General features: G+C 41.8%; 32 protein-coding genes, 2 rRNA genes and 1 pseudogene (2 of these 35 cut by a window edge). 16 read left to right on the forward strand and 19 right to left on the reverse strand.

The features are described 5' to 3' along the window. A protein-coding gene (locus B1F84_RS14845; RefSeq protein WP_131691853.1) for a PepSY-associated TM helix domain-containing protein crosses the window boundary here: on the forward strand, positions 1-375 show its 3' portion. Its footprint begins 759 nt before the window's first position; only the last 375 of its 1,134 coding nucleotides appear in the window; the start codon falls outside the window, past its left edge; the stop codon is at positions 373-375. Positions 376-433: 58 nt separating this feature from the next. Here B1F84_RS14845 and B1F84_RS14850 read toward each other — a convergent pair. The 4 genes and pseudogenes from B1F84_RS14850 to B1F84_RS14865 form a co-directional block, all read right to left on the reverse strand. Further along, positions 434-3,246 (reverse strand): annotated as a pseudogene (locus B1F84_RS14850) (hypothetical protein). A 152-nt stretch (positions 3,247-3,398) separates the two neighbouring features. Then, positions 3,399-4,949, reverse strand: a complete 1,551-nt coding sequence (locus B1F84_RS14855) for a PH domain-containing protein (protein ID WP_131691854.1) — start codon at positions 4,947-4,949, stop codon at positions 3,399-3,401. After that, positions 4,939-5,484 (reverse strand): PH domain-containing protein, encoded by a 546-nt coding sequence (locus B1F84_RS14860; protein WP_008112838.1) that lies wholly within the window; start codon positions 5,482-5,484, stop codon positions 4,939-4,941. The genes B1F84_RS14855 and B1F84_RS14860 overlap by 11 nt, the downstream gene beginning before the upstream one ends. A 5-nt stretch (positions 5,485-5,489) precedes the next feature. Next, positions 5,490-6,344 carry a D-hexose-6-phosphate mutarotase gene (locus tag B1F84_RS14865; protein WP_075170741.1) on the reverse strand — a complete coding sequence of 285 codons (855 nt, stop codon included), beginning with the start codon at positions 6,342-6,344 and terminating at the stop codon, positions 5,490-5,492. 415 nt (positions 6,345-6,759) lie between these two features. Between B1F84_RS14865 and B1F84_RS14870 the strand changes: the two genes are divergently transcribed. From B1F84_RS14870 to B1F84_RS14905, 8 genes are all read left to right on the forward strand, one after another. After that, the gene (locus B1F84_RS14870) at positions 6,760-7,242 is read left to right on the forward strand and encodes a MarR family transcriptional regulator (RefSeq protein ID WP_008112832.1); all 483 of its coding nucleotides are present in this window, start codon (positions 6,760-6,762) and stop codon (positions 7,240-7,242) included. 110 nt (positions 7,243-7,352) lie between these two features. Next, positions 7,353-8,609: a porin gene (locus tag B1F84_RS14875; protein WP_131691855.1), complete on the forward strand. Its 1,257-nt coding sequence runs from the start codon at positions 7,353-7,355 to the stop codon at positions 8,607-8,609. A 142-nt stretch (positions 8,610-8,751) separates the two neighbouring features. Further along, positions 8,752-9,147, forward strand: coding sequence for a YbaN family protein (locus tag B1F84_RS14880; protein WP_131691856.1), 396 nt, complete (start codon positions 8,752-8,754; stop codon positions 9,145-9,147). Positions 9,148-9,229: 82 nt separating this feature from the next. Next, a complete protein-coding gene (locus B1F84_RS14885) occupies positions 9,230-9,862 on the forward strand; it encodes a PepSY-associated TM helix domain-containing protein (RefSeq protein ID WP_131691857.1) in 633 nt (210 codons plus the stop codon). Further along, positions 9,862-10,368: a DUF2271 domain-containing protein gene (locus B1F84_RS14890; protein WP_131691858.1), complete on the forward strand. Its 507-nt coding sequence runs from the start codon at positions 9,862-9,864 to the stop codon at positions 10,366-10,368. Before B1F84_RS14885 ends, B1F84_RS14890 begins: the two co-directional genes overlap by 1 nt. Before the next feature lie 34 nt (positions 10,369-10,402). Next, a complete protein-coding gene (locus B1F84_RS14895; protein ID WP_131691859.1) occupies positions 10,403-11,248 on the forward strand; it encodes a DUF4198 domain-containing protein in 846 nt (281 codons plus the stop codon). A 275-nt stretch (positions 11,249-11,523) separates the two neighbouring features. Next, positions 11,524-14,058, forward strand: coding sequence for a TonB-dependent receptor (locus B1F84_RS14900; protein ID WP_131691860.1), 2,535 nt, complete (start codon positions 11,524-11,526; stop codon positions 14,056-14,058). Between the two features lie 207 nt (positions 14,059-14,265). Further along, positions 14,266-15,156 (forward strand): hypothetical protein, encoded by an 891-nt coding sequence (locus B1F84_RS14905; protein ID WP_131691861.1) that lies wholly within the window; start codon positions 14,266-14,268, stop codon positions 15,154-15,156. A gap of 273 nt (positions 15,157-15,429) precedes the next feature. Here B1F84_RS14905 and B1F84_RS14910 read toward each other — a convergent pair whose 3' ends face one another. From B1F84_RS14910 to B1F84_RS14920, 3 genes are read right to left on the reverse strand one after another with little or no spacing between them, the layout of a single operon-like run. Then, positions 15,430-16,530 carry a lipocalin-like domain-containing protein gene (locus B1F84_RS14910; RefSeq protein ID WP_131691862.1) on the reverse strand — a complete coding sequence of 367 codons (1,101 nt, stop codon included), beginning with the start codon at positions 16,528-16,530 and terminating at the stop codon, positions 15,430-15,432. A gap of 7 nt (positions 16,531-16,537) precedes the next feature. Then, a complete protein-coding gene (locus B1F84_RS14915) occupies positions 16,538-18,967 on the reverse strand; it encodes an FtsX-like permease family protein (protein WP_131691863.1) in 2,430 nt (809 codons plus the stop codon). Beyond that, on the reverse strand, positions 18,960-19,616 hold the full coding sequence (locus B1F84_RS14920) for an ATP-binding cassette domain-containing protein (RefSeq protein ID WP_131691864.1): 657 nt from the start codon (positions 19,614-19,616) through the stop codon (positions 18,960-18,962). Before B1F84_RS14920 ends, B1F84_RS14915 begins: the two co-directional genes overlap by 8 nt. 210 nt (positions 19,617-19,826) lie before the next feature. Between B1F84_RS14920 and B1F84_RS14925 the strand changes: the two genes are divergently transcribed. After that, positions 19,827-21,722 carry a monovalent cation:proton antiporter-2 (CPA2) family protein gene (locus tag B1F84_RS14925; RefSeq protein ID WP_131691865.1) on the forward strand — a complete coding sequence of 632 codons (1,896 nt, stop codon included), beginning with the start codon at positions 19,827-19,829 and terminating at the stop codon, positions 21,720-21,722. Here the strand turns inward: B1F84_RS14925 and B1F84_RS14930 are convergent. The 6 genes from B1F84_RS14930 to B1F84_RS14955 all read right to left on the reverse strand — a co-directional run bounded on the left by B1F84_RS14930 (position 21,697) and on the right by B1F84_RS14955 (position 28,516). After that, entirely contained in the window at positions 21,697-22,410 is a 714-nt protein-coding gene (locus tag B1F84_RS14930; protein ID WP_008466765.1) for a hypothetical protein, read from the reverse strand. The two genes, B1F84_RS14925 and B1F84_RS14930, sit on opposite strands and share 26 nt — an antisense overlap. Before the next feature lie 117 nt (positions 22,411-22,527). Next, the gene (locus B1F84_RS14935) at positions 22,528-24,321 is read right to left on the reverse strand and encodes an alkaline phosphatase (protein ID WP_131691866.1); all 1,794 of its coding nucleotides are present in this window, start codon (positions 24,319-24,321) and stop codon (positions 22,528-22,530) included. An 11-nt stretch (positions 24,322-24,332) separates the two neighbouring features. Continuing rightward, positions 24,333-25,922 (reverse strand): alkaline phosphatase, encoded by a 1,590-nt coding sequence (locus tag B1F84_RS14940; RefSeq protein ID WP_010392195.1) that lies wholly within the window; start codon positions 25,920-25,922, stop codon positions 24,333-24,335. 163 nt (positions 25,923-26,085) lie between these two features. Beyond that, positions 26,086-27,288, reverse strand: coding sequence for a CynX/NimT family MFS transporter (locus tag B1F84_RS14945; protein ID WP_131691867.1), 1,203 nt, complete (start codon positions 27,286-27,288; stop codon positions 26,086-26,088). A 73-nt stretch (positions 27,289-27,361) separates the two neighbouring features. Continuing rightward, positions 27,362-27,832, reverse strand: a complete 471-nt coding sequence (gene cynS, locus B1F84_RS14950; RefSeq protein ID WP_131691868.1) for a cyanase — start codon at positions 27,830-27,832, stop codon at positions 27,362-27,364. Between the two features lie 24 nt (positions 27,833-27,856). Next, complete coding sequence (locus B1F84_RS14955; protein ID WP_131691869.1) at positions 27,857-28,516, reverse strand: carbonic anhydrase; 660 nt, start codon at positions 28,514-28,516, stop codon at positions 27,857-27,859. 106 nt (positions 28,517-28,622) lie between these two features. Between B1F84_RS14955 and cynR the strand changes: the two genes are divergently transcribed. The 3 genes from cynR to B1F84_RS14970 all read left to right on the forward strand — a co-directional run bounded on the left by cynR (position 28,623) and on the right by B1F84_RS14970 (position 30,929). Beyond that, the gene (gene cynR, locus B1F84_RS14960; RefSeq protein WP_131691870.1) at positions 28,623-29,516 is read left to right on the forward strand and encodes a transcriptional regulator CynR; all 894 of its coding nucleotides are present in this window, start codon (positions 28,623-28,625) and stop codon (positions 29,514-29,516) included. Positions 29,517-29,616: 100 nt separating this feature from the next. Further along, entirely contained in the window at positions 29,617-29,862 is a 246-nt protein-coding gene (locus B1F84_RS14965; RefSeq protein WP_008112798.1) for a DUF3297 family protein, read from the forward strand. 164 nt (positions 29,863-30,026) lie between these two features. Then, entirely contained in the window at positions 30,027-30,929 is a 903-nt protein-coding gene (locus B1F84_RS14970) for a homocysteine S-methyltransferase family protein (protein WP_131691871.1), read from the forward strand. Between the two features lie 69 nt (positions 30,930-30,998). Here B1F84_RS14970 and B1F84_RS14975 read toward each other — a convergent pair whose 3' ends face one another. Next, positions 30,999-32,303, reverse strand: a complete 1,305-nt coding sequence (locus B1F84_RS14975) for a DEAD/DEAH box helicase (RefSeq protein WP_131691872.1) — start codon at positions 32,301-32,303, stop codon at positions 30,999-31,001. A gap of 263 nt (positions 32,304-32,566) precedes the next feature. Here B1F84_RS14975 and B1F84_RS14980 point away from each other — a divergent pair, with 263 nt between their 5' ends. Further along, positions 32,567-33,655 carry a hypothetical protein gene (locus B1F84_RS14980; RefSeq protein WP_131691873.1) on the forward strand — a complete coding sequence of 363 codons (1,089 nt, stop codon included), beginning with the start codon at positions 32,567-32,569 and terminating at the stop codon, positions 33,653-33,655. Positions 33,656-33,657: 2 nt separating this feature from the next. After that, a complete protein-coding gene (locus B1F84_RS14985) occupies positions 33,658-34,020 on the forward strand; it encodes a hypothetical protein (RefSeq protein WP_131691874.1) in 363 nt (120 codons plus the stop codon). A 367-nt stretch (positions 34,021-34,387) separates the two neighbouring features. On the opposite strand, the gene B1F84_RS14990 is transcribed toward B1F84_RS14985, so the two are convergent. From B1F84_RS14990 to B1F84_RS15000, 3 genes are all read right to left on the reverse strand, one after another. Beyond that, a complete protein-coding gene (locus B1F84_RS14990; protein ID WP_131691875.1) occupies positions 34,388-35,575 on the reverse strand; it encodes an alpha/beta hydrolase-fold protein in 1,188 nt (395 codons plus the stop codon). Between the two features lie 110 nt (positions 35,576-35,685). Beyond that, on the reverse strand, positions 35,686-37,506 hold the full coding sequence (gene glmS, locus B1F84_RS14995; RefSeq protein ID WP_008112790.1) for a glutamine--fructose-6-phosphate transaminase (isomerizing): 1,821 nt from the start codon (positions 37,504-37,506) through the stop codon (positions 35,686-35,688). 46 nt (positions 37,507-37,552) lie between these two features. After that, positions 37,553-38,317 carry a DeoR family transcriptional regulator gene (locus B1F84_RS15000; protein WP_131691876.1) on the reverse strand — a complete coding sequence of 255 codons (765 nt, stop codon included), beginning with the start codon at positions 38,315-38,317 and terminating at the stop codon, positions 37,553-37,555. A 161-nt stretch (positions 38,318-38,478) separates the two neighbouring features. Here B1F84_RS15000 and B1F84_RS15005 point away from each other — a divergent pair, with 161 nt between their 5' ends. After that, positions 38,479-39,006 carry a sugar O-acetyltransferase gene (locus B1F84_RS15005; protein WP_131691877.1) on the forward strand — a complete coding sequence of 176 codons (528 nt, stop codon included), beginning with the start codon at positions 38,479-38,481 and terminating at the stop codon, positions 39,004-39,006. Positions 39,007-39,334: 328 nt separating this feature from the next. Here B1F84_RS15005 and rrf read toward each other — a convergent pair. Both rrf and B1F84_RS15015 read right to left on the reverse strand, forming a co-directional pair. Next, a 5S ribosomal RNA gene (rrf, locus tag B1F84_RS15010) occupies positions 39,335-39,449 on the reverse strand. A 138-nt stretch (positions 39,450-39,587) separates the two neighbouring features. Further along, positions 39,588-40,571, reverse strand: a 23S ribosomal RNA gene (locus B1F84_RS15015) (it continues 1,903 nt past the right edge of the window).

Genomic DNA, 40,571 nt, shown 5'->3' on the forward strand with positions numbered 1-40,571 from the left:
CCCAGTTTTAATACAACTTTTTTAGTTTTCCCGCGAGAGCCTGATGAAAATATTACTCTTTACGGCGAAGTAAATACCAGTAACCCACTTACCAGTGAATACGCCAATACCATAACCTACAATAAGCAAACAGGTGAACACATGGCTAACTGGGATATTCGTGAAACCGGAGTTGGTTGGCAAGTAATTGATAGCTTTAGAAAACTACACTTTGGCTATTTTGCTGGGCTTATCAGTAAAATACTTTGGTGTATTGTTGGCCTTAGCCCTGTATTGCTCGCTGGTACAGGCTTTTATTTATGGTTTACCCGCCGCAAACGTAAAAAGCATTCACAAAAAAATCGTGTTATACAACGAAGAAACGCGAATGCTTAATGGTATAAATACTCAGCTAAGTTACTACCTTTAGTAGCAACTTAGCTAGATAAGCTATTTACAATGAATAATAAAAGCTTAACCACGCGCGCATTTCATCTTCAAAGCTGTCACCTTCAACACGCGACAGCCCAGCATTAAAAGTTAGGTCGTTTACGCCTGCAGGCCCCATCCCAAAGCTAAAATCACCTTGGTATTTTAAGCCATAACTTTGTGCATATACGCTACTGTCTAATTGATGTTGCTTGTAATAAAGCCAAGGCATGCCTTCTTTAAAGCTGATGCCACCACCATAACCTTGATAGCGCTCTGCAGTTGCACTGTAAAAAGGCAATTCAGCAGCAAGCACAAACTCGCTACTTTGTTGCTGATTAATCAGGTTAGAGCTAAACCCTCCTAAAGCTAAATTACTATCGTCTCGTTGTTTTTGTTCAAAGCTCACAAACATGGGAATATTAAATGCTTTGCCAAATATTTTTGTTGCTAAGTCATAACCTTGCCAATGACTACTTTGATTTCGTCCCTCATAAATACTGGCATAAATACTCTGCCCTATGGCAAATGCTTGGCGGTCATGCTGCCATTGCTGACTAATACTCAACCGCGTCCAATTTTTATGGCTATTTTTATAATCTGTATAGTTATAAGCAAGCTCTGGGGTTAATTGAAGCTGGCCAAACTTCAATGGGTGGCTTATTGCAGCAAAACCACCTCGGGCATCAATATCAGCGTTTAAGCTAGGTTGATATTGACGTGATGTATCCAAATTATAATCAAATAGCGCAAGCTTAAACTTTGTATTTAACGCATTGTATTTTGCTTGTACAAATCCTCCATATAATCCACCGTTGTGCAAATCAATGTTATAACCCGCTTGTAAATCAAGTTGTTTTAATAGGTCGCTACTTTTTATACCTACACTTAGCAAACTGGTTGACGATGAATAATACTGTGATCCCAAGGCAAACGTCGCTTGCTGCTCAAGCACTGCGTAATCGCTTTGTTTCGCTATCTCATCGGTATATATTTTTGCCGGTGGCAAGGTATGCTTATTTACCAACAACAATGGAGCTTCACTGTTTACAGCGAGATCCGTCACGGCTGTGCGGTCTTTTGTTGTTAGCGTTTTTACATCAGGGCCATCGGCATTAATAGAGAAATAAAGTAGTGAACCATCTTCAGTCTCAATCGGATATGCAAGCGCTTCTTGCCCGTTAGTTAAGCGTGTGAGGGTATTATTTTTTATATGGTAATTATAAATATCAGTCTTATTATTTAAGCCAGCAACAAAATAGATAGACTCCCCATTTTGACTAAAACTCGGCTGGCTTAAATATTGATACCCATTAGGCATTGGGATTGACAGCCTGACATCACCGTCTAAACCTTGTATATACAACCGCCAGTTTTCGTTTAATGATGCTGATAAATAAGCTAATTTTTTTCATCTGGGTTTAGAGTCGGGTAATCGTACGTTGTTTTTAAGCTCTTAGTAAAAAGTGGCGTTATTGTTTGTGTATTAAGATCGACTTTTACTAATTCAGAATACCCAGCTCTTATTTGCTCACCGTAAAGTGTTTCACCATCGCGGGTAACACTAAAACGACGAATACCAGCCAGTTCAGTGAGTTGTTCGACGCTGCCAGTATCTATGTTATAGCTAAAAATGTCAGACACTTTGTTATAAGTCCCCGACTCCTCACTACTGTAGGCATTAAAATAAAGAGTGTTATTGCCTACCCACTGCGGATTGGCAATACCTGCTCGATTTATTTGATTTAATATTTGTTTTTGTTCGCGCTTAAATACACTCGGCGCAGTATCAGGAATATCCTTAGCATCATCCTCAAGTAATTGCTTTTGTTCTTTAATAAATTGCTGTTGCGCTTTAGTGTTGTCTTCAGTGCTATAAATTATGAGCTTGGTATTACTTTTTTTATCACGCTCCACTATGGCAATTTTGCTGCCGTCGCCAGAAAGAGCGGGGTTGCTAGCGTATAAATCTAGCTTTAACCAAAGCTTGCTATTAAGTGGTGACTCGGTTTGCTCTTGTTGCATTGCTTTATAAGTGTACTCAGCAATAAATCGACGATATAGCTTGGCAGCGTTTTGCCCAAATACACCAGAAAATGCATCATCAAAATCTCGAGACTTAACCGCTCGCATACAAACCCATACATTATCGACCAACTGCTCTGAGTAATTTTGCTCTAACCAATATAAAAAACGACTTCCTATTAAGTAAGCCATGGAGCCCGCCATAAAGCCCTCATCACTATTTAGTTGCCCATACGTCGGAAGCGCTCCTTGCTGAGCAAACTCACTGAGTATTGCCTCAGAATAGTTATCAAAGAGCCGCCCTCGACCCGTCATTTTAGACTCAATTAAAGTGGCGTATCCTTCAGCTACCCAGCGTGGTGTGTCTCCATAGGTTAAATCGTAAAGATCCCATACCCCTCTAATTTTTTGTTGCCACTCGCTGCGAGTCGGCTGCGCTAAATGAACTAAGTGAATGTACTCGTGCAACACTAGTAATTGCTGCCAGCCCGATGAGTTTGAGATTACTGTGTCCGATTGTGGTGGCGTAGTAAAAAGCGCCATAACAGGATTATTAGAGGTTGGTAAGGCAAAGCCATTAGCTGCATTTAAAGGATCAAACACCACCACATCGACGATTTTATCAAGCGCACGGTTTTGTTGCTCAAGCACTTTAGTACGAACAATCTCCAGCTCTACTGCGGTCGATTTAGCAAAATCAGTATGCTCACTACTAAAGTGTACATTGAAATGCTCGGTATGAATGGTTTGCCAATTAGCAGCGAAGCTTGGTGCAGCCAGTAATAAGGCTGATGCAATGAGTGACTTTTTCACAATAATCCCTTAAATAGTGCTTTTAATAATGCTTAGAGTATTATTAAAAGGGAAAAACGGGCAGTAAAAAAGTGTAATAAAGCATGTGCAAATGTGTATTTACACCTGCTTTATTATTTAACCTGAACTTTAGTTATTTTCAACAAGGGAAGTTACATCCAACTACGGGAGTCTGACTCAGCCTGCATCAGTGTAAAATCTATAATGAAGTCAGCATCTTGCTGTTTTAAATATGGGACATACGCACCGCCTGCAGCAAGTTGTATATACAGGCTTTTTAAGCCAGAGCGACGCATAAAAAAGGTGCTCACACTGCGAGCGCTTTGTGATTTGTACAGCTCAAATACCCGGTAATGTACGCCAATCATACCTTTGCGTACCACCATATAAAAACGCCCATCTTGTTGATGAAGATAATACCCATAACGTTTATAAGACAAAAATACTAACGTAGCTAATACCAAAAATAACGCTAACGGAATTAATACATTAAGTTGCATAAAGCTAATTAAAAACCCAGAAGCAACACTCGGTAGCAAGGCATAAAACACCATATTTTTATATAACAATGCCCTTTCTACCGCCTTGAATGCCAGCTTTTTACTGTCAAACCATGGGTAAATCCACTGACACACATTATCAACTTGCTCCTGCGTGAGCACAGGTAACACTAAGGTTTGTTTATTCTTTTTCGCCATACTTGCAGCGCCACCACTGCTGGCTTGCAAACACTCAACAGTAAAACGTTTCAATAGCCTAGCAATTAGGTTTTGCTTAATAACTATAGATTGCACTTTATCTAAACTAATTGATAGTTGATGGCGTTCTAACAGCCCTGCAATACGTTTAAATTTTTTATTTTTAAAATAAAGCTGATAATTATAGAACCGAATGAGCGACATAGTCACCGATAAAAACACCGCTATAAATACCAATACAAAAATCAAAGTAATTACTGCAAATACCGCTGCATTAGCCATCATACCCAGCTCTTGCTGATAAAAACCCTCTATTTTTGTTATAAACTGCTGCTCTAAAAAATCGATTGCCACATTCACAAAAGGGGCAATAGCGGCAAGCGCTAAAATGGCCATGTTCGACATTAAACCAAACTTAGCTATTTCTTTATTTGAAATGAATAAACTATTTTCGTCCTGCTCTTCAATATGAGACTGCGCTGTGTCAGCTACTTCTGCTGATGGTTGCTGCTGCGCTTTGTAGTCAAATACTTGTTTGCGCATTTGCTGGGCATAACCGCTGGTTACTCCCGGCAATACCGCTTCTTGGGCAACACTGCCGGCAGCATCAAAAATGCAATTAACTAAACCTACTGGAGTAAAATAAAAGGGCTCAGCTATGTTTATATTTTGCACCCTAGAAAACTTTAAGGTGAGTCGCTCTTTTTTAAATACGCCTTTATTTAGTAAAATTTCATGCTCGTCAGTAATACAAAAACGAAAACTACGGTAATACAAAAAACAATAAGCAAGCAATGAAGTCAAAGCAATCGCGAGCGCAACTTGCCCCCAAAATAGTTTATTTTCTACCTGGGTAACAAATACCACTAACACAGGCAGTAAATTAAATAAGCCGTCTTTGACAAAGCGAACACTAAAATGCATCACAAAATAAGCCAATGCCCAGGGCGACACTTTTTGCCAATTAAGTGAAGGTGGCGTCATTTGCGTAGCATCAACACTCACTGGCAGCAACCTCACTCGTGGTTTCATCGTGGCGATAGCTTTGTACAAACTGACGGATATTTTTGCACTTTTCGTGGGTCAGACCGCTAATTTGTAAATCAGCACTCATACCCCCTGCGCTGTAAAGCCTTAAACTGGCTAAACCCAGTTTTCGCTCTATTGGCCCACGATGTATTTCAATATGCTGCACTCGTGCTAACGGTAAAATAGTTACCTGCTGCCAAATAATACCCTTTTTAAATGCTATATCGTGGGTACGCAATGCACTGCCTTGTAATTTAATACTGAACACGCTGTATAGCATACAAAGTAAAATTAATAGCGGAACAGCAACCAATAAGTAACCTTGCGCCATGGCAGCAAAATCTGTATTAAAATAACAAACAACCGCTAGCACTAAGCAAAAAGGAATGAAAAATAACAACCAATTCAATTGTGCATGCAATAACGCTTTATCGGCAAGCGGCTCAAACACTATGCTTTTATGTTGCGGTAGATCGGTTATTTGTTGATTAGTAAACACACTTTGCTCCATTGGACTTAGCCAAGCCACTTTATTGTTGTCACTAAGGTATGACTTTGTTTAGGCTCAAGCGTAACCGCATCTTCAAGCACATTCGCAGCTTCTAGGCATAACATGCTTTTATAATCATCATCGGCAAAATTTGATAGCCGCTTTGATTTTTCAATCCATGGATTCCATAGTACGCACGACTGCGAGTTTTCTCTGCTAACACTGATCATCCCCTGAGGAGTATCAATTGTTTGAACTGCTGCGGCTTGGGTATAAACCATATCGGTTTCACGGGAAAAGTCGACCACGTCATGTTGCTGATGAGGCCCTTGACCAAATTCTATATATTGCGCCCCTTGCAGCCCTGCCACTCGGGTATTATTAATATCTTCTGTTGGAAAGTAAGTATGCAGTGCTTGTGTATAACTAAATGGTACGTTGCCTAAATTACAGGTGGTTAAACGCACCTCTAATTGCTCTGATAAGATAAACTCAACCCGTAATGACGACTGATGCGGCCAAAAAGTAGAATCTACCTGCTTCATTGGTAATTTAAGGCTCACAGTAACCTCGCTGTCGGTTTCATGCACTTCATCAGCTTGCCATACGTGTGTGCGAGCAAAGCCATGCGCGGGGAAGTCCGAATTTTCATGTTGCCCAAACCAAGGCCAGCAAATAGGAATGCCACCACGAATACTTTTCCCTTCGCTAAAGGTTTCATCCCCAGACACCCACAATAATGGCAATTTGTCTTTGGGTGTAAACTCAGTTATTTGCCCACCTTGTAAAAATATTTTCGCCTCACATTGGCGACTATTAATACTAATAAATTCTAAACCGCTATGTGTACGCTCAATACATACTGAGGGTGATAATTGCATTTTATTTCCTTTAACACTGAGACTAATTTTTAATACTTAACCTGAGTACAGGTTACTTGTACACAAACAATAATGCATGCTTAAAGCATAAGCTACATAGAATAGTTATTTAAATTGAGTTAGTTACTATACTTTTATGCCACATCAATGGCTAAATTACGACTAAAGTTTTACATCTGTGGCTTGCGTATCGCTTTTAACCTACGTAAGGTGCGCAACCTTAGCAAACAGAATGTTATGAACATTTAATAAATTAAAGATAATAAATACTATTTTAATTACTGCTCAAATTAATAAAAACCAATAAAAACTAATAACAGCGGGTTAAAATAACATATATCATTTGAATTCAATTTATTTGATGTGTAACATTTCATGATTACGGCAAATCATTCGCCTTCCATGAGACAAACAAATGCAAAAATATGACGAGTTACTAGTTTCTTTACGTAAGGTGATCCGTGCGATTGACTTACATTCAAAGCAACTTAATAAAACAGCGGGTTTAACAGGGCCACAACTGCTTATCATGCAGGAAGTGTCTCAAACTGATGGTATTACCGCCAGCCGTATTGCGCAAAACGTTAACTTAAGCCCTGCAACGGTTACTAATATTCTTGACCGAATCGAGAGTAAAAACTTAGTAACACGTGTTCGCAGTCAAATGGATAAGCGCCGAGTCAGCTTATACCTTACCGAACAAGGTAAAGAACTACTCGAAAAAGCACCACAGCCATTACAAGAGCATTTTATCGAAAAATTTTCAGCACTTGCTGAATGGGAACAGAGTTTACTCCTTTCATCAATGCAGCGTATTGCCGCAATGATGGATGCAGATAAGCTAGACGCCTCCCCACTTTTAGAAGTAGGCGCACTGTTTCAAACCCCTAAAGAATAAAACGCAGTATAAAAACAATAAACTAAATTAGCCTGCCATTTTCCCCTTTTTCCACACTAAGAGGTGCATTTTTGCGCCTTTATTTTTTAATCACAATCAAAACGGCTATTATGACTAAACTCTCAAAACTAACACTCGCCTTAATTTTAGGTGGTGTTGCTAGTAATTCTTATGCATCAAATCTTCAACCTCTCCAAAGCCAATTAACGCAGTTAAAGCAACAAGTAGAAAAGCTTGAAAGCAAACTCACTGAAAAAAAAGCTCAGCAACTAACTGATGAAGCTGCAAAGCCTGAACAGCAATCATCAGGAATAAAGATAGGGGGTGCCATTCGCGCTAACTATGGCATTAACTCTTACGATGATGACAATGAAGATCGCGGTGGCGACTTTGATTTTGATATTTTCCGTTTAAATGTCTCTGGTGAAATTAATGATATTTCAGTCAATGGTGAAGTACGCTTTTACGATTACATGACAGTAGTGAAATACGCTTACTTAGGGTATGAATTTACTGATGGCTGGGAAGGCCAAGCCGGTATAACCGCCTTACCGTTTGGTAATGGTCCTTACAATTCTCACAGCTACTTTTTTAGCACTAACTACTATGTTGGCCTAGAAGATGACTTTGATTTAGGGGTAGTTGCTAAGCGTAAGCTTAAAGACAACTGGACACTTGATCTTGGCTTTTTTAAAAACGATGAACTTGGCGGAGTTGATGGCTCAGCATCAGATAAAAACCATCGTTACTCTTACGATATTATTGGCAGTCGCCCTGCCGATGAAGGTACCTATGCCGAGCCTACAAAGCAACTTGGTGAATACAACACCTTTGCCGGTCGCGCCACTTATCAACTTATGCACAGTAAAAATATAACCACAGATTTAGGTGTATCGTTACTCAGCGGCGGACTACATGATGGTGAAGACCGCGCGGGTAATTACAGTGCGTGGGCTGTTCATTTAAACAGCAATATTAATAACTGGAACATTCAATTTCAACACGGCGAATACGACTACGACTTAGATGATGGCAGCAACCGCTTTGCAGTGGGTGCCTACAATTACTTCGATAGCGTGTCGAGCCAAGCTACAATGACCAACTTTAATGTTGCCTACGACTACGCACTAGAATGGGGTCCAGTTACCAACCTAAAGTTTTATAACGACTATGGGATCATCTACAACAAATCAGATAACAGCGCCAATACTTGGATGAATGTAACCGGTATGAGCATTACTGCTGGGGGGTTCTTTAGTTATGTTGATTTTGTACAAGCCCGCAATCAACCCTTTATTGGCGGTACCATTATTGGCGATGGCGATACCGAGCGCCGCTTTAATATTAATTTAGGCTATTACTTTTAATAGGTAATGCAATCGGGAAATACTTTTCCTTTGCTAACCCTAAGTGGCTTAGTTGATAACATGCAACTAAGCCACTTTCTCTTCATTTTACCTTTTAATTAGCTTACCCTTTGACCGTTTAATTTATTGAAAAAGAGCTGGCGTGAACATAAAAAACGTTTTTATTTATTATAAAAATATCGGCTTTAAATTGCTGGGGTTGCTGTGTGTGTTACTCGGCATTATTGGCGTTATTTTACCCGTTATGCCAACCACACCGTTTTTAATTTTAGCCTTAGCGTGTTTTGCTCGCTCATCTAGCGCGCTTGAATCTTGGTTATTAAACCACCCTCGCTTTGGTACAACATTACAACATTGGCGGGTACATCAAGTAATTCCTGTAAAGGCAAAATATGCTGCGGGTATAGGTATGCTAGTAGGTTTTATATTTTTATTATACAGCACCCCCCCTTCTTGGGTTATTGCCTTAGTTGCTGTTGTTGAAGTACTGGTTTTAACTTACTTAATTTCTAAGCCCTCAGCTCCTCCTAAAAAATAAAGTGTAAAGTTTGGTAAATAAATTTGTAACAGCTAATGCAAATCATTATCATCCGTAAAAATTAATTAAATCTGTACCTTTTATGCCCTTTGTTAATAAACGCGCTTTATATAGTACGAGTCGTGCTTTGCATATCTATATTTCTACCGCTTTGTTTTTTTTACTTATTCTATTTTGCGTAAGCGGCATAGTGCTAAACCATGTTGACTGGTTAAAAAACGATAAAAACAACGGCCAAATTACCGCAGCAATTCCAGCTGAACTACTTGCAAAAGCACAAACAGAATTAAACACCCTACCTGCTATTTACCCCCAAATAGAAGCTTACCTCGCCAAGCAGTATGGGCTGAATAAAGTAAAAAGTATTGAGTGGGAAAAGCAAGATTCACTGGTCCTGCTCGACTACCCATTACCGGCAGGCTACGCCTACGCAGAGTTTGATTTTATTAGTGGCGAACTGTTACTCGATTATCAAACCGGGGGGTTTTTAAGTGTTATTGGCGATTTACATAAAGGTCGTTACAGCGGTGATGTATGGAGCTGGGTTATTGATATATCTGCAGTGCTGATGATTCTATTTGCCATCACCGGCATGATTATTTTATTTCAAAACAGAAAAAAACGCTTAGCAGGAATATGGATAACCGCCTTAGGTGTAGCAACACCTATCGTTATTTACCTGTGTTGGGTGCCACAAATAAAAGGAGTGTCTTAATGTTTAAAATTAAACCATGGCTAAGCATCACGCTGTTAGTCGCCGCACTATTTCAAATTAATGCTTATGCACAATCGCCAAGGTTAGACGTTGAATTAACTCTTACCGATTTAAGCGTGCAACCCTACCACCGCCCTTATGTTGCTGTATGGCTGGAAACACCAGAGCGTAAACATGTCACAACTTTAGCGCTTTGGGTACAAAAAGCGGAATGGTTTAAAGACCTACGCCAATGGTGGCGTAAAGCAGGTAAAAGTGATGCAAACTTCGATGGGGTTAGTAGCGCTACCAAGCGTGCGGGCACATACACAATTGGCTGGGATGGCAAGGATCTAAACGGTAACCCCGTAACACCCGGCAAGTACCTACTTAATGTTGAAGTTGTTCGCGAAGAAGGTGGGCGTGATTACAGCCGCATTGAGCTTGATTTAACCCAATCAGAGAAAATAACTATTGATGGTAAAAACGAATTTTCAACCAGCTTTGTCACTGTAAGCGCTAGGTAGTACCTACTTATCATTCAAATTTAAAGGAAAAATAATGAACGTTAATTTATTAAAAACAGCACTCATTGGCGCACTGAGTTTATCAGCGCTGGTATCAACAACCGCAAGTGCACATGGCCGCTGGTTACTCCCTTCGCATACCTCGCTTTCTGGCGATAAAGCGCATTATGTTATGATTGATACGAGTATTTCTAACGAAATTTTTGCACCTGATAAAGCATTTAGTCCAAGCATAAAAGGCGCAGAGTACGACGATTCATTATTAATGGCGCTAGCCCCAAATGGCGAGCAAGTTACCGACACCATTCGTGCCTATTACCTTCAACGCAAAAGCTCTGCTGCAGTAAAACTTCAGCAACAAGGCACCTATCATATTGCGATGACGCAAAAGCCTATGTACATGACATTTTACAAAAATGCAGCAGGCGAGCGAAGCCGTGTATTCGCTAAAAAAACAGATGCCAACTTACCTAAAGACGCCAGCGATATCACCACAATTAAAACCATCTCTACCGTCGATACCTTTGTTAGCCACAATGGCACGTCTAAACCGGCACTATTAGGTCAAGGCTTGGAGTTAAGTGGGCCTACCCATCCAAACGACTTATTTGTTGGTGAGCAAGCACGCTTTCAACTACTAAGCGATGGCAAGCCGGTTGGCGAAGGGATTGAAATAAGTATTTTAAAAGGTGATACACGCTATCGTAATACTCGCGGTGAGATTAAAGTAACCACAGATAAAGACGGTTTTTTTGCCACCACTTGGCAACAGCCTGGTTTATACCTAATTGAAACGTCTCAAAAAGTAACCGTCAATGAAGCTGGCGTAGACGTAGGTCGCTATGCACTATTTACAACCCTCGAAGTAGCACCTGAGTAACTTTTTAATTCCCTACAGGCCACATTAATAGTTTGGCCTGTAGCTTCTTTATAATTAAAATCTTTTAGCAAGGCTTTAAACCAAGTTAGCCACTTTCACTGCCTACATAAGCATAATCCTATATTTTAGCCTCCTTTTTTGTTCCTATTTCAATCTGTTATTCCGATCACTTATTTTTATAAAAATAGTTGAATAACATAGTCAATTTAGATCTTTGCGATGCACTAGCCGCTTCTATATGATGCGCCCCTTTCAAAATCTTCAAGGCACGCTTAATGACTTTTCAGCATTTATCAGCTAATAAAAAATTAGCACTTAGCTTGGCTATTACCACCGCACTTAGCGCCTCTTTTTCAGCAGCTAATGCGGCTGAGCAAACTAACCAAGTGGAAGAAAATATCGAAGTAATTTCAGTAACAGGCACACGCCGCAGTTTGCGCAGTATTGCGCAAAGTACCGTGCCTGTAGATATTATTAGCAGCGACGATATGGCAAGCACCGGCCAACTTGAAATTAGCCAAGTGCTCGCTAACCAAGTACCAAGCTTTAACTACCCAAGTGCCACACTGTCTGATGGTACCGATCATGCTCGCCCAGCGGTTTTAAGAGGCCTTGCACCTGATCACACCCTAGTACTTATTAATGGTAAACGCCGCCACTCTGGTGCGTTATTAAATTTAGGCGGTACGGTTGGTCGCGGCTCTACTGCGGTTGATTTAAACATGATCCCCACCTCTGCAATTAAGCGTGTTGAGGTACTACGTGATGGGGCAGCAGCACAATATGGTTCTGACGCCATTGCGGGTGTAATCAATATTGTCTTAAAAGATGCAACCGAAGGCGGTAGTGTTAGCGTAACTTATGGCCAATACGACAGCCAAATGGCCGGTGTACCACAACTAAATAGCACTTATGCTGATGAGAACGGTAACCTTGCTTTTAATTTAGGCGACGATCGTCACGTTAACGACGGTAATACCCGCACAATTAGCGCAAATTCTGGTTTTTCACTGGCAGACAATGGCTTTTTAAACGTCTCGATTGAATACCGTGATAACGACTCAACTCAACGCTCTGGCTTTGATCCGCGCGAACAATACAGCCGCCTAGATGATGGCAGCCTAGACCCACGCGAATTTACAATTGATCGCTATAATCATCGTTTTGGTAAAGCAGCGCTGGAAGATTACGCGTTGTTTTATAACATGGGATACGACTTAGAGAATGGCTTTAATGTTTATTCGTTTGGTAGCTATTCTGAGCGTGAAGGTAACTCGGGCGGATTTTACCGCCGTGCAAAAGACAGCCGCAATGTTTTAGAGCTCTACCCCAATGGCTTTTTGCCACAAATTGCTACGGACGTAAAAGATTACTCGCTGGCACTTGGTTTACAAGGCGATAGTGGCGATTGGGCGTGGGATGTAAGCACTAACTATGGTCGAAATGACTTTGGCTTAGGGGTTGTAAATAGCCTAAATACTTCGCTAGGTACTAATAGCCAAACTGAGTTTGATAACGGCGCCATGATTTACGATCAATTTTTAGTTAACTTTGATGCCAATACTAGCGTTGATTTTGGTCTACCCGATGATGTGTTTTTCACTATTGGTGCTGAATACCGCCGTGAAAGCTATAAAATAGAGCAAGGCGAGGAAGCCTCTTATATTACTGCGCTTGATAACAACGGTAACCCAATTGCTGCTGGCGGTGCACAGGTGCTTCCTGGTTTTGGGCCGCAAAGCGCAACCAATGAAAGTCGCCATAATGTCGCTGTATTTGCTGAATTTGATACTTATTTAACTGACAAATGGAATGTGGTTTTAGCCAGTCGTTATGAAGATTACAGCGATTTTGGTAACACATTTACTTCAAAATTAGCCACGCGTTACAGTATTAACGACAACCTATCATTACGTGGTGCTGCCAGTACTGGGTTTCGTGCGCCGTCACTTGCACAAAGCTCGTACCGTCAAATATCGACTATTCTCGAAAATAACCAGCCTTTTGAAGTTGGCCTATTTCCAAGCTCTGCACCTGCAGCGCAAGCGTTAGGTGCAAAGCAGCTCGATGCCGAAGACTCGGTTAACGTTACCGCTGGATTTGTTTACACCCAAGGTAACTTTAGCTTAACGGTTGATGCGTACCGCATTGATATTGATGACCGGATTGTACTCTCTGAAAACTTAAGCGGTGACGCTGTACAGCAAATTCTCGCCAATGCGGGCGAACTAAATACCGAAAGCGTGCGTTACTTTACCAACGCCATCAATTCGCGCACGCAAGGTGTTGATATTGTGGCAACGTACACACTTGATTTAAATGCATTGGGTGATGTGCGCTTAAATGCGGCGGCAAACATTAATGACACCGAAGTGACTCATGTAGATGCAAACCCAAGCGAGCTAAATTCTCTAGGCGATGACTATGTGGTATTTGCCCGTCGTGAAGTCGGTCGTTTTGAGCAAGGCACACCCGATAACAAGCTAAACCTATCAGCCGTTTGGAGCTTTAACCAATGGCAAACAACCTTGCGTGCAACTCGCTATGGGGAAGTGGCAGATATTTCAACCACCAGCGAGCGCGATGAATACCTAGACGCTAAATGGATTACTGATTTAGAAGTTGCCTATCGCCCTAACGATGCGTGGAAGTTTGCAGTAGGTGCGAATAACCTGTTTGATCAGTACCCACAAGCAACGGTAGATAACATTGGCTACTCTAACTTTGGCCAAATATTTCCATATACGCCTTATACACCCTACAGTTTAGATGGGCGTTTTTTATACGGTAACATTACTTACCGCTTTTAAGTAAAGCACCCATTAAAAATTGAGTAATTACAAAAGGATGCATCGTGCATCCTTTTTATTAACATTTAGTATTTTTAACCATATTTTGGCATTTTATCTTTTTAGCAATTATTGTCATTACATATAAAACAATAACTTACATTTCGGCCTCATTTTTGCTCTATACTTTGTATATTAACTAAAATAATCATTATCAAAGGACTAAACATGAGCGCATCAACTCTATTCAACTTCACTAAGCCCGTTTCACTAATTAGCGGTATTTTATTACTCAGCGGTTGTGTATTTCATATATCGCCCAGTGTCGCATCAGTAAAACAAACTCAGCAGCTTACATTACCAAGTAATAACCTTGAGTATTTAACAGTATTGAGTGGTGCCGGTTCGCTCGAAATTCAGGGCTCTAATACTGCAACCAATATTAGCGTTGATGCCATCATTTACACCGCCGACATTGACGATGAATACGAACTCACCCTTGAGAAAAGCGGTACACAAGCAAAACTTGTTGCACAAAATAAAAGTAATAATGGGATTAGCTTTTACAGCGGACAATCGCCAAGTATCAATTTAGTTGTTACCGTACCTAACACCCTAAATTTAGATATTAACGACGGTTCAGGCGATATTGTTATTAACGCGATGCAAAGCAATATAGATGTAAAAGATGGCTCTGGTAGCATTAATATTAATAGTGCTAAAAACTTAAATATTGACGATGACTCGGGCAGTATTTACGTAAAAAATGTAGTCGGCGATTTAGCATTAAATGATGGCTCAGGCAGCATTGATATTGATAATGTCAGTGGTAATGTCGCAATTGAAGATGGCTCAGGCGAAATGCAAGTTACTAATGTAACGGGTGCATTAAACGTTGAAGATGGCTCGGGCGGCATAACTATTAAACATATTAATGGCGCAGTGACCATAGACGATAACTCAGGAGATATGCTGATTGAACATATTGGCTCAAGCGTGACTATTGAAGATGGCTCTGGCGATATTCGCGTTAATCACGCTAAAGGGCTAACAATTACAGAAGCAGGCTCTGGTGATGTTAGCATCGATAATATCTCTGGTTCAGTAAAGCTAGACTAATATAACCTGAACTCTGGTTAAGAGATTTACTAAAATATTGAATCAAAATGATATTTATGTTTGTTTTCTCTAGCCAGAGATTTTCAGTGAAAACAAGGCGAAATTACGCGTCAATAGCTAGTCTATTGCAAGTAAATTCAACGCAGTTAGCGCTCAAAATAGCTGCTTGAGATAGATTTATTATCCAGAGTTCAGGTTAATATACTAAGCCCTTAATAAAAATGCACTTAGCCTTGGTTTAAGTGCATTTTTTGAAAGCCGTTTTATAACCCGCTAATAGCCAACCAACTCTGCATAACCTTTACCTTTAAAACCACCTTGGGTTTTAATTCGCCCCTCCCAGTAGGGGATGCTCAATTGATTACGTGAATCGGGGTTACGCGCTTCAATTATAATAGGCTCAAACCCTTTAACCTTGAGGTGCCACTTAACTGGATAGGTTTTACTACTTTGCGTTGTTTGGGTTGTAAGCTCAGATGTTTTTAATATCTGCAAAGTCACGTCGTTATTGTCAATAGCGCGTACTTGTCCATCGGACGTAATGTGCGATGCATTGCAGTAATCATAACTTTGTTGGCCATTACGAATACAAAATGCCATCAAGCCACCCTGTTTTTTATCATCGGCCTGAATGCTAAACCAGTCCCAACCATTTTGGGTAGGATCGATTAACGCCGAAGACCACTCTCTGTCTAACCAAGCATCTCCAGTTACTTTAAAAGTTTTACCCGCAAATGTGATGTCGCCTTTGGCTTGTAGAAACGGATAGCTGTAATAGTAAGAGGCATGCCCCTGGTGGGTTTTTTGGCTATAACCTTGCTCGCCATGCTTTACAAGCGGGCTATTAGCCAGCACCAGGTTTGCACTGTAATTTTCCTGCTGTGCCTTTAAGCTAAGCGGTAAAAATGCTGCTTTTTTACTTGCTAGCTGCCAATCATCTAGGCGAGCCTCAAATGGCTGTGCTGTTATATTTACTTGCCCCGAGCGGCCATATTTCTCGAACGCCTGATGCTGGGTATCGGTTTGTATTGCAAAGTGAGCAAAGTAAAGCTGCCCATTCCACCAAGGCGATGGTTCTGTTTGTGTGCTTTGCTCATCAACCGAGAGCCTAAATAAAGTCCATTGCACACCAAAGGTGTCGCCATTATCTGCTTTTAAATTAGCAGTTACGTACCACCATTCAATTCCTTGTTGATGATGCGCCCCATGATCGCGTGGAAAGCTCAGTCCTTGGTTTTTGTTTACAGGTTCACCAAATTGTTGTGCAAACCCGCTATGCATTGGTTTATTTTGATTTACTTGCTCTGCTTCGGGCTGGCACGCGCTTAATGCGCCAATAAAAATAAAGGTAACGGCTGCTTTTAGTCTATTCATGTAAGTCCTATAGCTTGGCAACATTATCGGCAACGGCGCTTCGCGTTAATTTTATTAGCGGTAACGCGCTCACAAATAAAGCTAACATAAACATAAGCACCGTAAAGCCAGCTAATTGCAGCCAATTAACGGTCATGGCCATGGTCCAACCAAAGGCAATTGGCATGACGTAAGTTAATAGTACCCATCCAAGGCTAAGCCCCAGTGGTATGGCTAATAACAAGGTGGTTAAAATAATAAGTGCAGCTTGCAGTACTTTTGCTCCCAATAATTGCTGTTGGGTGACACCCAGCGTTTGTAATACCGCCATGGGCTGTAATTGCCCGCGCCCTAAAGTTAAAAAGCTTACCCACATGCCAAATAATGCAATCAGCATAATAAATATATTAAGCGCCTGAGTAACATAAAAAGTTTTACCAAATAACTGTTTTGCAAAACGCTTAAACTGCTGGTTCGCAATAACTTGCTGACTATCTAATTGGTGCTGCTTTTGAATATATTCGGCCATGGCGTCTACGTCGCTATTTGGATTTAGCCAAAGCGATAAACCATACTCAGTGTAATTTAAGCTGCTATTCAATAATGCATTAGTTGTTACAACAACATTTAACCCTTGCTCGCCGTAATCAAAATAGGCAGCACGTACTTGGCACGTTAGTGTATTAATATGCTGTTTTAGGGTTATTACATCACCTACTTTAAGCGAATACTGCAGCAAGGCGGGTTCGTTCACTAAGCAACCCACCACCCCGTTTTTGTTTTTTTCAAATACTGCAGATGTAGGTGCTTTATTGTTTAACAAAGTAAGGTGTTGGTTGTAGCTGGCCGTTGCACCAAATGCCATAACATCAACAGCAATTCTATTTTTAGATGTTTTAAGCTCACTGTTAGCTGACCAATATACGCCTACTTTTTCGACCTCTGGGAGTTCACGCAATTTAGCCCCTAACGCTTGAATGTTTTGATCGGGCCTTACGTATAAATCGGCGCTTAGGCGTTTTTCAAGGTGTGTATCTAAGGTGTCACTAAAACTGCCAACCATAATCTGCATACCTACGGCGGCTCCCATAGCCATTAAAATAGCGAGTACCGAGCTTAGTAATGCGGGTAATTGCACTAGGCTATCGGCTTTTAACCAGTGAATAATGGGATTTTGTGTTGGCCATGGCAATTTAAAAACGGCTTTAACTACCGGTGGCGTAATAACAAAAAAGAGCAGTAACACACAAACACACAGCAATAAGGCGCTTATTTTGGTATTTGCCGTTAGCGCTAAGTAACTGGCTGCACAAATAGCTAACGCAAACATTAGCCATTTAATACGCGCTAAAAAAGTACTTAATCGAGCCGATTGACTGGCTAAAAACCCCAACAAAACAACAATATTAAGTGTAAAACCGCTGACAATCATACTGCTATCAAGGCTTACTACAAAGCTTCTGTCTAGTTGGTAAAGCCCTCGAAGAGTCGCCGATACATCCATAACTAAGGCGTTTGCCAGTGCCGCGCCTAATAATGCACCTAATACTGCAGCAAAAAAACTAAGCACCGTTAATTCAATAACCAGCGCTTTAATTAACACCGACCTTTGACAACCCAGCACCCACATTTGCTGCTGCAAGTGAGCACGCGCATTGTATGCCAGCTTAATTGCATTAAAACTTAAAAACGCACCCACCACATAACCTAACAAAGCCAGCGCTTGTAAATTAAAGAAAAATGCCTCAGAGAGCGCATCAAAAGCTTGCTCTTGCGCAGCTTCAAGCCGTGCTTGCTCGCCTAACAATACGTTTAACTGGGCTGCTTGTTTGTTATTGAAGCCACTTACTTCAAAGTAACTAATTGCCCCATTTGCGCGCAGTAACTTGTCGGCAAGGCTAATATCCACCAGCATGGTCATGCCTAAACCTTGTAATTCGCTTACCGCTAAAGTAACAGTGGAATCGCCCATGTTTATATTAATGCGGCTGTTTTTTAAATTTAGCCGCTGCATTAATTTAGGGTCGATATAAACAGTATTTAGTATCTGTTCAAACCCAGAATAACGATTGTTGGTTGTTGATGCTGAGCCGCCGGTATTTTCTGTAAGCCACTGTAATAAATTGACGCCTCTAATCGCGAGTTTTTGCTGCTTATTGGTTTCAATTACGCCCTCTAAAACCGGTTGAACCTGCGTAAAGCCAGCCGCCCTCATACGCGACCACATACTGTTGGGCAACCTATTTTCACCTAGCACAGGGCGAACAAAATGCGTCACTGGGTTTGCAATTAGTGCTGTGGTTTGTTGATAGCGTTTACCGGCCTCTAAATTTAAGCCCTGTATTGCAGTAAGTAGCGCCGCGCCTAAACTAAAACCAATGAAAAACAGGAATAACAGCCCTACATGACGGCGATAAAACTGCATATACGTTATTAATATAAGTTTAAGCTCAGCCATTAATTTGGCCATCTTTTAAAAACAATTGCGTAGCAAACTGATCGGCCAATCGCTGACTATGAGTGACCATAATAAGTATTATTTGCTGCTCTTCGCACAGGTTTTTTAGTAGCGTAACTATATCGAGTGAGCGAGCGGCATCAAGGTTACCCGTAGGTTCATCAGCCAATAACAGCTTAGGCTTATTTAATAGCGCACGGCCTATGCCCACCCGTTGCTGCTCGCCACCTGAGAGTTGTTCAGGCATTGCTGTAAGCTTGCCTTCTAAACCCAGTTTTTTAGCCATCGTATTTACTTCATCGTCGCTAGGCGATAACCCATTAAGCCTTGCTTGAAAGCACATATTGTCTTTCACATTTAACGGGCTGAGTAATTGGTAATGCTGAAAAATAATACCTATTTTACGCCGATAAAGCGCAAGCTCATTGGCACTCAATTCACTAATTTTTTGTTTATTAACCGTAATAGTTCCTGCATCTGGAGACAGTAAACCGGCTAATAAATTTAATAATGTTGTTTTACCCGAGCCACTATCACCTAGTAAGGCAATGTGCGCCGCAGGCAAAATAGTTAACGATAAGTCATTAATTATTTGTCGTTTTAAGCCACCATCTTGGCGTGTAAAAAACACATTATTTAGCGAAATCATAAAAAAAAGGTCATTCCTGCAACAAAAAATACGGTCTGTTATATAAACGATACCATATCAGTAAAAAGCTCAAATAAGCGTTCTTTTTGTGACCGCTACCAGTAAAGTTAATTTTACTTGTAAGCTAAAGCACTTTTTACTTTCGTAACTCATTGTATTTTATACGCACCTAAGCCATGCTATTTATCTCAACGTTAATAAGGTAAGCATGTGTTAGAAATAGCGTTAATTTACTTAGCTGCCGCCATTGTTGCAGTTCCTATAGCAAAACGACTTGGACTTGGCTCTGTGCTGGGTTATTTAATTGCTGGCATTTTGATAGGCCCTTATGCATTAGGAGTCGTAGGTGACCAAACTGATGTAATGCACTTTGCTGAATTTGGCGTTGTGATGATGTTATTTTTAGTTGGCCTTGAACTGCAACCTTCGCGTTTGTGGACTCTGCGCCACTCAATTTTAGGGCTTGGCGGATTGCAGGTAGTATTAAGTGCAGCGGCTATTTTTGCCTTTTGTTATTGGTTTTTTGCCATGCATTGGCAAACAGCACTGGCTATAGGCTTAATGCTCGCACTGTCTTCAACTGCTATTGTGCTGCAAAGCTTAGAAGAAAAAGGCTGGTTAAAGCAAGAAGCTGGGCAAAATGCATTTTCAGTTTTATTATTTCAAGATATTGCGATTATTCCTATTTTAGCGCTGCTCCCTTTACTGGCTTTTGCACCACAAGGTAACTCAAAAGATATTAGCGACTCCATCATTGCAGGCTGGCCTATTTGGCAGCAAGTTGGGGTTTCTGTTGCTGTTATTGCCGCTATCATTGCTGGCGGTAAATATGTGTCGGCACCACTATTTAGATACATAGCACAAACCCACATGCGTGAAATATTCACAATTTTTGCATTGTTTTTAGTGGTGGCTATTTCGCTGGTGATGCAAAGTATTGGCTTATCGCCCGCACTGGGTACTTTTTTAGCCGGAGTTGTATTGGCCGAAAGTGAATTTAGACACGAGCTAGAAGCCGATATAGAACCCTTTAAAGGCTTATTACTGGGACTATTTTTTATCACGGTTGGTGCATCAATTAATTTTGAACTGCTGTTTAATCAGTTCAGTACCGTGATTGCCTTAGTGGTGCTATTAATTGTCATTAAAGCCTGTATTTTACTTGCCTTGGCAATGGCTTTTAATATTAGTCGTAAACAGCAACTGCTATTTACCTTAGCCCTTGCTCAGGGCGGCGAGTTTGCGTTTGTGCTGCTTAGTGTAACCACCACCTTGAGTATTTTAACCCCAGAGCAAACCAATTTAGTTACCCTTGTGGTTGCCGTTTCTATGCTAATAGCGCCTTTACTACTGATGTTGTATGAGCAAATTCAAAAGCGTAGCTATAGCAGCACGGCACCCGAATTTGATAAACCAGAACAAATAAGCACAGCTAAGCATGTGATCATTGCCGGATACGGCCGTTTTGGGCAAATTATGGGGCGTTTATTACATGCGCAAGGCTACGAAATTACCGTACTTGATCACAGCCCAAGCCAAATAGAACTGCTGCGCCGCTTTGGTAACACCGTATTTTACGGTGATGCTGCTCGCCAAGAACTGCTTGAAGCCGCAGGCGCGCATACTGCACAAATGCTGGTTGTTGCAATTGATAACCCAGATAAAACCATTGAAATTATTAAGCTGGCACATAAAAACTACCCACAATTAAAAATAGTGGCGCGCGCAATCGATCGTCGCCATGCGTATCAACTACTGAATCTAAAAGTGGATGCGTTTAACCGCGAAACCGTCGACTCAGCCATTAACTTAGCCATAGAATCACTGCAGCTACTTGGCAATAGCAAAGAAGACGCTGAGCGTGCTGGTAAATTATTTAGGGATCATGACCGTGCATCTGTGTTACAACTTTCTGAGCTTTGGGGAGATGATGCCAGCTACGGCGTTGCAGTACGCCAACGTATGGAAGATTTAAAGCAGGTATTACAACAAGATAAACAAGCACGGCAAAACTTAAATACCTGTGACGCCAACGATTATGAAAATGGCTTAACTGAGAGCACGGTTAAGCCAAAAAATGCTAATGATGATGCCCACCTTGAATAGCCTCGCCTTGCTGATTATAAAAACCAGTAGCGCCGTGCTCTATAAAACCAAGATTAATCATTTTAGCTAAAAATGGATCGCTTTCGTTATCGCCAATATCCGCGTAATCGGTGGTTTGAAAGTTATCCCATTTTGCAAACTGAGCCTTAATTGCAGGTGTATCACTGTTTACATCATTTAAGCTAAGCAAGGTTTGAGTATCACTTTTTTTATTAGTCACACTAAAAGTTTTAACTAATTTTGCTTGCGGGAGAAAAGTCAGCTTAAATTGGTTATCGCCCTCATTAAGCACATAATTTTTTACCTCATTACAACCCTCACCTTGTGAACTTACTAGGGTCATTTTTGCAATTAAATGGTTATCCACCAGCTGACTTTTGGCGCTCCAATTTTGCACTCCACGTACCTCCGATGGTTGGTACTCAATACCGCGTTGCTCGGCATTAAAGTAGCGAATAGGACGAAGCTGGTTATTACTTAGCTGCTGCCAAAGCTCGGTTAGTGTTTCACTTTGATGCGCCACCTGCTGATTGTTTCGCCAAAGAGTAAGCGACTGGGTGCTGTGCTGCGATTTGTGCTGATTGGTAATTTTATAGTCGGCTTTTAGTTGCGCAGCATCAATGTCGCACTGCTGGGCGAGCGCACTCGTGCTGGCCAATGCTGAGAATATAAATAATAGCTTTTTCATTGGGGTAATCTCTTAGTTAAACATTACTTTATGACTCTAAAATAACGCTTAATAATGGCATTTGTATGACACAAAAAAGCCCGCACAGTGTGCGGGCTGTTTGTTTAGCAAGTTAATTTATTGCGCTACTTTTTCATCCGCCACTTTTACAAAATCAGCAGCAAAGTCCATAACATGGAACAAAAAGCTTTGCTCATTAGTGCCTGTTACTAAATGCGCACCTGGGCCCATTGCATACACCCCCACATCTTCACCCGCATGGGTTTCTGATGATAGTGGCACAAGTGCTTCTTGGTGAAAGCCCGGCGTTGTAGTATCAACATTGCTTAAATCAACACGCCCTGTAACCGGTGCAAAGTTATATCCTACATCTGCATCGGTTTCATTACCTAAGTCTCTAAAGCCACCACCATTAGTGTAGCCAACCGTTGTGTAAGGCATATCATCGGCCGCTAAACTTGGCTCAGTTTGGCCTACACCCACTACCTTACCCAATATTGGGTTACCACGTTTAGGGTAACCAGCAATAGTAAACACATGGCTGTGATCGGCCGTGACCACGATTAGTGTTTCTTCTGGGTTAGTATTTTCCATCGCCACTTTTACCGCATTAGCTAACTCAATAGTGTCGTTTAATGCGTTGTAAGCGTTACCCGCATGGTGGGCGTGATCAATACGGCCCGACTCAACTGTTAAGAAAAAGCCTTTATCATTGTTATCTAAAACATTAATAGCTTTTTCGGTCATTTGCGATAGCGAAGGCTCACCCGCTACATCATTGGCACGGTCTGCTTCGTATTGCATGTGCGATTCGTTAAATAAACCAAATACCTTTGTGGCATCATCGCTAATGGCATCAAACCCAGTTTGATCCATTACGTAAGTACCAGTCGGGTAAGTTGTTTGCCATTCTGTCACTAAATTACGCGCATCAGTACGGTCGCCTTCAACAGCACTCACCGCATCTGCAGAATTAAAGGCTGCATCTTTAGGTAAAAAATGACGACGCCCGCCACCCATAACCACTTCGATTCCGTCTACATCAACACCACTAAAACGGGCTTCTAAGTTCTTTTCAAAATTAACCAGCTGTGAAGCAATATCTTCACAATTGGCTGACTCTGAAGCTGGCATATCTGAAATATCTTCCCAGTTACGATCAGCCGACTTAGCATAAGTTGCCGCAGGCGTTGCATGGGTAATACGTGCCGTAGAAACAATACCGGTAGATTTACCGGCAATTTCCGCAAGCTCTAACGAAGTAACAAGCTCATGCCCTTTGCCTGATGCACAATTACCACGCTCAACCGCTTCATCAATACCAATTACACCCACATCGGTTTTTACACCAGAGGCCATTGCTGTCATCGTACCGGCAGAATCTGGTGTTTGTGCATCTACGTTATAAGTTTTTACAAACCCAGAATACGGCATAGTTTCAAAGCTTAATTGGTGATCTTCACCCATCTCACCCTGCAACTGCCCCGCTAAAATACGCGCCGCCGTTATGGTAGAAATACCCATACCATCACCAACAAACAAGATCACGTTTTTCGCTTTACCTGACTCTGTTACTACCTTACTTGCTGCATCTTGCGCACTAGCAAGTTTAGTTTGTGCGTCGCTAAACCAAGCATTGTTACTTAATGAAGCGAGCTGTTCACTCGTTAATGAGGTAGCTGGGTCGTTACATACTAAGTTAGTGTGCGTTACTTCGCTGCTCTCTAATTGCCCATTAGTATTGGTATCAACACCGCTTTGCGTTTCTACGCCGCCATTAACACATTGTGCTGAGCCTACTGCGATTTGGTTATCTACCGCTAAAATATTATTACTGTTTTTGTCGTCATCACTCGAACACCCAGTTAATGCGACCATTACTGCTAAAGAAAGTACTGTTAATTTATTCATGTGAGCCGCCATTATTGCTGAGTTAGTTCAAGAGCTTGATTAATTAAATGAAATACAACGTTTTGTTCTATAACACCTTGAGCAAGGTGAGCACCTGGGCCCATTGCATGCAATGAAATATCTTCACCTGCATGCGTTTCAGAGCCAAGTGGAACAGTAGCCTCTTGGTGAAAACCTGGCGTATTTGTATCAACACCATTTAGCTCAACACGTCCTGCAACCGCAGCTGTTTCATAGCTTGCATCTGCATCCGTTTCATCAACTAAGTTTCTAAAACCGAGGCCATTTGCATAACCTACTGTGGTGTATGGCATGTTATCAGCAGCTAGCGTTGGTGTAGTTTGGCCAACACCAACCACTTTACCTAAAATTGGGTTACCACGTTTCGGGTAACCTGCAATAGTAAACACATGGCTGTGATCGGCTGTAACTAAAATAAGCGTTTCTTCAGGGTCGGTGTTATCAACGGCAGCTTGAACGGCTTTTGCAAATTCAATAGTGTCGTTAAGTGCGTTAAAAGCATTACCCGCATGGTGAGCATGGTCAATACGGCCCGACTCTACGGTTAAGAAAAAGCCTTTTTCGTTTTTACCCAGTACATCAATCGCTTTAGTTGTCATATCGGTAAGCGACGGCTCACCAGCTATATCGTTGGCACGGTCAGCTTCGTATTGCATGTGCGATTCGTTAAATAAGCCAAAGACTTGGGTTGCATCATCGGCAATAGCATCAAACCCAGCTTGATCCATCACATAAGTGCCATTTGGATATTGTGTTTGCCATTCAGTAACAAGGTTGCGCTCATCAGTACGATCGCCTTCTACGGCGCTCATTGCATCATTTGAATTTGCAGATGCATCTTTAGGTAAAAAGTGACGACGGCCGCCACCCATTACAAAGTCTAAGCCATCAACATCGGTACCTATAAAACGCGCTTCTAGGTTTTTTTCAAAGTTAACTAGCTGTGAGGCAATATCTTCACAGCCTGCATTAACTGCTGCCTCTGGCATGTCTGAGATATCTTCCCAGTTGCGATCAGCTGATTTAGCATACGTTGCACCCGGTGTCGCATGAGTGATACGTGCAGTTGAAACAACACCGGTAGCTAAGCCTTTAATTTCAGCCAGCTCCGTGGCTGTTAATAATTCATTACCGATAGCCGTTGTACAGTTACCTCGTTCAACCTTCTCATCAACCCCAATAACACCCACATCGGTTTTTACCCCTGAGATCATTGCTGTCATAGTGCCTGCTGAATCTGGCGTTTGTGCGTCAACATTGTAGGTTTTAACTTGTGCTGAATACGGGAATTTTTCAAAGCTTAAATAGCCTTCTTCACCGAGCTGGTTGTTTCGTTGACCTTGTAAAATACGCGCCGCTGTTAAGGTAGAAATACCCATGCCATCGCCAACAAATAAAATTACATTTTTAGCTTTGGTGCTTTTAACCGCTTGTGCTTGCGTTGTTTTAGTTGTTAGTTTTGTTTGTGCGGCACTGTACCAGCTGCTGTCTTTTTGACTTTGCGGTAGAACATTGGCATGACTAACGGCACTAAACGCACAGGTAAGTGCGATTGCCGCAGCGACTTTTTTAATTTTCATCCGTAATTCCCATTATGTAGTGGTTATTTTTAAAAACTGTGAACTCAAAAACATCAACCACTGCACTATAAAAAACAGATATGACTAATAAAGGTAATTTTGATGAAGAAAAAATGACGGCTGCCATACACTAGCAGCCAAAAAGACAGGAACCCGTGGAGCGTTAATCCCCCATTGCTTTAACATAACTTGCTGGGGAGAACCTTGTGGTCATACTTAACATAGCTATTAGGGTGATCACTAGCATTAACCAAGACGCCTGATAACTATGGGTTAAATCAAGCAATACGCCTGCTGCGTAAGGAATAATTGCAGTAATAATAAATCCAACACCTTGTACAAATGCAGTTAGCACACCGGCCAATTTAGGATTAGCTAAATGATCGAGCGCCACGGTTAGCGTTAGCGAAAAACACGCGCCTAAGCCACACCCAATAAGCCCGACCCAAACATTCATCATTGGCTCAGGTAATACAATTAAACCAATAAAACCCACCAGCTGAAAAACAACGGCAGCTAATAACCAAGGTCGTCTATCTGTGCGAGTTGATGAAAGTAGTGGCGCACCTAACGCACCAATAACCTGAAACACAGTCATAACGCCAATAAGTTCGCCGCTATGCTGTGCACTCCAGCCTAGGTTTTGCGCATAACTGGGTAGCCATGCAATCATGCATGCGTAACCACCATTAGCCAAACCAAAATAGGCTGCAAGTAACCATGCTCGCTGGTTAATAAAAAAGTTTCGTTTAACACTGCTATGCTTGGCTTCCATACGCTCGCGCGGTCTTAACCACCACAGTAGCATGGCAATGACAGGAATAATAAACCACATGCCAAGCCCTGCTTGCCAGCTATTATAATGCTTTGCCACTAGCGGTGTGAGTATAGCGGCCATTCCACCACCCGCCATTAATGAAGCTGAGTAAACGCCCATGGCAACAGGCACTCGCTGCGGATACCAACGCTTAACAATACCAGGTGCCATTGCTTGCACGATTGCAATACCAGTACCGCCCACTAATGCAGAGATAATTAATTCCCAACCACTGCCAAGCCATAGCCGCCAAACGCCTGCTAATGCAATGGCAAATAAGCCTCCTGCTATCCACGCATTTTCACTTAAATAACGCCCAAGCCAAGGCAGTAACAAGGGGAACACGCCCATACAAAACATCGGCAATACGGTTAATAATGACGCCCCCTGTAAGCCAAGACCAGTGGCTAAGCGAATATCATCCAGCACAGGACCAGCTGAGGTTAGGGTCGGTCGTAATGTCATCGCCAGTATCGCAATAATTAACATCGGCCAAAGCAGTGAGAAGGTTGATGTACTAGCAGTAGCAGGCCTAGCATGTGTATTCATGAAAAATCATCCTTAATAACCTAAAAAAGCCGGTGCAAAGCACCGACTGATATGAATAAGTATTATAAAGCGTTTAGAAAGGCTTGTAAGGCAAGAACTTACCATCAAGGGTGATCACTGCGCGTGAGCCTCCTTCTGGATCTTCTACTTTTTTCATATCTACTTTAAAGTTAATTGCACTGATAATACCGTCACCAAATTGTTCATGTACTAAAGCTTTAAATGTTGTGCCGTATACTTGCATCATTTCATAAAAACGGTAAATAGTCGGATCGGTTGGCATATTGTTTTCTACACTACCACGTAGTGGAATAGCTTTAAGTAACTCAACCGCACTTGCATCAAGGCCCAGTGTTTGTGCCACTTTTTCAGCGGCCTCTGCAGGTAACGGGTGCTGGCCTAATAAAGCCGCCGTCACGTAAACGTCGCTTAAACCTGTGCCCTCTGCAATTTGTTCAAACGACAGATTTTTTTCTGCTTTAGCTGCAATAATTGTATCAGTTAATGCTAAACGTGCAGTGTTGCTCACTTGAGATTGGATCATAATAGTACCTCTTACAATGGTTGGTTATACAGCTACAGGAAGCTGAGTTGGGTATGCACGAACATCAGTATGCTCAGCAAGGGAAACAAACGTATTGGTATTGCCATTTAGGGCGTCAATACCACCCGATTCAATATCGTAAACCCAGCCATGCAAGGCTAAACGGCCTTCGCCTAGGGCTAAACGAACTGATGGATGAGTTTTAATATTTTCAAGTTGTGCGATAACATTTTCACGAACCATCGCTGCTATGCGTTCACGTTCATTTGCATGATTACGTGCTTCATTGACAATACGAGCTGAGTCGGCATAGCGCAGCCAACTGCCAACAGCAGGCATATGGTTCATACATTTGCAGGTTGCAATTGCTGTCATGGCGCCGCAATCAGAGTGGCCACAAATAACCACATCCGTTACTTTTAATGCAGTAACCGCGTACTCCACAGAAGCAGACACTCCGCCCGGCTCAGGCCCATATGAAGGAACAATATTCCCAGCATTACGAATTACAAATAATCCACCAGGTTCTCGTTGAGTTACTAACTCTGGCACTAAACGACTGTCAGAACATGAAATAAACAAAGTGCGTGGATTTTGCTTAGTAGCCAAGTTTTTAAATAAATCGGCACGCTCTGGATATGCATCACTTTGAAACTTTAAAAAACCTTCAATGATATCTTTCATAACGAGTGTCTCTGTGTTGTTGATGCAATGAATAATACGCTCGCTTTTTAATAAGGTAAAAGACTGGTATATTATGATACCGATAACAAATACTTATAGTAGAGTCATGATACTGCGTCATATCAATTACTTTTTGGCGGTTGCCAAGCACCAAAACTTCACTAAGGCAGCTGCCTCTTTGTATGTGTCGCAACCTGCGCTATCGCAGCAAATTAAACAGCTTGAAGAAACCTTAGGCGCCCCTTTGTTTGACCGCTCAGGTCGCAGTGTAAAGTTAACCGATGCCGGAGAGGTATATGCCCGCTATGCACAAAAAGCATTGCAGGATTTAGCAGAGGGAAAGCGAGCTATTCATGATGTAAAAAACCTCAGCCGAGGTGCATTAAGAGTGGCCATTACACCCACTTTTACAACCTATCTTATTGGCCCCTTAATTAAAGCGTTTCATCAGCAATATCCTAATATCAGCTTAAGCATGGAAGAAATGTCGCAAGAGCGTATGGAAAAACGCCTACTTGATGATGAGTTTGACCTAGGCATTGCCTTTGAAGGCAGCCATAATGCAGATATAGAGGCACATAATTTACTAGAAGAAACGCTCGCATTAGTGGTTAATAAGCAGCATGAGTTAGCGCAGCAAAACTCGATTGATTTGCATACGCTCAATGCGCAATCACTGGTGCTGCTGAGTAATGAATTTGCAACGCGCGAACAAATAGAGCGCCATTGCCGTCAGCATAACGTGCAACCAAATGTGCTTATGGAGGCTAATTCACTCAGCGCCGTTATTGAAATAGTCCGTTATACCCAATTAGCCACACTATTACCTTCAAATATTGCCAGTAAACATGAGGAGCTCACTGCTATCACACTTGCGCCGTCGTTATTAAAGCGCACTGCCGTTATATTGCAGCGAAAGGGGAGCTATCAAAGTGCAGCAACAGCGGCGTTTATTAACCAAGCGCATCATACCGCAGCACTTATAAACACCCGCTGTTAGCTATATACATAAAAGCCACTTAGTTTATTGATCTCGTGCTTGAGCATAAGCCAGCTATTGCCTACAATAGCGCATAATTAATTCAACGCAGATCACCATTATGACTGATACAAACAAACCAGAATTACCAAATCAACTGTCTATCAACCCACGTAGCAAATTTTATGTAGAAGAAGTATTTGAACATGAAATCGGTATTACTCTTAACGGTAAAGAGCGTTTTGACGTTGAAGAATACTGCATCAGCGAAGGTTGGATCAAAGTAGCAGCGCCTAAAGCGTTAGACCGTCGTGGCCAGCCATTACTTATGAAAGTAAAAGGCACTGTAGAAGCGTTTTATAAGTAAGCTAAGCCTTATTAAAATAAAGCGACACCTTTGGGTAGTCGCTTTTTTTGTGTCTGTTTAAAAGCATTGAGTTTTTTTCATGTTAAACCTGATGAAGTTTCATTATGAATTTTCAAAAAGTATGTTTGAATAGCCTTAATTATTTAGACGTTTAGAAGTCCAATGTGAGCAAGTTAACAATATTAGATGGCGGTATGGGTCGTGAACTCAAGCGTATGGGTGCGCCGTTTTCACAGCCACTTTGGAGTGCTCAGGCACTCATAGAAGCTCCGCAATGCGTAACTCAAGCGCATCAAGCTTTTATAAATGCGGGGGCAGAAATTATTACGGTAAATAGCTACGCCTGTGTCCCCTTTCATTTAGGTGAAACGCTTTACCAAGCACAAGGCGCAGCACTTGCACAGCAGGCAGCGGTTATTGCAAAAGAAGCAGCTCAAAACACTAAACAAAACGTGCTAGTTGCGGGTTCATTGCCCCCCGCATTTGGATCGTACCGTGCTGATTTTTTCCAAAGTGAACGCGCATTTACTATTTTAGATACCCTATATAAAGCACAGGATGAATATGTCGATATTTGGATTGGTGAAACTATTTCCAGTATTGAAGAAGCTCACGTAATGGCAAGCGTACTTAAGAATTCAAAAAAACCATGTTATTACGCATTTACCTTAAGTGATGAAGTAAGCGAACAAGCCACATTGCGCTCTGGTGAATTAGTATCAGACGCTACCTTAGCATTGCTCGAACATAATATAGCGGGCATATTCTTCAATTGCTCTATTCCCGAGGTCATTGAACAAGCGCTGCGCGACACTAATCGAGTGCTAAAACAGCAAAATAAACACCTTAATTTAGGGGCATTTGCGAATGGTTTTACACCAATCGCCAGTGATTATAAAGCCAATGAAGGCTCGCAAGGTTACCGCGATTTATCCCCTGCTGAGTATGTAGCATTTGCTAAGCAATGGCATAACCTAGGCGCAACAATTATTGGCGGCTGCTGTGGTATTGGCCCCGAATTCATTGCAGCATTGGTAAAGTGGAAAAGCGATATCAAAGCGCTTTAATATTAATGACTCTATTTTAAGATTAATAAACAATAAAGCCGACAAATGTCGGCTTTATAATCTTAACTTTTACTTACTCTTACGCCAGCCGCTCCATACGTCATCTTCTGGGTTGGCTTTGTTTTTCTTCTTCTTTTTACCTGTGCCTTCTGGTTTGGCCATTGGCTTGTCGTTTTTAAGGGCATCAGCTGCATCAAGGTTGGCTTGGTTTACAGCAAAACCTGTTACCTCTTCGCGCTCTAAACGTAGTTTGTTTTTCTTTTCAATAATTCTAAAGTGATGAAAGTCTTCAAAATCAATCAGTGATAGCGCTAAACCTACTTCACCAGCACGGCCGCTTCGGCCAATACGGTGCATGTAGTCAGCAGGGCTACGCGGTAAGTTAAAGTTAATTACTACTGGTAGCTTTTCAATATCTAAACCACGAGCGGCAATGTCGGTTGCAATAAGCACTTCAATTTCGCCCGCTTTAAACTTTTCTATTACGCGAGTACGCTCGCTTTGGCCTTTATCACCATGGAACACTTGTGCATTCACGCCGCGCTTTTCAAGCTTGCTGGCTAAGTGCTCACAATCTTTTTTAGCGTTTACAAAAATAAGCGCTTGGCGCCATTTATGCGCTTTTATTAAATGCGCTAAAACCGTGGTTTTTTCGCCTTTATTAACCGTAAATACGCGCTGTACTAAGGTGCTTTCATCTTTACTTTGCACTTGTATTTCAACAGGGTTGGTTAACAGCTCTTGCGTTAATTGTGTGACTTGCTCCGGGAAAGTCGCTGAAAACAACATGGTTTGCTTTTTAGCAGGCATTAACGCCAGCAGCTCAGCCAGCTCTTCAGTAAAACCTAGGCTTAGCATACGGTCGGCTTCATCAAGCACAAGCATATTTAATTTATCGAGCTTAATCGCATTGCTTGAGATTAAATCGAGCAAGCGCCCAGGGGTTGCTACGATAATATCGGCACCGCCACGTAGAGCCTGCATTTGCGTATTAACCGACACACCACCAAACACCGCCACCGTTTTAATCGCGCCATTGAAGTTAGCAGAATACGATTTAACGCTATCAGCCACTTGCACTGCCAGCTCACGTGTAGGTACCAAAATAAGCCCTGAAACAAAGTTACCTTTGCTCGCTGCTTTTTTAGCACCTTGCGCTAAAAATAGGGTTTGTAGCATAGGCAAAGCAAAGGTTGCTGTTTTACCAGAGCCAGTATTCGCTCCTGCAATTAAGTCACTTCCCGCCAGGATACTTGGAATTGCTTTAGCCTGAATCGGCGTAGGTTGCGTGTATTCAAGATCAGACAATCGAGCTAATAGCTCTGGAATTAGGCCAAGTTCGTTGAAGGTGCTAGGGCTTGTGGCTGAGGTCATATTTATTACGGGCTTATTGCTAAAAAGTAGCCTGTAATTTTAGCGTATTTAGCAGCTATTAAGTAGAGGTTAGTGATTTAAATAAAATGCATCTTGTTTTTTATTAAACGATGATTCACTGAATATCACTTTACATTAATACTATTTTTCACATACATCAATCATTACAAATAATAGCTGAACACGCTGTATTATTGATTTCAGCATTTCAAGTGTGTTATTTTTGCGGCCTGATGGATTAATTTTAGATACAAGGAAATGTCATGTCTCAATTTGATTTATGTTTCAATACGAAAAGTCGAGCAAGTTTACCTTTTAACAGTAATGACTTAGAGCAATTAAAGCGATTTAGAGAGGATAACCCTCATATTATAGGTAACTTTATACCTCAAGGAACCCCGTTCATTTTAAGAACTCCACAATCTGGGGATATGAGTGATTTCAGGCGCTCTCGTCCTGACATAGCTTGTGCACTTGATAATACGGTGTCTTGGCCTGAGCATACAAAGAGAAATGTCAGTACTATAGTAAACAACTTCGGTGATGAAGATGCTTTGGCTATTGCCGCGCTATACGATGCGGAAATATCTCCATATGTTGATAAAGTAAGAGGTTTAACGAGTCAACAAGTTCTTGGAAGAAATCTTGATACCTTGACTGCCACTGGCGCAGCACTTACTTCATTAGAGTCAAGCCAAGTGAGGTTAAGTACATTTGGAAAAGCGATTCTAAAATACCAAACTAGCTTAATTGAAATTAGAAAAGCATCGCAGAACAAGCAACCTAAATTAGAATTAATCAAACTAGGTAACAAAGCTAAGCAAGCCCATCTAGAGTTAAACACTGAATTTAAAAGAGAAATGGTTAAATTCAAAGGCAAAGTGAAAGCATCTGCACGGGGTAATATCTGGTCTAATACGCAACGAGGCATAGATACAGCAAGAAGCGCAAGAAGTTCAGCTCCCTTGCAATTAACTTCTTTAGCTAACATACAGCACTTACGTAGATTAGAGCAAGGATCCAGCATTGCAGGAAAGTTTGTCATTGCGATTGATGCTGGTCTTCGAGCTGATAGCGTTTATGACGATTACAAAGCAGGTAAAGACTGGCAGCGCCGTGCTGTTGTTGAAACGACAGGTTTTGGTGTTGGTACTGCTGCAGGAGCCTATGTTGGCGGTACGACTATAACCGCAGGGGTAGGAATAGCAATTGCAATGGGTCCAGTTGGCTGGGTAATTCTTATTGGTGTAGGCTTGGGGGCTGGTTATGCTGCAGGTAAAGCTGGTGATTCTTTTGGGAAATTTATATCTGGTACTGTGTATGATTTAAGCTCAAGTGTTGATTGGTTTTAATCATGTACATAATTCCCGAAATCATTTATTTTATAGTGTCGTTTCCAGCATTGATATTTTTCCTCATTTCAACCTTATGCTTCACTCGTATTTCAATGAAACACATAGAGAGAAAAATGCGTGAGGAAGGGATACATGAACCACTTTGGGATAAAGGGCTAGGCATAAGAGTGAGCATGTATGGCAAAGTAATAAGGCGGCAAAAACCCGCAAAGGCGACGGTTGTTAATGACGAAGCCATTTTACGACACGCCAGACCTATAGATTTAATTTTAGCTCGCGCAATGCATTACTCTTTCGTAATTATGATGACCCTAGCCGTTTATGGCTACTTTGCTTATGATTTAGGTAATCGCGCATATTAAAAAGGTGCACAAAGCGCCTTTTACATCAAACCTGTCGCCTATTGATTTTAAAATTTTTAGGCCGACTTTGCCAAATTGCATGGTTCGTCAACATCTGTGCTTTAATTACCACTTTATAGTGCGACAGTGATTACACGCATAGTCATCTGACTCACAGTATGAGTATTTACCAGTAAACTCTTCTTAGTCTGCAATACCATCAGCAAGTAATATTGCTTCTTCTAATTTGTTTGGTAAAGCTTTAATCACGTTAAAGATCACTCTTTGAATCTAAACCCTACTCTTGTAATTAATTTGACTGTCACCGAGAGCACTCCAAACTTAAAGAGGCTTTCATAAAAAGCCAACAACTAAGTTGGCAATATTATTAGTTCTTACTCAGTTCTGCTTGTAACCTGACTTTTGTTTCTTTTAAGTAATTTATATAAGGATATGAGTCATCAGCAATGGCTAAAGCCGACTCCATCTGTTCAAACGCTTGGCGAGTATCACCCTGCATTTCATAGCCATATGATAAGGCAGAAAGCGCATCGACTGATTTGGGGTGATTTTTTATATTGTACTTAAACACCTCAATAGCACGGGTAAATTGCTTGCTATCCGTTAAGTTATAACCGAGTGATCTAACAGCACTGTCTGGTGGAGATACCTGCTCACCCCATTGTTGAGATAATGTTTTGTAATAAGCATCAATAGAGGCTACACCGTCAGTTAAAGCACTGATTGGCATTTTCTTAGGTAAAAATAAGTTGTAATAGGCATTAAATGCGCCAGCAGAGGAAGTCAGGTTATGCGAGGTGCCATCAAACGCATCACTAAAAAAGCGTAACCCTGGCGCTTTATGTGATTGCAGTGATTGCTGTAATTCATCGTACCTTTCACGCATTATGCCGGCTTCTTCGCCAATATTAGTATAAACGTAGTTATTCAGGTCTTTCGTTTTAGCTATAAACGATTTTGTACTTTTTACCATTGCGCCATAGTTCCACCAAACTGCGGGGCTATAAGCAATATGTGCTTGGAATAATTCAGGTTTAGCCTGCAAAGCATATACTGCAAATACACCTCCAGCGGAGGCACCAGATATAACCTTATAGTCATGCGTGCGATAATTCTTATTTACTAAAGGAATGAGCTCTTGCTCAAAGAACGCTAAAAACTTTGCCGCGCCGCCCCCTTCACCGACAGGACCTTGTGGCTCTTTATTCACTGTAGGATAAAAATCTCTGAGTCGATTAGTGCTTTCAATAGCGACAATAATAACCTCAGGCGCACGATTATCATTTTGTAAACGCTCAATAACAGCACTAGCAAGCGGTATATTACCCGCGCCATCTAAGCGATATATAACAGGATATACCTTATTTGGCTCAGCTTGGTAGCTCTTTGGTAATTGTACAACAACAGTGCGTTCTTCGTTTAAAACAGCCGATTTAATAGTGTGCATGAATTGAGAATCATCAGCACTTTGCTGTTTAATGCCAGCTTGTGCAAAGACACTTTGTGAACTAAAAGCAAAAAAGCTAAAAAAGCAAATAACGGTTAATAAACGCATGACTAATCCCTTAGAGAATAATAAGTTACTTAAGCTAACAGACTTTCAGGCACAAAAAAAGCGCCTTAAGCGCTTTTTTAACATTAATAAAAACCTATAAGCTTTTGATTTTACTCAACTGTAACCGATTTTGCTAGGTTACGTGGCTGATCAACGTCAGTGCCTTTAATGACCGCTACGTAGTACGACAGTAGCTGTAATGGAATTGTATATACCACTGGGGCAATCACGTCATCTACGTGGTTTACGTTGATTACACGCATTGTGTCGTCTGACTCAAAGTGTGAGTCTTTATCAGCGAATACATAGATGATGCCGCCGCGAGCACGTACTTCTTCTACATTTGATTTAAGCTTTTCAAGCAATTCGTTGTTTGGTGCTACAACAATAATTGGCATGTCGGCATCAATTAGCGCTAATGGGCCATGTTTAAGCTCACCGGCTGCGTATGCTTCAGCGTGGATGTATGAAATCTCTTTAAGCTTAAGCGCGCCTTCCATTGCGATTGGGTATTGCGACCCGCGACCTAAAAACAGTGAGTGGTGCTTATCAGCAAATTCTTCTGCAAGGTCTGCAATGCCATCAGCCAACAATAGCGTTTCTTCTAATTTAGCTGGAAGCAATTTAATAGCGTTAACAATCGTGCTTTGATCTAGGCCTTTCTCTTGCGCAATAGACGCAGTAAGCATTAACAAACCAACAAGCTGCGTAGTAAATGCCTTAGTAGAGGCAACACCAATTTCAGCACCGGCTTTGGTCATAAAGGCAAGGTCAGATTCACGCACAAGCGATGAGCCTGGTACGTTACAAATAGTCATTGACCCCATGTAGCCTTGCTCTTTAGCTAAACGCAGTGCAGCTAAAGTATCAGCCGTTTCGCCTGACTGTGAAATCGTTACTAGTAGGCTGTTTTCGTGTACAAATGACTGACGGTAACGGAACTCAGAGGCAATTTCTACGTTACAGCTAACACCTGCAAATTGCTCAAGCCAGTAACGAGCAACCATACCTGAGTGGTATGACGTTCCACAGGCAATAATTTGTACGTGTTTTACGTCTTTAAATATTTGCTGTGCGCTATCGCCAAAAGCATCAATCGCTACGCGGTCATCGTTTAAACGTCCTTCAAGGGTGTTACGTACTGCAAGTGGCTGCTCATAAATTTCTTTTAGCATGTAGTGACGGTAATCACCTTTACCTGATGCATCTTGTGTGATGTTTGATTCAACAACTTCACGCTCAACCGCGTTGCCATCTGCATCAAAAATTTCTACAGTGTCGCGAGTAATACGCGCTACATCACCTTCTTCTAAGAAGATAAAGCTGCGAGTTACCGGTAATAATGCAAGTTGATCAGAAGCAATAAAGTTTTCACCAAGGCCTAAACCAATAACTAACGGGCTGCCTGAGCGCGCTACAATAATTTCGTTATCATTCGCTTTATCGAACACAACGGTACCAAATGCGCCTTCAAACTGTTTAACAGCTGCTTGAACTGACGCTAATAAAGTGGTGTGCTGCTGACGTAACTGATGAATTAAATGCACCATGACTTCAGTGTCGGTGTCTGATAAAAACTCGTAACCGTCGCCTTTAAGTGCTGCACGCAAGCTTGCGTGGTTTTCAATGATTCCGTTATGTACAAGCGCTAATTGATTGCTTGAAACATGTGGGTGAGCATTGGCTTCAGTTACACCGCCATGAGTTGCCCAACGAGTGTGTGCAATACCTGTGTGACCGCTAACACCAGCTTGTTCAAGTGCTGACTCTAAGTTTACAACCTTACCTACTGCTTTAACTGTATTAAGTGTATTGCCTTCAAGTAAAGCTACACCTGCTGAGTCATAACCACGGTACTCAAGACGCTTAAGCCCTTCAACTAAGATTTTATTTACTGGACGTTCTGCAACAGCCCCAACGATTCCACACATAGTGTCTCCATTAATTTTTTAATTCTAGCAACTCACGATGTAGTTGCTATTCCATAATCTCTGCGCAAATTAGTTTTACACCACACGCCTCTATGGCTGCACGCTTATCACTTGCTAAGCCACTGTCGGTTATTAATGTGGTTACTGTTTGCCACGGTAATTCTAAATTTGGTATTTTTCGGCCAATCTTTTCTGACTCAACCAGCACAATAACTTCGCGCGCCGCTTTAGCCATCACTTGGCTTAATCCAACAAGCTCATTAAACGTGGTTGTTCCACGCGCTACATCAATGCCATCGGCACCTATAAATAGCTGATCAAAATCATATGAGCATAGAACATTTTCAGCTACTTGCCCTTGAAACGATTCTGAATGCGGATCCCACGTGCCACCTGTCATTAAAAGTGTTGGCTCATTTTCAAGTGCCAATAAACGCGTTGCCACTTTAATCGCGTTAGTCATAACAACTAACCCCTGCTTGCTAGCCAACTCAGGGATCATCGCTGCAGTGGTGCGCCCACTGTCTATAATAATGCGATTATGATCTTTTATAAGCGCAGCTGCCGCTTTGGCAATGGCCACTTTACGCTTAGAATCAATCTCATCGCTAACAATCTCTTTTGGCAGAGCAATAGCACCGCCGTAACGGCGCAGCAATAAGCCACTTTTTTCAAGCGCGGTTAAGTCTTTTCGAATAGTTACTTCTGATGTTTGAAACTGTTCAGCAAGTTTCTCAACAGCCACTTCACCTAATTCATTAACTTGAGTGAGGATCAGATGGCGGCGTTGCTGAGTGTTTCGTTTGGTCATAAGTGATTACAATTAAGTTTCGTTTCGAAAGTTAATGGATTTTAAACGAAACATAATAAATGGCAAGTGAATGCGTTAAAAAAGCACAGTTTTATTCAAATTATCATCATGCTTAAAGTAGGTTAAGCTAGACACCATTATTTAAGTTAAACAAAATTGATATGCAGTCATTTAATAGTATTAGTAAAGAGAATCTAGCGCAGCGTAAAGCTGTGCACGAAATTTGCCGCTTATTTAATAAAAGCCCCAGTAAAGGTAATTTAAAGCGAATAAAAGAATTATGCTCACACTGTGGTGATGGAGTAATTATTGAAGCGGGCTTTCATTGTGACTATGGCTCGCAAATACATATAGGTGATCGTACTTTTATAAACATTAACTGCACTGTATTAGATGCACCAATTAATAAAGGTATGATTACGATTGGTAGTGACTGCTTAATTGGCTCTAATGTTCAGCTATTAGCAGTTACGCATGCTGTGAACCCAACTGAGCGGCTCAATAAAGAAAACTTTGCAGCACCAATCTTCATAGGTAATAACGTATGGATTGGCGCGGGAGCTATTGTGTTAGCTGGTGTTACCATTGGTGATAATGCTGTTATTGGTGCGGGTTCAGTGGTAACTAAGAGCATTGCATCAAACACCGTTGTTGCCGGCAACCCAGCACGTGAAATAAGAAAGTGCTAAGGATCATCGTTAAGCCTTAGGCTCATATTTACCCTTATATCTCGAACCCGTATTTTCACTTTATTCCAGATGCAAAAAAGCCCGACTCTTTAGAGTCGGCCTTGCTTGTATTTGGAGTCGGTGCGCTACTTCGTAGCGACAACGCAGTAGAATGACGTAATGCCCACAGCGCTAGAGAGCCACATAACAAATGTTGAACTCTTTATTCGTCGGGAGTCGCTTCGCTCGCCCAACCTACGCGATAGATGCTGGATGAGTGTGCGCATCTCACTTTTCTGCTGACGTAAAAAAGCCCGACTCTTTCGAGTCGGGCTTTCTCTTATTTGGAGCCTGGTAATGTCCTACTTTCACATAGCAAATGCTACACTATCATCGGCGCTGTTTCGTTTCACTACTGAGTTCGGCATGGGGTCAGGTGGGTCCAAAACGCTATTGTCACCAAGCAAATTTGGTGTCAGTTCGTATTACTACGCACTAACTAAAATTTGGAATTTCTGATAATAAAAAGTTTTCAGTATCTACTTTAGTTATATTAACTTCTTCGCTTGTTTCACTATCACATAAAACGCGTTTGGCGTTGTATGGTTAAGCCTCACGGGTAATTAGTACAAGTTAGCTTAATGGCTCACACCACTTCCACATCTTGCCTATCAACGTTGTAGTCTTCAACGGCCCTTCAGAGACTTTAAAAGTCTAGTGAGAACTCATCTCGAGGCCTGCTTCGCGCTTAGATGCTTTCAGCGCTTATCAGTTCCGAACGTAGCTACCGGGCAATGCCATTGGCATGACAACCCGAACACCAGCGGTTCGTTCACTCCGGTCCTCTCGTACTAGGAGCAACCCCTCTCAATTCTCAAACGCCCACGGCAGATAGGGACCGAACTGTCTCACGACGTTCTAAACCCAGCTCGCGTACCACTTTAAATGGCGAACAGCCATACCCTTGGGACCGACTTCAGCCCCAGGATGTGATGAGCCGACATCGAGGTGCCAAACACCGCCGTCGATATGAACTCTTGGGCGGTATCAGCCTGTTATCCCCGGAGTACCTTTTATCCGTTGAGCGATGGCCCTTCCATTCAGAACCACCGGATCACTATGACCTACTTTCGTACCTGCTCGACGTGTCTGTCTCGCAGTTAAGCTGGCTTCTACCATTACACTAACCGTACGATGTCCGACCGTACTTAGCCAACCTTCGTGCTCCTCCGTTACTCTTTGGGAGGAGACCGCCCCAGTCAAACTACCCACCAGGCACTGTCCGTAACCCCGATTCAGGGGCCAACGTTAGAACATCAAAACTACAAGGGTGGTATTTCAAGGACGACTCCACAAAAACTAGCGTCTCTGCTTCTAAGTCTCCCACCTATCCTACACATGTAGGTTCAATGTTCAGTGCCAAGCTGTAGTAAAGGTTCACGGGGTCTTTCCGTCTAGCCGCGGGTACACAGCATCTTCACTGCGATTTCAATTTCACTGAGTCTCGGGTGGAGACAGCGTGGCCATGGTTACACCATTCGTGCAGGTCGGAACTTACCCGACAAGGAATTTCGCTACCTTAGGAC

The organism is Pseudoalteromonas sp. DL-6, from assembly GCF_004328665.1.
Lineage (GTDB): Bacteria > Pseudomonadota > Gammaproteobacteria > Enterobacterales > Alteromonadaceae > Pseudoalteromonas.

Bases quoted from the DNA above. Each gene is read 5' to 3' on its own strand.
- B1F84_RS14890 (WP_131691858.1), top strand. From the start codon at position 9,862: ATGTTTAAAATTAAACCATGGCTAAGCATCACGCTGTTAGTCGCCGCA.
- B1F84_RS14965 (WP_008112798.1), top strand. From the start codon at position 29,617: ATGACTGATACAAACAAACCAGAATTACCAAATCAACTGTCTATCAAC.
- B1F84_RS15005 (WP_131691877.1), top strand. From the start codon at position 38,479: ATGCAGTCATTTAATAGTATTAGTAAAGAGAATCTAGCGCAGCGTAAA.
- B1F84_RS14875 (WP_131691855.1), top strand. From the start codon at position 7,353: ATGACTAAACTCTCAAAACTAACACTCGCCTTAATTTTAGGTGGTGTT.
- B1F84_RS14915 (WP_131691863.1), bottom strand. From the start codon at position 18,967: ATGGCTGAGCTTAAACTTATATTAATAACGTATATGCAGTTTTATCGC.
- cynS (WP_131691868.1), bottom strand. From the start codon at position 27,832: ATGATCCAATCTCAAGTGAGCAACACTGCACGTTTAGCATTAACTGAT.
- B1F84_RS14870 (WP_008112832.1), top strand. From the start codon at position 6,760: ATGCAAAAATATGACGAGTTACTAGTTTCTTTACGTAAGGTGATCCGT.
- B1F84_RS14930 (WP_008466765.1), bottom strand. From the start codon at position 22,410: ATGAAAAAGCTATTATTTATATTCTCAGCATTGGCCAGCACGAGTGCG.
- B1F84_RS14865 (WP_075170741.1), bottom strand. From the start codon at position 6,344: ATGCAATTATCACCCTCAGTATGTATTGAGCGTACACATAGCGGTTTA.
- B1F84_RS14895 (WP_131691859.1), top strand. From the start codon at position 10,403: ATGAACGTTAATTTATTAAAAACAGCACTCATTGGCGCACTGAGTTTA.
- B1F84_RS14980 (WP_131691873.1), top strand. From the start codon at position 32,567: ATGTCTCAATTTGATTTATGTTTCAATACGAAAAGTCGAGCAAGTTTA.
- B1F84_RS14900 (WP_131691860.1), top strand. From the start codon at position 11,524: ATGACTTTTCAGCATTTATCAGCTAATAAAAAATTAGCACTTAGCTTG.
- glmS (WP_008112790.1), bottom strand. From the start codon at position 37,506: ATGTGTGGAATCGTTGGGGCTGTTGCAGAACGTCCAGTAAATAAAATC.
- B1F84_RS14940 (WP_010392195.1), bottom strand. From the start codon at position 25,922: ATGAAAATTAAAAAAGTCGCTGCGGCAATCGCACTTACCTGTGCGTTT.
- B1F84_RS14885 (WP_131691857.1), top strand. From the start codon at position 9,230: ATGCCCTTTGTTAATAAACGCGCTTTATATAGTACGAGTCGTGCTTTG.
- B1F84_RS14860 (WP_008112838.1), bottom strand. From the start codon at position 5,484: ATGGAGCAAAGTGTGTTTACTAATCAACAAATAACCGATCTACCGCAA.
- B1F84_RS14955 (WP_131691869.1), bottom strand. From the start codon at position 28,516: ATGAAAGATATCATTGAAGGTTTTTTAAAGTTTCAAAGTGATGCATAT.
- B1F84_RS14905 (WP_131691861.1), top strand. From the start codon at position 14,266: ATGAGCGCATCAACTCTATTCAACTTCACTAAGCCCGTTTCACTAATT.
- B1F84_RS14975 (WP_131691872.1), bottom strand. From the start codon at position 32,303: ATGACCTCAGCCACAAGCCCTAGCACCTTCAACGAACTTGGCCTAATT.
- B1F84_RS14935 (WP_131691866.1), bottom strand. From the start codon at position 24,321: ATGAATAAATTAACAGTACTTTCTTTAGCAGTAATGGTCGCATTAACT.
- B1F84_RS14920 (WP_131691864.1), bottom strand. From the start codon at position 19,616: ATGATTTCGCTAAATAATGTGTTTTTTACACGCCAAGATGGTGGCTTA.
- B1F84_RS14910 (WP_131691862.1), bottom strand. From the start codon at position 16,530: ATGAATAGACTAAAAGCAGCCGTTACCTTTATTTTTATTGGCGCATTA.
- B1F84_RS14990 (WP_131691875.1), bottom strand. From the start codon at position 35,575: ATGCGTTTATTAACCGTTATTTGCTTTTTTAGCTTTTTTGCTTTTAGT.
- B1F84_RS14945 (WP_131691867.1), bottom strand. From the start codon at position 27,288: ATGAATACACATGCTAGGCCTGCTACTGCTAGTACATCAACCTTCTCA.
- cynR (WP_131691870.1), top strand. From the start codon at position 28,623: ATGATACTGCGTCATATCAATTACTTTTTGGCGGTTGCCAAGCACCAA.
- B1F84_RS14985 (WP_131691874.1), top strand. From the start codon at position 33,658: ATGTACATAATTCCCGAAATCATTTATTTTATAGTGTCGTTTCCAGCA.
- B1F84_RS15000 (WP_131691876.1), bottom strand. From the start codon at position 38,317: ATGACCAAACGAAACACTCAGCAACGCCGCCATCTGATCCTCACTCAA.